The sequence below is a fragment of the Bacillus sp. RC51 genome (genome assembly GCF_044908115.1).
Lineage (GTDB): Bacteria > Bacillota > Bacilli > Bacillales > Bacillaceae_G > Bacillus_A > Bacillus_A mycoides.
Map to the genome: position 1 here is coordinate 512770 of NZ_JBIYCW010000002.1, position 57671 is coordinate 570440.

Here is a 57671-nt window from a genome sequence, read left to right on the forward strand (position 1 = left end):
TGATTAATACATTGCTTGGTATGCGTCTAGATTTAAAAACTGCAAAACCAATTTTAGCAAACCGTACGGGCGGACTATCAGGGCCTGCGATTAAGCCAGTAGCAATTCGCATGGTACATGAAGTAAGTCAAGCGGTTAACATTCCGATTATCGGAATGGGTGGTATTGAAACAGCGGAAGATGTAATTGAATTCTTCTATGCGGGCGCAAGCGCGGTTGCAGTAGGGACAGCGAACTTTATCGATCCGTTCGTATGTCCAACAATTATTGAAGAGTTACCTGCATTACTAGATGAATTAGGATTTGATCACATTTCGGAATGTCAAGGAAGGAGCTGGAAGCAAACATGTCACAGTCGCTAATCGTTGCACTGGATTTTCCAGGGAAACAAGATGTAGAACAATTCTTACACCACTTTGAAGGGGAAGAGTTATTTGTCAAAGTTGGTATGGAGTTATTTTACAAAGAAGGCCCTGCAATTATTACGTACTTAAAAGAAAAAGGGCATAAGATCTTCCTAGATTTAAAACTTCATGATATTCCGAATACAGTAAAAAGTGCTATGCGTAGCCTAGCTAGTCTAGATGTTGATATGGTAAATGTTCATGCTGCTGGGGGAAGCAGTATGATGAAAGCTGCGATTGAGGGATTAGAGGAAGGTAAGCAAGAAGGAAAAGAGAGACCGATTTGTATTGCAGTTACACAACTAACAAGCACTTCGGAAGCTATGATGAAAAAAGAGATCGGCATTGAGAAAACGTTAGAAGAAGCGGTTGCTCATTATGCAAAATTAACGAAAGAAAGTGGACTTGATGGAGTTGTTTGTTCAACACTTGAAGTTCCAAAATTACGTGAAGTATGCGGAAATGAATTTGTAACAGTAACACCGGGGATTCGTCTTGCAAGCGATGATGTAAATGACCAAGTGCGCGTAGCAACACCGAAACGTGCGAGGGAACTTGGTTCAAGCTACATCGTAGTTGGACGTAGTATTACAAAAGCAGAAAATCCGCTTGAAGCGTATAAAACAGTAAAACAACAGTGGGAAGGTGTAACAGTATGAAAAAAGAAATCGCATCGCATTTATTAGAAATTGGAGCAGTATTTTTACAGCCGAATGATCCATTTACTTGGTCTTCTGGTATGAAATCACCAATTTATTGTGATAATCGTTTAACTTTATCTTATCCAAAAGTACGCCAAGCGATTGCAGCTGGATTAGAAGAGTTAATTAAAGAGCACTTCCCAACTGTAGAAGTTATTGCAGGAACAGCAACTGCTGGTATTGCGCACGCTGCATGGGTAAGCGATCGTATGGATTTACCGATGTGCTACGTACGTAGTAAAGCAAAAGGTCACGGTAAAGGGAACCAAATCGAAGGAAAAGCTGAAAAAGGTCAAAAAGTAGTAGTAGTAGAAGACTTAATTTCAACTGGCGGTAGTGCAATTACATGTGTAGAAGCACTTCGCGAAGCTGGCTGTGAAGTATTAGGAATCGTATCAATCTTCACATACGAGCTTGAGTCAGGAAAAGAGAAACTAGAAGCAGCAAACGTAGCATCATATTCTTTAAGTGATTACAGTGCATTAACTGAAGTTGCAGCAGAAAAAGGTATGATCGGACAAGCTGAAACGAAAAAATTACAAGAGTGGCGTAAAAATCCAGCTGACGAGGCTTGGGTTACAGCGTAACACTCATATATAAAAAGACGACTGCGGGGGAACGCGGTCGTCTTTTTATATCATTGCTAAAATTTCATGTAAAGAACATATAGTAGGAACATCGTACTTGGGCTGCGAGTTATTCCGATTTAACCATATCCCTTGCATTCCGGCCGTTGTACTACTAATTGCATCTGTTTCTAATCGATCGCCAATATAATAGCAATCTTTCAGTTCAAGGTTCGATTGTAATCCAACCATTTTAAAAATTTCTGGATTTGGCTTTGATAAACCAATTTTACTAGAAGTAAAAATATACTTGAAATATTGTAGAATGTTTAAAGCTGTTAATTTTTCGATTTGTTGTTCATAATCGCCATTACTAATGATACCTAATGAGTATCCTCTTTGCTGCAAGGTTTGTAATGTATAGAGTACATCTTCAAACGCAATCCAGTTGTTCTTATATAGTTCTATATATTGATTGAATCTGTGCTGAGATTCCTCGAGGGGTAAGTTTACTCCATATGTTTTAAATAAATGATACATTCGCATCCCTTGTTGTTCTTGAAAGGATAATTCTTTGGATAAAAATTTGTTGAAATATTCTTCTGATAATGCATGCCATAGTTTCGTGGCCTCTAATTCGCTTCCAGAAAAAATATCATTGTACTTCTGGAAAAAATGTGAAATGCCATTTCTCTCAGCGGCGTCATAATCAAGTAAAGTTCCATCGATATCAAAGAAAATCATATTGCAATCTCCTTACTAATAACTACTTAGTATTTGCCGCAACTTCATATCCTCTCACAAATAATAGAGTCATATAAGAAATGATAAATGAGAAGATGCTATACATACCAACCCAAAAGAAAAACTTTGGAGTAAAGGCGAAAACACCTATTATTAAAAAACTAGCAAACGTTACAATTGGCATTACGTAATACGTTTTCGTTTTACGCGTTCCAATAACAGAAACGATAAAGATAAGTAATGGACAAATTAATAAGACGAAAATCAATTCATTCATAGTTATGTCCCCTTTTCTAATTGCAGTAATCTGTTCTTCGTAAACGTTTTGAAATAAATACTCTCCTAATATAATTTCGCTAACATATAAATAATCCCTTTTGAAAGTCAGCAATTAATGATGAATTTTACAATAAAAAACGTAAGCAAGAGAATACTTGCTTACGTTATAGGATAAACATCGCAACGATAGTGGTGACGATTAAGCCGATAATAACAGGTAAAAAGTTTCGGCGTGCGAGTTCAAATGGATCTACTTTACAAATGGCAGCGGCAGGAATAAGCGCCCAAGGAATTAAAGTCCCGCCCCCGGTCCATATGGCTGCAATTTGCCCGAGTGCTGTTAATGTAGCTGTTCCATGCCCAAGTGCTGTTCCGAAAAGGTTAGCAATTGAACCAGCAAGCGAAATACCAGAAAAGCCAGATCCGTCTAACCCGGTAATGACACCAACGATAGTTAATGTCCCAGCCGATACATATTGATTTAAAGGAACCGTTTGAGATAAGGCGATTCCTAAGTCATTAATAATTCCATGTGAACCTTTCGGTAAATAGTCTCCGATAATTTTTACAAAGCCGCTATCTCCTAAATAAAAAAGTGCAGCAATTGGAATAACTGGACCGAAAATTTTAAATCCAAATTGTAGTCCTGCTATAAAATAATCGGTCGTTTTATTCAGGCCATTTCCTTTGTAGGCGATGAGAGAAATGATGATAATCATAATAACAGTCGTCCCGCCGATAAGTGCGGTTGCGTCGCTTCCTTGTAGTTTAAACTGAATCATGCAAAGGATATCGATGGCATATACGATAGGGATACATATGGCAAGGCATCTCTTTGCCCGAGGAGATAATGAAGTGAGCGTTTTAGAAGGCTCGGTTGATGGGATAGATTCTTGTATATATAAGCCTGTATGAAATTCTTTTCGTAAGAAGAAAAATGCGACAGAAGTTGTCACAATACCCATAACGATAACGAGGGGAACACTGGCAGAAATAACGCTAGAAACAGGAAGTCCGGCGGCGTCTGCGGTTAATTTTGGTGCACCTTGAATAACGAAGTCACCTGATAAGGCAATGCCGTGTCCGAATAAGTTCATAGCAATTGCGACTCCAATTGGCGGAAGGCCGACGCGTACAGCGACGGGTAATAAAATAGCCCCCATTAAGGCGACAGCCGGAGAAGGCCAAAAGAAGAAAGAAATTGTCATCATCAAAAGGCCGATAATCCAGTAGGCGAGGGTAGGTGTACGAATCATTTTTGTAAATGGTGAAATCATCGTATCATTTATGCCGGTATGAACGAGTAAATTGCTCATTGATACGATAATGGAGATGATTAATATAGTTGGTAATAGCTCAGTAATGGCGTAAATGAAACTTTGAAAAATACCGCTAATGGCAAGAGGGATAGAGCTTGTAGCGGTTAATGCTAATAAAAAGATAAAAACGATACAAATAATCGTCGTATCTTTCCGGAGAATAAAGAAGGTAATAATGGTTAGTAAGCAAAGAACATAGAGAGCATGTAAAAGCGTTAATTCAACTCCCATAACATCCACATCCTTTAGGCGTTCGTGTAGTTTATTGTATGAAAGCAGAGAAAGTATGTGAGTATAGGAAAAAGAAAAAAGTGAAATTTCATGTACTGTAATGGTAAGGAATGAAAATGGATGTTAAAATACAATTAATCCTAAAAATGGAATTTAAGGAGGGCTTATGCGCAAAAAAATTGGATTTTGGGGATTCATCATATCTTGTAGTCTATTAATCATTTTAAATCTGTTTACAAACAATGAATGGATAAGTATCATACCTGTTTTCGGGTTTGTTTTTGTACTGTTATATAACTGGGATGATATGAAACAATATAGCAAGAAAAGTATTAGAATTATGATAGGTATCATTGTTGTTAGTTCGTTTGTCGTAGGTTTTATTTTAATAGAAGGTCAGAAGCAAATGGAGAAAATGTCTATTTTTCAACAGTGGTTGTCTTCTACGAAAGGTCTTTATATTGTAATTGTAGTAGTTATTTTTCTAAGAATTGTTATAAGCCTAGCAAGTTACATATTAAAGGAGAAATAGAATGGGGGAGTACGAATGAGAGAGAAAATAGGGTAACTAACTGTTACGATTTATTTAACCAATTATAACGAAAGTTAATTAAATATATCAGTAAGCCCTGCTAGTCAAGTGATTGGCTAGTAGTGAGGGTTAACTGCGGGTAATCCCTAAAGCTGATTGAACTACAGCGTGGCTAGAAATAGCGAGCGCGAATGTCGCGAAAGCAGAAAAAACCAATCAGATCGTGCAAGGTTAAATCCTAAACACTAGAACAATGGGTCTTCCGCCTCGAATCATCTAAGTCAAAATTGATAAGATGAACGTTCAACGACTATCTCGTATAACTGACGAGAGTACATCACAAGCCTATGGTGGTGGAAAAATCCTCTATCTCTAAGTAGATAAACATATAGTCTGCGCTCATGTGAAAACATGAGAAGTTCATAAGAGAACTGGCTAAGGAATTGCGCCCTTAGTTGAACAAGATAAATTTTATTGAATCTATCAAACTTTATTGAATTTACCGAACGTACGTGCTATGTTAGGTTCAATGAGGTGAGAATAATAATGAAATTTTCACGAGTTAGTCAAGTATCCGAATTAACAGGTTTGCATCCGAGTAGTCTCAGGAGAATGCTGGTGGAACACGCTACTATTCAGAAGAATAAATCTTTCATTATCTGAAAGGTGAGTGCCCGAATAATCGCACAGTAAAGGAGTTAAATTCTGATGATATTGGCGAAGAAAGTCAGACTGATTCCAACGCCTGAACAAGAAAAAGTACTTAGAAACCATGCTGGTGCTGCAAGATTCGCTTATAACTATTGTAAAAGAATGAGTGATAGGTACTATAAGCTATTTGGAAAATCTGTTTCACAGTTAGCTTTACAGAAACGATTTACAAAGATCAAGAAGCGAAAGAGATATAAGTGGTTAAAAGACATCAATGCACAAGTTCCCAAACAGGCTTCAAAAGATTTTGACAAGGCGAGGAAACATTCGTTCGAAAAGTACAAAAATGGTTATCACACTTCTTATAAATCCAAAAAAGATTTAATCCAAGGATTTTATGCCAATTATGAAAGACTGATTATAGGAAAGAAAGTAGTTGATATTCAGTCCATTGGAGAAGTGAAAACAAGCCAACAACTACCAAGAAACAAAAAACCATCAAATCCAAGAGTTACCTTTGAAGGTCGTCACTGGTGGATTAGTGTAGGGTTCGAAGAATCCTTTGAAGCACAAGAATTAACCGATGAGTCGATTGGTGTGGATGTTGGTTTAAAAGAGCTGTTTGTGGCTTCTAATGGTACGAAAGAACGAAATATAAACAAAGATGCCAAGGTTAAAAAACTTTTGAAAAGGAAAAAGTCAGCGCAAAGAGATATGTCTAGGAGATTTACAAAAGGTGTGAAAATTCAGTCTGCCGGATATGAAAAAGCTAAAACTGAGCACCTGCGGTTATCTAGGAAAATTATGAATATCCGAAATAACCATATCCATCAAGCAACAGCTAAATTGGTGAAAACCAAACCAATGAGGATTGTTGTGGAAGACTTATCTATCTCAAACCTGTTAAAAAACAAAAAACTATCGAAAGCATTTTCATTTCAAAAATTAAACTTCTTCTTTCAATGTTTATCATACAAGTGCGAGAAGTATGGCATTGAGTATGTAAAAGCTGATAAATGGTTCGCCTCAAGCAAGATTTGCTCATGTTGCGGGGTGAAATACGACCATTCAGTTCAACCAGAAGGACAGTGGAGTTTAAAAATACGTGAGTGGTGTTGTGTTGGGTGCAATAGCCATCACGATAGGGATGTAAATGCTTCGATAAATTTATCAAGATGGGTAAAATAAATGCTTGATAATAGGAGGTAACGATACTGCCTCGTGTGGAGTGTTATACCCCTCGTCCCTTCGGGGGTGCGAGAACACGATGAAGCACTAACTTGTGTAAATTTGATTGAATTGTATAGATTTAGTTAAGTTTATCGTATCGGTATTATGGTGTACTTGCTTGTTTAATATTATCTATCATTTCAGGACAATTTCTTAAAAGTGAATGGATAGGCGTTATATTATGTATAGGCGTACTGTTTTTTGCTCCTTTGTACCGCTGGAGTGAATGGAAAGCATATAGTCGAAAAAAGAAAATTGTTCTTAGTATCGAGTTTGTATTTGTAATTAGCACGATTCCGTTTTTGTTACTGAAAGGAAATGAGATAATAGATGGAATTGTAATTTTTCAAGGGTGGTTATTCATCGCGAAATTGCTATATTTAATATGTATTTTAATAGCGGTAGCGGTGGTCGCTAAAAAAGTAAACGAAAAGCTATTCGCTAATGAATAAAAGAAAATGCCACCTTATTCGGTGGCATTTTCTTACTTTACTGAATGAGCTTTTTGCATCTTTTTAATTAAACGAATTTGTCCGCGATGGTTGATCTCATCTTCAAATACGTGAAACCATTTAAAGTAGTTATTTGCTGGTTTGTCATGCCAAAAGTCGGTCGTTTTAAATAGCCATTCGTCAGGTAAAGACTGAAATGTTTCGATCGTTTTAGAGCGCACTTCTTGTAACGTATTTATGTAAAATTCTATTGAGTTGCCTTTTATTTTCTCACGTCCAAGATTTCCTAACTCAACAGCAGGTAACCAACGTTCTAATTCAGCATCTGTTGGTTCACGATCTTCAAAAGTATGAATTTGGTAGTAAAATTCAATAGCAGCCATATGGTACAAAAGCATACCAATTGAATTTGCTTCATCATCATATAAATAATCAAGTTCTTCAATTGTTAAGCCTTCGACAGCCTGCATTGTTGTATAGCGAGCGTAATTCATCATGGAAACAAGTTTTGAAAACTCAACTTGTAAACCATCTACCTTATCGATTACAAAGTTCAATTAAAATTCTCCCTCTTTAAACAATTACTCCAGAGAAGGAATTCTATGTGTAAAGAAAAAACTCCTGTTAAAAAGTTCATGATTTTTAACAGGGAATGACAATTAGTTCCCGATTTGCCTTTGTAATAACTTCATATCCGTCTTTTGTGATGACAATATCATCTTCAATTCTACACCCGCCCCAGTTTGGTATATAAATACCTGGTTCAACTGTAACAACCATACCTTCTTCTAAAGTAGCCTTACTTTCTTGGGATAGACGGAGAGGTTCATGAATTTCTAACCCAAGCCCATGACCAGTAGAGTGGCCGAAATATTGACCATATCCATGTTCTGTAATGTAATTTCTCGTTACATCATCGATACTTTTCGCAGTTTCTCCAGGTTTAATCGCTTCAGTTCCACGCTTTAATGCTTCTAACACAACATTATATATTTTTTTAAATTCTTCTGATGGCTCGCCGATTGCTACAGTACGTGTAATATCGGAACAATATCCATTATAAAGGGCACCGAAATCTAATGTAACGATATCGCCGCGTTCGATTATTTTATTCGATGCGACTCCATGAGGAAGGGAAGAACGAACACCAGAAGCTACAATGATTTGAAACGACGAAGATGCAGCTCCTTTTTTTCGCATGAAAAATTCTAATTCGTCTCGGACAGCAGTCTCACTTATTCCTGGCTTTAGAAACGTAAGGATGTGGTGAAATGATTCGTCAGCAATAGTAGCCGCAATTTTCATTGTTTCTATTTCAGGTGTGTCTTTAATAATGCGAATATCTTCGATGATTTCGCACACTTGCACCATTTCCGCATGTATGTATTTTTGTAAGTTTTTATATTGTTGTAATGTCATGTTATTTTCTTCAATTCCAAGTTTTTGAATGTTTAATTTCGATACTTGATTTGCGATTTCTTTTTCTAGATTTCCTTTATGCATAATAATTTCAGCTTCTTTTATTTGTGATTTCGCTTGATCTACATAGCGAAAATCAGTTATAAAAACCGCTTTATCCGCAGAGATTAAGACGACGCCAGCGCTACCTGTAAAGCCTGTTGCATATTGGCGATTTTCTTTTTTAGTAATAAGTAATCCGTCAATTTCATATTTTTGTAGTTGATTTTGGATTTTAGTAATTCTTAAATTCATGTTAATTTCCCCCTTTTCACAGTATTGAATAAAGCAAATAGCGTGCCAAAAGATAACTTTAGAGAAAGGATAGTGGGGAATATATATAAGGGAAGGTAAAGTAAAGTTCTGTCCGCTATTTGTGGGAAGGACTATTTGAAAACTACGGATTGCTTCAAAATATTAGTGAGCAAATGAAAAGAACATCGAATCGTTTTTTTTACACACTGTAAAATTTTTTATACAAATACGAGAAAATAATGTCAAATTTTTTGGAATATCGAAGTCAGGAAAGAAAAGGATAAGCGATGTTTAGAGTGTATATTTGAAAATAACATTAAATTTATTGTTTATTTTAATATGAAAATTAATATATAAATAAAAAATTATTGATACAATAGGTAATTGTTGGGTTTCTCTCGAAGATAGGGATACGTAACGAATAAATAGGATTAAGGAATGTGAGTATATGAAAAAATTAAGTAAAGTAATGTCATTTTGCTTGGTAGTTAGTATGTTTGTTCTAGCAGGTTGTGAAAAAAGTGAAAACAAAGTTCAAGTAAATGAAAAGATTGAACAGCTTGATGAAGCACCAGAAGTGACAGGAAAAGAAGCGAAAAAGATTGTACGAAAGAGCGTAGATAGGATAGCAAACGCTTTTAGTGAGATGGAAAAAGAAAATGGATGGAGCCGAAATAATCCTGGAGATATGGAGACAGCGAAAAAAGGAGTTAAGGGATTAGTTACAGATAAGTTTGTAGAAAATCAGCTTCCTAAGTCGCTTGACACATTTAATAGGTCTAGAGAGACGGATATGTTGCCATTCCCAATTCATATTGAGCCAGACGTGAGAATAACTTGTTCACAGAAAAATGATGTTTTAAAGATTGAGACGCTTATCCTTGCAAATGATATGGGGAATGAAGCGGAGACGTGGGAATTTGTTTTAGTTTATACTGATGGAAAATGGTTAATGGATAAATGGTCATCAAATACGCCAGTAGATTTAAAGTTAACTAAAGAAGAAGCTAACGAAATTCTTAGAGTTCAAGGTTTCAAGAATGTCTCTTTCGTTAGAGAAGAGAATAGTGGAAATAAGAAATATATTTTTAAAGAAAGTAACGGAGTAGTTGCTGTGGATGCCCAAACATCTGTTATTACTCACAATGTAGATGATGAAGAGCAAGAAAAGGTAACGAAACAAGATTTTATTCAAGAGCAAGAAACAGCTAAGGGAAATGATTCCAGTATGTATACTAGTTCAAAAGAAGAGAAGCAGCCAAAAAAAGAATCTTCTTCAGTATTAGGTAAAACTAAGGCTCTAAATGAGTTAGTTGCTCTAGAAAACGAAGAAAAACATACAAATGTTATGTCAACAAATGACATAGTAAATGAAATAGAAGGAAATTATCAACTATGGGATAATAAACTAAATGAAATTTACAGTACATTAAAAAATACGATGTCAGCGGATGCATTTCAATCATTAAAAACAAAACAGATTGCATGGGTTAAAGAAAAAGAAAGAAAAGTTACAGCGATTGGTACAGATCCAAATAAAGGAACGATGAGACGTATAGAGGCTTCGGAAGAGAAATATAAGATGACAAAAGAAAGATGTTACGAATTAGTTAATGGATATATGAACTAAATTAAAGAATGCGTTGCTAGCTAGCAACGCATTCTTTAAGTATTTACGCTTTTAATTTCATTACTGTATCAGCATCTGGTGTTACATATAATGTTTGCTGATTGTCATATGTAACAAATCCAAGTTTTGCACCGCTCGGTTTTTTGACATGGCGTACCTTTGTGAAATCTACAGGAACAGAACTAGAATCTTTTGCTTTACTGTAATAAGCAGCGATTTTAGCGGCCTCGTGTAAAGTCTCTTCCGTAGGTTCAAGAGAACGAATGACAACGTGGGACCCAGGTATGTCTTTCGTATGTAACCAAATTTCATCACGACGGGAGAATTTCGTTGTTAAATAATCATTTTGCTTATTGTTTTTACCGACGAAAATTTCTGTTCCATCACTAGCTAAATATTTGTCCAATACCGGTTTTGTCGGTTTTTTCTTTGTGTTGTTCTTCTTACGATTACGTACATAACCTTCTTCGGCCAGTTCTTCACGAATCTCTTCAATATCTTTTGAAGAAGCAACCTCCATTTGTTGAAGTAAGCTATCAAAATAAAGAATTTCTTCATTTGTTTTTTCGATTTGTTCTTCTACAACAACAACTGAATTTTTTGCTTTTTGATATTTTTGGAAATAGCGTTGTGCATTGTCGGATGGTGTTCTTAAAGGATCTAATGTGATTTTTACAGTCCCACCATTTTCGTCATAATAGTTAACGACTTCTATCTCTTTATCACCTTTTTTCAAAGCGTACATATTGGCTGTAAGTAGCTCTCCAAATAGTTGGTATTTATCTGCTTTTCCGGCATCTTGTAATGTTTTTTCTAGTTTAATTAGCTTCTTTTCGTTTTTTGTTTTTTCATTTTGCATAAAGCGTTCTAAATCGTGAGCTTGTTGTTTTACACGATCGCGCTCTGCTTTACCAAAGAAGAAACGATCTAATAATTCACTAACAGATGAAAATGTTTTTTCGTTTCCTTGTAAGTGAGAAAGAGGGAATAGGTAAAAGAACTCTTTTCCATTTGCTGTTATCATTGCTGGCACGTACTGATGTGTTAGCAAAGGTTTTTGCAAGCTGAAGAAAGCTTCAGATAATGCTTTTTCATTTGCCATACCTGCTTTTTTTACAACTTCTTTTGCAAATAATGGGGAAATTCCCATGAATGCTCCGACAAGTTGTTTGTCCATGTTGCCAGATAAAAAGTCTAGCGGTTTAATAAAATCATTTTCTGTTTCGATAAGAAGCGGATTAATTTTATGTTGTGCCGGTGGGGCAACATATTCAGCTCCAGCATATACAGTACGATGTCGGTTTACCGCTAAAGAAATGTGTTTTAAGCTATCTAAAATAACATTTGTTTTCGTATCTACTAAGATAATATTACTGTGTCGTCCCATTATTTCGATTACTAATGTTTTTACTGATTCGTCACCGATTTCATTACGACTGCGGACTGTAATTTGAATAATACGTTCTAAGTCAATTTGTTCAATTTTTTCAATAAATCCACCTTCTAAATGTTTGCGAAGAAGCATACAAAACATCGGCGGTAGCGCTGGTGAATTGTAGTTTTGATTTGTTAAGTGCATACGCGCATATGTAGGGTGAGATGAAAGAATTAGCTTTTGGTTTTTTCCGTTTGCTCGAATATGTAATAAAACTTCATATTTTGAGGGTTGATATATTTTTGAAATTCTTCCTGTTTGAAGAGAATTTGCAATTTCATGTGTAATTGCTCTTGTAAATAATCCATCGAATGCCATGAATGAACACTCCTTTCTAACTAAAAGTTAATTATAGCATTTTTTTGGACGAGGCTGAATAAGCTTTCATTAGAGTATGTCTGGAATCAGGAGGTCGATGGCAGGATGAACTGGTATGAAATGCGAGCACATGAAGTGGAGGAAAGAACGAATACGAATGTGGAGGTAGGTCTTACAGAGCAAGAAGCAGAGGGCCGATTAAAGAAATTTGGTACAAATGAATTGCAAGAAGCAAAGCGGCCTTCTGCGCTTATGGTGTTTTTAGCGCAATTTAAAGATTTTATGGTACTTGTTTTATTTGGTGCTACAATTATTTCAGCTTTTTTAGGAGAGTATATTGATTCGATTGCAATTGTTGCAATTGTTATTATTAATGGTGTCCTCGGTTTCTTTCAAGAGAGGAAAGCTGAAAAATCGTTGGAAGCTTTAAAAGAATTGGCAGCTCCTCAAGTTACTGTACTAAGAAATGGGAAGTGGATAAAAGCGCCGTCAAAGGCGCTTGTACTAGGTGATATTATTAAATTTTCTAGTGGTGACCGTATTGGCGCGGATGTTCGCCTTGTGGAATCTTCAAGTTTATATATTGAAGAATCGGCTCTTACAGGAGAGTCATTGCCTGTACAAAAGAAGGTAGAGGCGTTACAAGGCCAAGATGTTTCAATTGGTGATCAAAAAAACATGGCATTTATGGGGACGATGATAACGAGAGGTGCTGGAACAGGGGTAGTCGTAGCAACTGGAATGAATACAGCTATGGGGCAAATTGCAAATATGTTGCAAAATGCTGAGCAAATGGAAACGCCATTACAAAGAAGATTAGAACAGCTTGGGAAAATTTTAATTATTGTTGCTCTTATTTTGACGGCTCTTGTTGTACTAGCTGGTGTATATCAAGGAAATGAAGTGTATCACATGTTTTTGGCTGGGGTTTCGCTTGCTGTTGCAGCTATTCCAGAAGGATTGCCAGCTATCGTTACGGTTGCGCTATCACTTGGCGTACAGCGTATGATTAAAAAGAGGGCAATTGTGCGAAAGTTGCCAGCTGTAGAAACGTTAGGCTGTGCTTCTGTTATTTGCTCAGATAAAACAGGAACAATGACACAAAATAAAATGATGGTAACACATATGTGGTCAGGCGGAGAATTGTGGAAAGTAACAGGTCAAGGCTATGAGCCAACAGGTTCGTTTATGAAAGGTGAAGCAGTAATTGACCCTACTAAGACGAAATCACTGTATCAACTACTTACATTTGGCTGTTTATGTAATAATGCGAATGTTATTCAAAAGAAAAAGACGTATGTGTTAGATGGAGATCCAACAGAGGGAGCTCTCGTTGCTGCTGCAATGAAGGCGGGAATATCACGTGAAGCTCTTAAAGGAAAGTTTGAAGTCATTCGTGAATTTCCTTTTGATTCAACTAGAAAAATGATGAGCGTTATCGTTCGTGATCGTGAAGGCAAAAAATTTGTTATTACAAAAGGAGCACCAGATGTTCTTTTGCAAATGAGTCAAACAATTTTGTGGGGAAATAAGCAGCAGCCTTTAAGTGAAATGTATCGAAAAGAAGTGCAGGCAGCGATTCATAGTTTAGGAAGTCAAGCTTTACGAACGATTGCGGTGGCATTTAAACCGTTAAAAGCTACAGATTCAATTGAACATGAAAGAGAAGTCGAGCAGGATTTTATGCTTGTTGGAATACAAGGAATGATAGATCCACCAAGACTAGAAGTGGCGCAAGCGGTGAAAGAGTGTAAGGAAGCTGGTATTAGAACGGTAATGATTACGGGAGATCATAAAGTGACGGCAATGGCAATTGCGGAACAGTTAGGGGTTTTACCGGCGGGTGGACGCGTTGTTGAAGGTGTAGAACTTGCGAATATGGATGTAGAGGCATTAGAAGATATTGTAGAAGATACGTATGTATTCGCTCGTGTGTCTCCTGAGCATAAATTGAAAATCGTTAAGGCGCTGCAAAATAAGGGACATATAGTAGCTATGACAGGTGATGGAGTGAACGATGCTCCAGCTATTAAAACAGCTGATATAGGGATTGCGATGGGAATTACAGGGACAGATGTTGCAAAAGAAGCTTCGTCACTTGTGTTGTTAGATGATAACTTTGCTACGATTAAATCGGCGATTAAAGAAGGTAGAAACATATATGAAAATATTCGGAAGTTTATTCGGTATTTGTTAGCATCTAACGTTGGTGAAATTTTAGTTATGTTATTTGCGATGTTACTGGCACTGCCATTGCCGATGGTTCCAATTCAAATTTTATGGGTGAACTTAGTTACTGACGGTTTACCAGCGATGGCATTAGGTTTGGATAAGGCTGAAGGAGATGTGATGAAGAGAACACCACGCCATCCGAAAGAAGGGGTGTTCGCTAGAGGGCTTGCGTGGAAAATTATAAGTCGTGGTTTTCTAATCGGAGCAGTGACATTAGTAGCGTTTATCATTGCATTTAACCAGCATCCGAATGAATTGAAGTATGCACAAACAGTAGCCTTCGCAACATTAGTACTGGCTCAGCTTATTCATGTATTTGATTGTCGTAGTGAACATTCTATATTTCACCGCAACCCGTTTGGAAATATATATTTAGTAGGGGCGGTTATTATTTCTTTACTGTTAATGCTTGTAGTTATATATTATCCACCATTACAGCCGATTTTTAGCACAATGCCGATACAAGCACGAGATTGGTTGTTAATTGGAGGATTATCATCTATTCCGACCTTCTTATTAGTAGGGTCCTTATTAACAAGAAAAAAGGAGAAAAAGAAAAAGCCGCTGTTATATAAGAAGGGATTAAACTTGAAATAGTCAATGATATGAAAATATGATATAATTTACAGAAGGTAGTAGAGTCGCATCTCTATTACCTTTTTCATTGAGTTATTTCATGGCTTGGATGTGATAAAGATGATTTGTAGTATGACAGGATTTGGAAGATCGAAGGTAGAAAACGATACTTTTCAAATAACAGTAGAAATGAAGTCGGTGAACCATCGTTTTTTAGAAATGAGTATTCGGCTTCCGAAGCAAATGATGGCGTTTGAAGACAAGATTCGTAAAATAATTGCAAAGCAAGTTCGCCGTGGACGTATTGAAGTGTCTATTAGTATAACAGGCGAAGGGCTTGTTGAAAGAAAATTAACTGTGAATTGGGAACTTCTCAAGCAGTACCAATCCATTATGGAAGATATAAAAGGGAAATTTCAATTACAAGATTCTATTACACTCGGGCAACTAATGGGAATGCCAGAAGTAACGGCAGTTGAAGAAATAGAAAATGTAAATGAACAATTTGAAACCGGTTTATATGAAGCTGTTCGCCAAGCTGCTCATATGTTGAAAACGATGAGAGATGGCGAAGGAGAACGATTACATAAAGATATAGCATATCGTTTGCAAGAGATTCATAATTGTGTAAATGCAATTATTCCACATGCACCAATTGTTACACAAAAATATCGTGAACGATTAGAAAATCGCTTGAAAGAATTACATAACCAAGATTTAGATGAACAACGATTGTTGACAGAAGTAGCAATATTTGCAGAGCGTTCAGATATCCACGAAGAATTAGTTCGATTACAAAGTCATTTAGATCAATTTCGTGAAGCACTGCAAATTACAGAGCCTGTTGGAAGGAAAATGGACTTCATCGTGCAAGAGATGCATAGGGAAGTTAATACGATAGGTTCTAAGGCAAATGACTTAACAATTTCAAAATATGTCGTAGAAATGAAAAATAACCTTGAAAAAATTCGTGAACAAGTACAAAATATTGAGTAGCTTTCAAAAAATATATAAAGTTATACGTGGTGGAGAAATCGGATAGACTTACTAGGAGGCGCAAACTATGGCCATGCGGTTTTTAAATATTGGATACGGAAATATTGTATCTGCTCATCGAATTATTGCTATTGTAAGTCCGGAGTCAGCTCCTATTAAACGGACAGTACAGGAAGCGCGTGAACATAATGCTTTGCTTGATGCTACGTATGGGAGAAAAACAAGGGCGGTTATTGTTATGGATGATGGGCATGTAGTATTAAGTCCAATTCAGCCAGAGACGATTGCACATCGTTTGAATAATAAAGAAGATTTAAGTGAGGAAGGGTAGGTTTTACATATTTATGAGAAGTAGAAGAGGATTGCTCATCGTTCTTTCGGGACCTTCTGGTGTCGGGAAAGGAACGGTTCGAAAAGAGCTGTTTAGCCATGAAGACACACGTTTTCAGTACTCTATTTCAGTAACGACACGTAAACCGCGTGAAGGTGAAGTAGATGGTGTGGATTATTTCTTTAAAGAGAGAGAAGAATTTGAAGAAATGATTCGTAATGAAAAGTTACTTGAATGGGCTGAGTTCGTTGGTAATTATTACGGAACACCGATTGATTATGTTGAAAAAACGTTACAAGAAGGAAAAGATGTGTTCTTAGAAATTGAAGTGCAAGGAGCAATTCAAGTTAAGAAAGCCTTCCCAGCAGGTGTATTTATTTTCTTAGCACCTCCAAGTTTATCTGAACTAAAGAACCGAATTGTCGGCCGTGGTACAGAAACTGAAGATGTTATTGAAAATCGTTTAACTGTAGCGAAAGAAGAAATCGAAATGATGGACGCTTATGACTATGTTGTAGAAAACGATCAAGTTGAATTAGCTTGCGACCGAATTAAAGCAATTGTGGTTGGTGAACATTGCCGCCGCGAAAGAGTGGCAAAATACTATAAAGAAATGACGGAGGGTCTATAATTATGTTAAATCCATCAATTGACTCATTATTAACAAAAATCGATTCTAAATATACACTTGTAACAGTAGCTGCAAAGCGTGCACGTGAAATGCAAATTGCTGACAATTGTGTTATTGAAAAGCCTGTTTCTTATAAATGTGTAGGTAAAGCATTAGAAGAAATCGATTTAGAAGTATTAAAATATGTACCAAGCGATGACACAATAATTGATTAAGACATTCTTTTCGACAAATTAAAACATAGACTTTATAATTTTCTATGTAACGGTAACAACCTATTTACAAGTAGGTTGTTATTTTTTTATGATAGGGAAGAAATAATCGTAAAAAGGTGGAACAACATATTGGTACTGACGAGCTGAAAATTCTATTTCAGTAGAATAAGTTTGAAAAAGAAAGAGGACGAGTCATATGCTAAAAGGGAAAAAGATACTTCTATGTGTAACAGGAGGCATTGCAGTTTTTAAAGCAGCTGCGTTAACGAGTAAATTGACACAAGCGGGTGCTACTGTAAAAGTAATGATGAGTGAATCGGCAATGAAGTTTGTTACACCTCTTACATTTCAAGCGCTTTCTCGCCACGATGTATATACGGATACGTTTGATGAAAAAGACTCAGCAGTTATCGCTCACATTGATTTAGCGGATTGGGCAGATGTTGTACTTGTGGCACCTGCTACAGCGAATTGCATTGGAAAGTTAGCTGGCGGTATTGCTGATGATATGATTACAACTACTTTGTTAGCTACTACAGCTCCAGTTTGGATTGCACCTGCTATGAATGTGCATATGTATGAAAATAAAATTGTTCAAAAAAATATGATGACGTTAAAAGCGTTAGGATATACATTTATTGAGCCTGGCGAAGGCTTTTTAGCATGTGGTTATGTAGCTAAGGGAAGACTGGAAGAACCTGAAGTGATTATTAAAAGGTTAGAAGAGGTTTTCTCAGAACAAAAACCATTGCAAGGAAAGCGAATATTAATAACGGCTGGCCCGACACGTGAAAAGATTGACCCAGTCCGTTTTATGACGAATTTTTCTTCTGGAAAGATGGGGTATGCGATCGCAGAAGTTGCAGCAAGCTTAGGTGCTGATGTCATACTTGTTTCAGGACCGACAGCATTAGAGTCACCATTACATGTCACAACAATACAAGTAGAATCTGCACAAGATATGTTAGAGGCAGTCCTTCAGCATTATCAGAGTGTGGATGTTGTTATCAAAACAGCGGCAGTTGCAGATTATCGCCCAAAATATGTTCACGATAATAAAATGAAAAAGCAAAATGGCGATGCTGTAATTGAATTAGAAAGAACAGTGGATATTTTAAAAACGTTAGGTGAGAAGAAGGACCGACAGTTACTTATCGGTTTTGCAGCTGAAACGACAAACATAGAGGAATACGCAACGAGAAAATTACGTGAGAAAAATGCAAATATGATTGTTGCGAATGACGTGAAAGCGCAAGGAGCTGGGTTTGGTACGGATACAAATATTGTGACAATGTATAGAAAAGATGGAGAAATCATTGAGCTGCCACTTTTAACGAAAAAAGAAGTGGCTCGTGAAATATTAAAGCAAATAGAAATGATGTTAGAAGATGATTATGTATGAAGTTTGCAAGTGTAATTGTTGATGTACCTGCACGTCAAACAGATCGACCGTTTGATTATATTATCCCTAAAAAATGGGAAGATATCGTGCAAACAGGAATGCGTGTAGTAGTCCCATTCGGTCCGAGGAAATTGCAAGGTTTTATTATTGGCATAAAGGATTCGGTTGAACTAGAAAGTAAAAAGTTAAAAGCGTTGTATGAAATATTAGATGTCACTCCTGTTTTAAATGATGAATTATTAAAACTTGGGTATTGGCTTACAAGTGAAACGTTATGTTATATGATTTCAGCTTTTCAGGTGATGCTTCCGACGGCGATCAAAGCAACATATAAAAAGCGTCTGCAACTTCGTAACCGAGAAGAAGTAGCACCAGAAATTCTTTCTTTATTTCAAGGGAAGGAAACGATAGATTGGGAAGCTATCGAAGCACAGCCGCACCTATATCGCACTATTCAACAAGAAATTAAAAATGGTACGACTGAAGTGGTTTATCAAGTAAAGGATAAAGTGCAGAAGAAGAAACAAAGAGTAGTTCAACCGGAGTTGCCGGCAGATAAATTGGAATTAGCAGCATTTGAACTGAAAAGTAAAAAACAACAAGATGTACTCTATTATTTTGTAGAAAACTACAAAAGTGTACCGTTAAAAAATTTAACAGAAGAATTACAAATAACAGATGCTCCAATAAAAGCACTTGTTAAAAAGGGTCTAATCTCAGAAAAGTATGTAGAGGTATACCGGAGTCCGTATGACGATGATGATTTTGAACAAACGAAACCATTTCCGCTTACTGAGGAACAAAAACAAGTAATTACACCGATTTTGTCATCAATTACAAATGAAACTTACAATCCATTTTTACTATATGGTGTTACAGGAAGTGGTAAGACTGAAGTGTATTTACAATCTATAGCAGCGGTGCTCGAGAAAGGAAAAGAAGCAATTGTGCTTGTTCCTGAAATTGCGCTAACGCCCCAGATGGTAGATCGCTTTAAAGGTAGGTTCGGTTCGCAAGTTGCAGTTCTTCACAGTGCGCTTTCTGTTGGCGAGAAATATGATGAATGGCGAAAGATATTAAGAAAAGAAGTGAAAGTTGTAGTTGGTGCGCGTTCAGCTATTTTTGCTCCATTCGAAAATTTAGGAATCATTATTATTGATGAAGAGCATGAATCAAGTTATAAGCAAGAGGATAACCCAAAGTATCATGCAAGAGATGTAGCAGTGTGGAGAGGACAATACCATAAGTGTCCAATCGTTCTCGGAAGTGCAACGCCGACACTTGAATCGTTTGCTAGAGCGAAAAAAGGTGTCTATGGGTTGCTTACAATGGAAAAACGTATGAACAAACAAGCTTTGCCGACTGTAGAAATTGTTGATATGCGTGAAGAGCTTCGTGATGGAAATCGTTCAATGTTTTCAAAGGCACTGCATGAAAAAATAGCAGATCGATTAGAAAAGAAAGAACAAATGGTTCTCTTTTTAAATAGAAGGGGTCATTCTACGTTTGTGATGTGTCGTGATTGTGGGTATGTCGTACAATGTCCGCATTGTGATATTTCGTTGACATATCACAAAATGAACCATCGTTTAAAATGTCATTATTGTAGTCATGAGGAAAATATGCCAACGGAGTGTCCTGCTTGTAATAGTACGTATATTCGTTTCTTTGGTACAGGGACGCAAAAGGTTGAAGAAGAAATCACAAAACTATTCCCTGAGGCGCGGGTCATTCGAATGGATGTGGATACAACAAGCCGTAAAGGAATGCATGAAAAATTATTAAAGGCGTTTGGTGAAGAGAAAGCAGATATATTACTTGGAACACAAATGATTGCAAAAGGGCTTGATTTTCCGAAGGTGACGCTTGTTGGCGTTTTAACGGCGGATACGATGCTTCATCTACCTGATTTTCGGGCGAGTGAAAAGACGTATCAGCTATTGACACAAGTGAGTGGACGTGCAGGAAGACATGAATTGCCAGGGGAAGTTGTAATTCAAACGTATACGCCTGAACATTACAGTGTAGAATTAGCAAAGAATCAACAATATGATGTATTTTATGAGCACGAAATGCAAATGAGGCAAATGAGACAATATCCGCCATATTACTACGTTGTACTTGTAACTGTATCTCATCCGGAATTATTAAAGGCAGTCCAAGTGACGGAAAAAATTGTCGGTCATTTACGAACGCATTGTTCAAGGCAAACAATGGTGTTAGGGCCGGTTGCTTCAGCAATTCCAAGGATAAAAGATAGATATCGTTACCAATGCATGATAAAATACAAACGGGAACCAAACTTAAAGAACGTGCTCAAAATGGTAAATGAACATTATCAAGCAGAAATGCAAAAAGAGCTACAAATCTCAATTGATTTTAATCCAACAATGTTAATGTAGCGGAGGGAAATATGGCAGTTTTAGAAATTGTAAAGCATCCAAATGAAGTGTTAGAAACACCATGCGAAAGAGTAATTAACTTTGATAAAAAGTTAGTGAAATTGTTAAAAGATATGCATGAAACAATGTTAATTGCAGACGGAGTTGGTCTAGCTGCGCCACAAGTGGGGGTAAGCTTACAAGTTGCTGTTGTTGATATAGGTGATGATACGGGTAAAATTGAATTAATTAATCCTGTTATTTTAGAAAAACGTGGTGAACAAGTAGGTCCCGAAGGCTGCTTAAGCTTTCCGGGACTTTATGGTGAAGTGGAGCGTGCAGATTACATTAAAGTACGTGCACAAAATCGTCGCGGTAAAATATTTTTATTAGAAGCGGATGACTTCTTAGCGCGTGCAATTCAGCATGAAATCGATCATTTACACGGTGTTTTATTTACATCTAAAGTGAAAAGGTATTATGAAGCAGGCGAATTAGAATAGGTTTAAAAGGAGCGGTTTTTGAATGATGAAAGTAGTATTTATGGGGACACCGGACTTTTCTGTGCCGGTGCTTCGTCGTCTTATCGAGGACGGATATGACGTAGTTGGTGTTGTAACGCAACCTGATCGTCCAGTTGGTAGAAAAAAGGTTTTAACACCTACTCCTGTTAAAGTAGAAGCGGAGAAACATGGTATTCCAGTAGTACAGCCGTTAAAAATTCGTGAAAAAGACGAATATGAAAAAGTATTAGCACTAGAGCCAGACTTAATTGTAACAGCAGCATTTGGACAAATCGTACCGAATGAAATTTTAGAAGCGCCAAAGTATGGATGTATTAATGTCCACGCATCATTACTTCCAGAACTTCGCGGTGGTGCACCAATTCATTATGCGATTATGGAAGGTAAAGAGAAAACAGGTATTACAATTATGTATATGGTAGAAAAATTAGATGCGGGCGATATATTAACGCAAGTAGAAGTAGAAATTGAAGAGCGTGAAACAACAGGTTCATTATTTGATAAGTTAAGCGAAGCAGGAGCACACCTTTTATCTAAAACGGTTCCTTTACTAATTCAGGGTAAACTAGAACCAATTAAACAAAGTGAAGCTGAAGTGACGTTTGCATATAATATAAAACGTGAGCAAGAGATAATTGATTGGACAAAAACAGGTGAAGAAGTATACAATCACATTCGCGGATTGAATCCATGGCCAGTTGCTTATACGACTTTGGCAGGACAAGTTATTAAAGTATGGTGGGGAGAGAAGGTCTCTATTACAGAGAAAGCTGAACCAGGTACAATAGTAGCTCTTGAAGAAGATGGATTTGTTGTTGCAACAGGGAACGAGACAGGCGTTAAAATCACTGAATTGCAACCATCTGGTAAAAAGCGTATGAGTTGTTCACAATTTTTACGTGGGACAAAACCTGAAATTGGTACGAAGTTAGGAGAAAATGCATGAGACAAAATGTTCGTGAGTTAGCTCTGGATGGCTTAATTCAAGTAGAAAAAAGTGGTGCGTATAGCAACTTACTTTTAAATAATTTGATTGAAAAAAATACAATTGACAGAAAAGATATTGGTTTATTAACTGAAATGGTATATGGAACAATTCAACGTCGTGACACACTAGATTATTATTTACAACCATTTTTAAGAAAAAAGGTTGAAGCGTGGGTAAGAGTGTTGCTTCGCCTATCTCTATATCAAATGCTATATTTAGACCGAGTTCCAGAAAGAGCGGCTATTCATGAAGCGGTTGAGATTGCAAAGCGTCGTGGGCATAAAGGGATTTCAGGCATGGTGAACGGAGTATTGCGTTCAATTCAGCGAGAAGGTGTACCTTCGTTAGAAGAAATCGAAAATCCAGTAGAACGACTTGCGATTGCAACGAGTCATCCAATGTGGCTTGTACAAGAATGGGCATCCGAATATGGTTTAGAGACAGCAGAGAAAATGTGTGAAGTAAATATGTTGCCACCTGTACCAACAGCACGTGTAAATGTTGATAAAGTAACGGTAGAAGAAGCGGTTGCGTTATTAGCTGATGAGGGTATAGAAGCAAAACGTGGCGAATTGTCAGAGGATGCAATTCAAATTGAAAGAGGAAATGTCGCACATACAGAAGCGTTCAAAAAAGGTTTCCTTTCTATTCAAGATGAAAGCTCAATGCTTGTAGCACGTGCTTTAGAACCGAATAAAGGAGATACAGTTCTAGATAGTTGTGCTGCTCCTGGCGGAAAAACAACTCATATTGCAGAGCGTTTGGACGGAACTGGTAAGGTAATGTCGCTTGATTTACACGCACATAAAGTACGTTTAATTGAACAACAGGCGAAGAGACTTGGTTTAGAAAATGTAGAAACGATGGCTTTAGATGCTAGAAAAGTTCAAGAGCATTTTGCAAATGAATCTTTTGACAAAATATTAGTAGATGCACCATGTTCTGGATTTGGTGTTATTAGACGTAAACCTGATATTAAGTTAGGTAAAGATAAGGGCGATAGTGAAAGGTTATCAACGATTCAACTTGCGATACTAGAAAAAATAGCACCATTGTTAAAACAAGGTGGTCGCCTTGTTTATAGTACGTGCACAATTGAAAAAATAGAAAATGAACAAGTAATAAAGCAATTTTTACAAGAGCATCCTGAATTTGAATGGGATACTACGATAAAAGATCGCATGCCAGAAAAGTTAAATCCGTATATTGATGAAGGTCAAGTACGAATTTTACCGCATTATTTTGCAACAGATGGCTTTTATATTGCTTGTTTAAGAAAGAAGGTGTAGCATCATGGAAACGACTGTAAAAAAACAAAAGAAAAATCTAGAAACAAAGAAACCATCAATTTATTCTTTACAACTTCATGAAATGCAAGATTGGTTAAAGGAACAAGGAGAACCTAAGTTCCGTGCAGGACAAATTTTTGATTGGCTATATAAAAAACGTGTAAAAAATTATGAGGATATGTCAAACCTTGCTAAAGGATTGCGCGATAAATTGTCGAATTCCTTTGATATTACTACTTTAAACACTTTAGTAAAACAAACGTCTTCGGATGGAACGATTAAATTCCTATTCCAGTTATACGATGGATACTCTATTGAAACTGTACTAATGCGACATGAATATGGAAATTCCATTTGTGTAACAACACAGGTGGGTTGCCGCATTGGCTGTACGTTCTGTGCTTCTACACTTGGTGGGTTAAAACGAAACTTAGAGGCTGGAGAAATTGTAGCGCAAGTAGTAGAAGTTCAGCGTGCGCTTGATGAAACAGAAGAACGTGTAAGTTCTCTTGTTGTTATGGGAATTGGAGAACCATTTGATAATTATGATAACTTAATGTCATTCTTACGCATTGTAAATCATGAAAAAGGAATTCATATTGGTGCAAGACATATGACAGTTTCAACAAGTGGAATTGTTCCGAAAATTTATAAGTTCGCTGAAGAAGATATGCAAATTAATTTTGCGATTTCATTGCATGCTGCAAATACAGAGATACGTTCAAAATTAATGCCGATCAACCGTGCTTATAAGCTACCTGATTTAATGGAAGCTGTTAAATACTATGTAAATAGAACAGGGCGTCGTATTACATTTGAATATGGCTTATTTGGAGGAGAAAATGACCAAGTTGAGCACGCTGAAGAACTTGCTGCGCTCTTAAAAGGTGTAAAATGTCATGTAAACTTAATTCCGGTAAACTACGTGCCAGAACGTGATTATGTACGTACGCCACGAGAGCAAATTTTCTTGTTTGAAAAGACGCTAAAAGATCGTGGAGTGAATGTAACCATTCGCCGTGAACAAGGTCATGATATTGATGCAGCCTGCGGTCAGTTGCGTGCAAAGGAGCGCAAAGAAGAGACGAGGTGACTAGATGAAAGCCGTGTTTCTATCGGATAAAGGAAAAGTTCGTCAACATAATGAAGATAGTGCAGGAGTTTTTCGCAATTTAGATGGAAATATTTTAGCGGTAGTAGCAGATGGAATGGGAGGTCATCGAGCTGGCGATGTAGCTAGCTCGATGGCTATTCAATTATTCCATGATTATTGGAAGCAAACGCATAATATGAATGAGCCTAAAAAGGTAGAAAAGTGGTTACATACTAACGTTGGAATTATTAATGAGCGCATATATGCTTACTCTCAGCAGCATGTAGAATGTAATGGCATGGGAACAACGGTTATCGTGGCGATTTGTACACCTAGTTTTGTAACAATAGGTCATATAGGAGATAGTCGTTGTTATATGGTATCAGAGGGAGAAATATCGCTTGTAACGGAAGACCACTCACTTGTAAATGAACTTGTTAGGCACGGTGAAATTTCAAAAGAAGATGCAGAATATCACCCGAAAAAGAATGTTCTGTTAAGAGCGTTAGGAACAGAAGAAAAAGTCGGACTAGATGTTAAAACATTGGTGCTCGAAGAAGACGATCAATTGCTTCTTTGCTCTGATGGATTGTCTAACAAAGTCCCTATGGCTGATATGCAACAAATTTTACAATTGAATGAACAGCTCGAGGCGAAGGGAGAGCATCTCATTCAATTAGCAAATGATCGTGGTGGAGAAGATAATATTACCCTCGTTATTATTGATTATACGGATTCGACAAACGAAAGTAGGTGAAGTGCAACGTGCTGATTGGAAAACGCTTAAATGACCGTTATAAGCTGCTGAAAATGATTGGCGGTGGAGGAATGGCCAATGTATATTTAGCTCATGATGATATACTTGGTCGAGATGTAGCGGTAAAAATATTAAGACTCGACTATTCAAATAATGAAGAGTTTATTAAACGTTTCCATCGAGAAGCGCAATCTGTTACAACGTTGTCGCATCCAAATATTGTGAATATGTATGATGTTGGGGAAGAGGATGATATATATTATCTTGTAATGGAATATGTACCTGGACGAACATTGAAGCAATACATAATTGATCGGGGGATGTTACCGATAGGAGAGGCTCTTGATATAATGGAGCAGTTAACGTCCGCTATGGCACACGCCCATCATTTTGAGATTGTACATCGTGATATTAAACCGCACAATATTTTGATTCGAGATGACGGAGTGGTCAAAGTAACAGACTTTGGAATTGCGACAGCTACAAGTGCAGCAACGATTACACATACAAATTCGGTGCTCGGTTCGGTGCATTATTTATCACCAGAACAAGCGCGCGGTGGTATAGCGAATAAACAATCAGATATTTATTCACTTGGGATTGTTATGTTTGAATTGTTAACAGGAAGACAACCGTTTTCTGGTGAATCTGCTGTTGCAATTGCGTTAAAACATTTACAAAATGAAATGCCATCTCCAAAAAGATGGAATGAAAATATTCCACAAAGTGTTGAAAATATTATATTAAAGGCAACTGCGAAAGATCCGTTCCATCGATATCAATCTGCTAACGCGATGAAACGAGATATTGAAACAGCACTATACCCAGAACGAATAAATGAACAACCATTTTACATACCAGAAGATATGGAAGCAACGAAAGCGATTCCAATTATTCAACAAGAACAACTATTTCAAAATGTAAGTGATGAAACGATTGTATTAAAAGGAAGTAAAGTGGATGAACAAGTAAGAAAAGAAGAGACCAAATCAGGTAAGAAGAAAAAGCGAAATAATAAATGGCTGAAAGTTTTAATTACAACATTTTTACTTTTAGCGATAGGGATAACCTTAGCACTTACTGTTATTCCAGGCTTCTTTATTCCGAAAGATGTGAAGGTTCCTGATGTGGCTGGTATGAAATATACGACAGCTGTAAATACATTAGTTGAAAAAGGTTTTGAAGTTACTGAACCTAATCTTGTATATACAGATGATGTTGAAGCCGGAAAAGTGATAAAAACAGATCCTATAGCAGGAAGAGTAGTGAAAGAAAACTCTAAAATTACTATCTATCAATCAGGTGGGAAAAAGAAAAGTAAGATGCGTGATTTGACAGGAAAAGATTTCGAGAGTATAAGAGCTGAGTTAGAAGAAAAATATAAACAAGTTACAATAAATTATATTGAAAATGATAAGCCGAAAGGTGAAATTGTAGAGCAAATACCAACGCCTGATCAAATGGTTATAGAGGCAGAACAAGAACTGAAAATTTGGGTAAGTAAAGGACCTTATCAAATAAGACCAGGTGATTTTTCAGGATGGACTGAAAATAGTGTAAAAGGTTATTTAAATGAAAGAAAGCTTGTTTCTGATATAAAAAGAGAGTATTCAGATACGATTGATAAAGGTCTTGTTATTTCACAGTTACCAAAGCCTGGGACACCTTTAAAAGAAGGAGATAAAGTATCGATTGTTATCTCCGATGGTCCGAAGCCTAAAGTGACGAAAACGGTAAAAGTGGATAACATTTCTATCCCATATGAAGCTTCTGCAACAGGTGAGAAAAAGCCGCAAACAATAGAAATTTATAAAGAAGATATGCAGCAAAAAATGGATAAACCAGTTGAAACGAGAACAATTACTGAGTCAGCGATTATTTCTTTAGAGTTTGTAATTCAAGAAGGTGCAAAGGGACACTATAAAATTGTCCGAGATGGAGTAACGATTATGGACAAGGAAGTACCATATCCAGCTCAATAATAGTGAATTCCATCGTCCTTATATAGAAGATGGAATTTATTACTCTTGCCTGTTATGCTGTCTACATCGTGGACTGTATAACAGGCAAAAATATATGATTCAAAAAGCTGTAAAAGTGATACTGTTATAAATAATATTTCAAATTTGATGGTAGATTAAATATATGAACCTGGATATATATTTGGTGGGCTTTGAAATAATTGTTTAAAGAACGCTAGTCTATTCATATTTAATTGCAGTTTCATTTTATACAAAATAAAGGAGAATTATATGCCAGAAGGAAAAATTGTAAAAGCTCTAAGTGGGTTTTATTATGTGCAGAATGAGGAAGGGATTACACAATGTCGTGGGCGTGGTGTATTTAGAAAGAATAAAATTACGCCACTTGTAGGAGACCAAGTTGTTTTTCAAGCGGATAATCCGAGTGAGGGTTATGTGTTAGAAGTATTTGATCGGAAAAATGAACTTGTTAGACCTCCTATTGCTAATGTTGATCAAGCTATTCTTGTTTTCTCAGCGGTAGAACCAGATTTTAATCCAGGACTGTTAGATCGATTTTTAGTATTAATTGAATATCATAACATCAAACCAATTATTTGTATTAGTAAGATGGATTTAGTAGATGAAAAAATGAGAGAAACTGTTGAATCTTATGCAAATGATTATCGTGAAATGGGTTATGATGTGTTGTTTACTTCTATAAATACATCGGAAAGTATTGATATTCTGAAACCATTCTTAGAAGGTTGTATTTCCGTCGTTGCAGGTCAATCTGGTGTTGGGAAATCTTCAATGCTAAATGTATTACGTCCAGATTTAGAATTGAAAACTAATGATATTTCTTCACATTTAGGACGTGGAAAGCATACGACAAGACACGTAGAATTAATTACAGTTGGAAGCGGACTTGTTGCGGATACACCTGGTTTTAGTTCGCTTGATTTCATAGATATAGAGGTAGAAGATCTTACATATTGTTTTCCAGAGTTGAAAGAAGCGAGCCAATACTGTAAATTTAGAGGGTGTACACACCTTGCTGAACCGAAATGTGCGGTGAAAGCTGCGGTTGAAGAAGGAAAGATTACCGAATATCGTTATAAGAATTACAAACAATTCGTAGAAGAAATTAGAGAGAGAAAGCCGAGGTATTAGTCATGATTAAAATTGCACCATCGATTTTATCAGCAGATTTTTCAAGATTAGGGGAAGAGATTAAAGATGTAGAAAAAGGCGGAGCTGACTACATTCACGTCGATGTAATGGATGGGCATTTCGTACCAAATATTACGATTGGACCATTAATTGTAGAAGCAATCCGTCCGATTACATCATTACCGTTAGATGTACATTTAATGATTGAAAATCCTGATAACTATATCCCAACTTTCGCAAAAGCGGGAGCGGATATTATTACTGTTCACGTAGAAGCGTGTCCTCATTTACATCGTACAATTCAGTTAATTAAATCTCATGACATTAAAGCAGGGGTTGTATTAAATCCGCATACTCCAGTTTCAACGATTGAGCATGTATTAGAAGATATAGACATGGTATTACTTATGACAGTAAACCCTGGATTTGGCGGACAGAAGTTTATTCATTCTGTATTACCGAAAATCAAACAAGTTGCAGAAATGGTTAAAGAGCGAAATCTAGAAGTGGAAATTGAGGTTGATGGTGGTGTCAACGCTGAAACGGCAAGACTTTGTATTGAAGCAGGAGCGAATGTTCTTGTAGCGGGATCAGCAGTATACAATCAAAAAGACCGCGGTGAAGCAATTCGTGTAATTCGCGGATAAAGAACGAACCTTTATCCTAGTGAAGCTTCTAGTTCATTAAGACTTCACTATTTATACATGTTAGAGTGACAAATAAGGAGAAAGGCAATCTACCGAATGGCAGATTGCCTTTTTACAATAGAAGGGGAAGGAAAAATGATTATTCATATTTTAGCGGGAGGACCTGCAGAATACTGCGCAGATTTTTCTCGGTATGAAAATGAAGAAGTAGTTTGGGCGGCCGTTGATAGAGGAGTGTACCGTTTGTTGAAAAGAGGAATCACTCCGTCTGTTGCGTTTGGGGATTATGATTCAGTTACTGATGAGGAATTAGCATGGATGAGGCAGCAAACAAATGAATTACATATTGTCCCGCGAGAAAAAGATCAAACAGATTTAGAAATTGCAATTAGCTGGGCTTTAGAACAGAAACCAAAGTTAATTCGTATTTTTGGTGCTACTGGTGGAAGACTTGATCATGGTTTAGCAAATATTCAGATGCTTTTAAAGGGATTAGAAGTAAACATAGAAATGTGTATTGTGGACAATAAAAATGAAATAATGGTGAAAAAGTTTGGTATGTATATAATTGAAGGAAACGAACATTTTCCATACGTATCATTTGTACCAGTTACTGAAAGGGTAGAAGGTATTACACTTCACGGTTTTAAGTACCCTCTTACTAATAAAACAATAGAGTGGGGATCGACACTTTGTATTAGTAATGAACTCATTGAGGAAAAAGGTAATTTTTCATTTACTTCTGGCATATTAATGATGATAAGAAGCACTGATTGAAGAAACAATTTTGCTCCTTGCATCATATAGTGAACAAGTGGAGTAATGGGGATTAGGAGGGAAACCATGAGATTTTATACAATTAAGTTACCTAAATTTCTTGGTGGAATTGTTCGTGCGATGTTAAATACCTTCAAAAAAGACTAAAAAAAGCACCTATTACCGGTGCTTTTTCCAATGGTATAATAAAAAAAGAGCCTAGCGGCTCTTTTTTTTATTATTAAACACGTTCGATTTTGCCAGATTTTAATGCTCTAGCAGAAACGTAAACACGTTGAACTTTTCCGTCGATGCGTACGCGAACTTTTTGAAGGTTAGCGCCCCATTTACGTTTTGTAGCGTTCATTGCGTGAGAACGAGAGTTACCAGAACGAGCTTTTCTTCCAGTGATAGCACAAACACGAGCCATTTATATTTCCCTCCCTTAACTACCGTAACATACGTAATTTTTCAATGTTAGCCTTTTATGCGATGCTAAAAACACTACTATAATTTAACACAACTAAAAAGAGAATGCAACACCGTAGGAAAAAGAAATCAAGAAAAAATACTTGACACTATATGTCAATGAAGAAAAGGTGAAATCAAGAAAAATTGCTTGACATATTATAGTGGTACATGTTGTATAATAACAATGGACTATTTTGCTCATCATAAAAAAATGTAATTTAAAACATAAAATATGAGAGTGAAAAAGAAAGAACGATGGAATTTTCTTTAAAAAGATTATATGATAGTAACTAAAGTAGTCTAGCTCACTTTCACCATTTATGAAGGGGGAAACGAGATGTCAATTGAAATTAAAACGAAGTACGGTCAAATTGATATTAGTACAGATGTAATTGCAACAATTGCTGGAGGTGCCGCAGTAGATTGCTACGGTATCGTAGGTATGGCATCAAAAAATCAGTTAAAAGATGGATTAACAGAAATTTTACGAAAAGAAAACTTCACTAGAGGCGTTATTGTTCGTAAAAATGAAGATGAAGTACATATTGATATGTATATTATTGTGAGCTATGGTACGAAAATTTCAGAAGTAGCACATAACGTGCAGACTAAAGTGAAATATACATTAGATCAAACTGTAGGACTAGCAGTAGATTCTGTAAACATCTACGTACAAGGAGTTAAAGTAATAAACTTGTAATGTGCATTAAGGAGGAAAATCTGTGTCAATTCAAAAAATTGATGGAAAACGTTTATCACAAATGATCATTCAAGGAGCCAATAATTTAACAAATAATGTTCAGCTTGTTGATGCATTAAACGTATTCCCAGTTCCAGATGGCGATACCGGTACAAACATGAACTTATCAATGACTTCAGGCGCGCGTGAAGTGAAAGCAAATCCTTCACAGCATGCTGGTAAAGTTGGTGTAAGTTTAGCCAAAGGATTATTAATGGGAGCTCGTGGTAACTCTGGGGTTATTTTATCTCAGTTATTCCGTGGTTTCTCTAAATCCATTGAACAAAAAGAAGAATTAACGACAGTTGATTTTGCTGCAGCTTTAGAAGCTGGAGTAGAGGCAGCTTACAAAGCGGTTATGAAACCAATTGAAGGAACGATTTTAACGGTTGCAAGAGAAACGGGTAAATATGCAGTGACAGTTGCGAAAAAACAGCGCGACTTTGTTTTGTTTATGGAAAACGTTGTAAAAGAAGCGAACGCATCGTTAAATCGTACGCCAGATTTATTACCTGTATTAAAACAAGTTGGCGTTGTAGATAGCGGTGGTAAAGGTCTTGTTGTTGTATATGAAGGGTTTTTAGCTGACTTAAAAGGAGAAACGATTTCTTCTAATATGCCTGCCCAATCATCTATGAATGACATGGTACGTGCAGAACATCACCGTAGTGTACAAAGCCAATTGAGTACAGAAGATATTAAGTATGGATATTGTACGGAATTCATGGTGAAATTAGAGCCTGAAAAAATGAAGGAACATAATTTCTCTGAACAAAAATTCCGTGAAGATATTAGTGTGTACGGAGATTCACTACTTGTTGTATCGGATGATGAGGTTGTAAAGGTTCATATTCATGCGGAACATCCTGGAGATCCTATGAACTATGGACAACGTTACGGTAGTCTAATTAAGATCAAAGTAGAAAATATGCGTGAACAGCATACTGCTTTATTAGATGAACCTACCATGGTACCTGAACAAACGAATCAGCCAATAGAGAAACAACCGTATGGTATTGTAACTGTAGCTATGGGATCGGGTATTAAAACTCTATTTGAGAGCATTGGTGCAACGAAAGTTATCGAAGGTGGCCAAACGATGAATCCGAGTACGGAGGATATTGTGAAGGCGATTGAAGAGGCGAATGCTGAAAAAATCATCATCTTACCAAATAACGGGAATATCGTGATGGCAGCAGAACAAGCAGCGTCAGTTGTAGAACAAGAAGTTATTGTTATTCGTTCAAAAACAGTTCCTCAAGGTATGGCTGCAATGTTAGCATTTAATCCAGTTGGAACGCTAGAAGAGAATGAAGAAAACATGAAAGAAGCTTTAGCTCATGTGAAAACAGGTCAGATTACGTATGCTGTTCGTGATACGGAAATTGACGGTGTAGCGATTCAAAAAGATGATTTCATGTGTATTGCAGATGGAAAAATTGTATCTACAAATGCTGAGAAAGTAGGAGCTGCAAAGCAATTACTAGAAGCGCTAATTGATGAGGATTCTGAAATCGTAACGATTCTACAAGGTGAAGATGCAACAGATGAAGAAGTGGCTAAATTAGTTGCGTTTGTAGAAGAGAACTTTGAAGATGCAGAAGTAGAAGTACATGCAGGGAACCAACCGGTGTATTCTTTCATCTTCTCTGTAGAATAAGAAAAGATTCGATTTGAAAATAAATGGGTTACTTACTTGCTAATGGATAAGAAATAGTGATATGAAGTTTATTACTAGTTTTTATTCAAAAGGCTAGCATATTGATGATAGAAAAGAGCCTTGCTGCTAATAGTGAGGCTCTTTTCTTACGTATTGTACAACTTTGTTTTATCCCGCTATTTGTGGGCGGTAAAACTTCCACCCCCTATATTCGGCTGTAGCAAAGAAGTTAAGTGGGAGAATAACTGCCCGTAACCCCCCAATGATTATAGTTTCACTTTATATAGAGGGATTAGAGTAGTTTCTCTTAGAATGCCTATGATAGAATATATAAGGTGAAAGAGAGCGATTACAGATGTCAATGATATTAATGGATAATCAATAGAATGAATCAAAGAAAATAATGTGACGGAGCGTGAGAATCTTGAATGAAGTTGTACAAGTTCCTGTTACGGATGTAAAGGGAATCGGAGGAGAAACATCTGAGTTGTTACACGAGATGGGAATTTATACAGTTTCTCATCTATTAGAACATTTTCCGTACCGCTATGAAGACTATGCGATGAAAGATCTTGCTGAAGTAAAGCATGACGAGCGTGTAACGGTTGAGGGGAAAGTTCATAGTGCTCCTTTACTGCAATATTATGGGAAGAAGAAGTCACGTCTTACAGTTCGTGTTCTCGTCGGTCGTTATTTAATTACAGCTGTATGTTTTAATAGACCATACTATAAACAAAAGTTAAATTTAGATGAAACGGTAACGATTACTGGTAAATGGGATCAGCATCGTCAAACAATTGCTGTATCAGAACTGAATTTCGGACCGGTTGTACGACAACAAGAAGTAGAACCTGTATATTCAGTGAAAGGAAAACTGACAGTAAAACAGATGCGCCGGTTTGTTGCACAAGCATTTAAGGAGTATGGAGATTCTATAGTCGAAGTGTTACCAGATGGTTTGTTAAGTCGATATAAATTATTATCACGCTATGAAGCGCTCAGAGGGTTACATTTTCCAGTGGGACAGGAAGACTTAAAGCAAGCGCGTCGCCGTTTTGTATATGAGGAGTTTTTCTTGTTTCAGTTGAAAATGCAAACATTACGGAAAATGGAAAGGGAAAACTCGAAAGGGACGAAAAAGGAAATTTCATTAGTAGAATTGCAAGAGTTTACTGATGCGCTTCCGTTTCCATTAACTGGCGCACAACGCCGGGTTGTAGATGAAATAATGAAAGATATGATATCTCCGTACCGAATGAATCGATTATTGCAAGGGGATGTAGGTTCTGGGAAAACAGTTGTGGCTGCGATTGCTCTTTATGCGGCGAAATTGGCTCATTATCAAGGTGCTTTGATGGTTCCTACAGAAATTTTAGCCGAGCAACATTATCAGTCGCTCGCGGAGACGTTTTCACATTTCGGTATGAAGGTTGAATTGCTAACAAGTTCTGTTAAAGGTGCGAGACGTCGAGAAATTTTGTCGAGATTAGAACAGGGAGAAGTAGACATCCTTGTTGGAACGCACGCTTTAATTCAAGACGAAGTTATATTTCATAGGTTAGGTCTCGTTATTACCGATGAACAGCATCGATTTGGTGTGGGGCAGCGCCGGGTTTTACGTGAGAAAGGTGAAAGTCCAGATGTATTGTTTATGACGGCGACCCCAATCCCGCGTACGTTAGCTATCACTGCATTTGGAGAGATGGACGTTTCTATTATTGACGAAATGCCAGCTGGTAGAAAGGTAATCGAAACGTACTGGGCAAAACATGATATGTTAGATCGTGTCCTCGGCTTTGTGGAGAAAGAGATAAAAAAAGGAAGACAGGCATATGTTATTTGCCCTCTTATTGAAGAGTCTGAGAAGCTTGATGTACAAAATGCTATCGACTTACATAGTATGCTGACTCATCATTATCAAGGGAAATGCCAAGTTGGATTAATGCATGGGAGACTATCATCTCAAGAAAAAGAAGAGATAATGGGACAGTTTAGTGAAAATAAAGTGCAAATTCTTGTGTCGACAACAGTTGTTGAAGTAGGCGTGAATGTACCAAATGCGACTGTTATGGTTATTTATGACGCGGAACGTTTCGGTTTATCGCAGCTCCATCAGCTGAGGGGGCGTGTTGGGCGTGGTAGTGAACAATCATATTGTTTATTAATTGCGGACCCGAAATCAGAAACGGGAAAAGAAAGAATGCGCATTATGACTGAAACAAATGATGGATTTGTATTGTCAGAAAAAGATTTAGAGTTACGAGGTCCTGGGGATTTCTTTGGAAGTAAGCAAAGTGGTCTACCAGAATTTAAGGTTGCTGATATGGTACATGATTATCGGGCGTTAGAAACAGCAAGACAAGATGCAGCGATACTAGTTGATTCAGAAGCGTTTTGGCATAATGATCAGTATGCTTCGCTGCGTACTTATCTTGATGGGACAGGTGTGTTCCAGGGAGAGAAGCTCGATTAAAAGGAGTCTGCAAAAGTTTTTGTTGCATTCTACTTTTAATGATTATATACTACTTTTAGTACCTAGTCATAAAAATGGATGGTGCGGTATGAAAAAAAGAAGAAGTAAAAAAGAAAGACAAGAATTATTACAACAAACAATAGAAACGAATCCTTTTATAACGGATGAAGATTTAGCGGAAAAATTTCAAGTGAGCATACAAACTGTTCGTCTTGATCGTATGGAATTATCTATTCCTGAATTAAGAGAACGAATTAAGCATGTGGCTACAAAACAACATGAAGAAGATGTGAAATCTTTACCGTTAGAAGAGGTTGTCGGAGAAATTATTGATATAGAATTAGATAGACATGCGATTTCTATCTTTGAAGTAAAGGTGGAACATGTATTTAAAAGAAATCAAATTGCTCGTGGGCATCATTTGTTTGCACAAGCAAACTCACTAGCTGTTGCGGTTATTGATGAAGAATTAGCTTTAACTGCAAAGTCCACCATTCGATATATTCGTCCTGTAAAATTAGGAGAGCGTGTTGTTGCAAAAGTACGTGTTGAAGATGTAGAGAATGATAAAGGACGGACGGTTGTCAAAGTGCGTAGCTTTGTTGGAGAAGAACTTGTCTTTACAGGCACTTTTGAAATGTATCGATCTAGTAATTATAGTGAGGAAGGTAACAACTTATGAAAATCGCAATAGATGCAATGGGCGGCGATCATGCACCAAAGGCTGTAGTATTAGGAGCAATGAAAGCTATTAAGGAATACTCAGATTTACATATTACGTTAGTAGGGAAAGAAGAGGGGATTCGTCAATATTTAACGAGTGAAGAGCGAATTACTATACTTCATACGGACGAAAAAATCGAATCGACAGACGAACCAGTAAGAGCGGTTCGTCGAAAAAAACAAGCTTCAATGGTACTAGCGGCGCAGCAAGTAAAAGACGGCGTAGCGGATGCTTGTATATCAGCAGGTAGTACAGGAGCTTTGATGGCAGCTGGATTGTTTGTTGTTGGTCGTATGGAAGGAATTGAACGACCAGCTTTATCGCCTACAATGCCAACTGTTGATGGAGAAGGTTTTGTTATGTTAGATGTTGGAGCCAACGTTGATGCAAAACCAATTCATTTATATCAATATGCAGTAATGGGCTCTGTTTACGCAGAGAAGGTAAGAGGAATTAAAAATCCACGCGTTGGACTTTTAAACGTTGGAACAGAGGATGGTAAAGGAAACGAGCTTTCAAAACAAGTCTTTGCTATGCTCAAGGATGCACCAATTAATTTCGTTGGAAACGTTGAATCAAGAGATTTATTGCAAGGTGTAGCAGACGTTGTTGTATGTGATGGTTTTACGGGTAATGTAGCGCTAAAATCATTAGAAGGAACAGCACTTGCGTTATTTTCTATGTTAAAAGAACAATTAATGAGTTCGTTTACGAGCAAATTAGCAGCAGCGGTATTAAAACCAAAACTTATGGTATTGAAAGATAAAATGGATTATTCGGAGTATGGAGGAGCGGCGTTGTTTGGATTGAAAGCTCCTGTCATTAAGGCTCACGGTTCTTCTAATGACCAATCGATATTTAGTGCGATCCGTCAAACGAGAGAAATGGTAGCGAAAGAAGTAATTCCTACAATTTCAAGTGTAATGGAGAAGGAGCCGCTTCAATAAGAGGAGGATTTGAAATGGGAAAAATAGCATTTCTTTTTCCGGGCCAAGGTTCACAGGCAGTTGGAATGGGTAGACAGTTAGCGGAGAATAATAAAGAGGTTGCGAAAGTGTTTGCAAAAGCGGATGAGGTTTTGCATGATTCTCTTTCAGAAGTGATTTTTGAAGGACCGCAAGAAAATTTAACATTAACGACAAATGCGCAGCCGGCACTATTAACAACGAGCTTTGCAATTTTAACAGCTTTGAAGGAGTATGATATTACACCTGATTTTGTCGCAGGACATAGTTTAGGTGAATATAGCGCTCTTGTAGCTGCTGGTGCATTAACATTCGAAGACGCTGTATATGCTGTAAGGAAACGCGGGGAATATATGGAAGAAGCTGTTCCAGGCGGGGAAGGTGCAATGGCAGCTATTTTAGGTGCGGATCCGGATATGCTGAAACGAGTTACAGAAGAAGTAACAAGTGAAGGATATGCAGTGCAAATTGCTAATATGAATAGTACGAAGCAAATTGTTATTTCTGGAACAAAGCAAGGAGTAGAACTTGCTTCTCAAAGAGCGAAAGAAAATGGTGCTAAAAGAGCAATTCCGCTCAAAGTAAGTGGACCGTTTCATTCCTCGCTTATGAAACCAGCTGCTGAGAAATTCCAAAGTGTTTTAAATGAAATTACAATTCAAGACACGAATATTCCTGTTATTGCAAATGTTACGGCAGATGTTATTACGAGTGGTACAGATATTCAAGCAAAGCTAATTGAACAGCTCTATTCGCCTGTATTATGGTACCCATCTATTGAGTATATGGTGAATCAAGGGGTAGATACATTTATTGAAATCGGACCTGGAAAAGTACTTGCTGGTCTTATGAAGTCGATTGATTCTTCAGTGAAAGCATATGCGGTATATGATGAAGAGACATTAAAAGATACCATTTCAAATTTGAGAGGAGAAAGCTGATGTTAAAAGGGAAAGTAGCATTAGTAACTGGTGCTTCACGTGGGATTGGTCGTGCGATTGCTATTGATTTAGCGAAACAAGGGGCAAATGTTGTAGTAAATTATGCTGGTAATGAGCAAAAGGCGAATGAAGTAGTTGATGAAATAAAGAAATTGGGTTCAGATGCCATTGCAGTAAGAGCAGATGTTGCAAATGCTGATGATGTTACTGCAATGGTGAAACAAACTGTAGATACGTTTGGACAAGTTGATATTCTTGTAAATAACGCTGGTGTAACAAAAGATAATTTATTAATGCGTATGAAAGAAGAAGAATGGGATACAGTTATTAATACAAACTTAAAAGGTGTTTTCTTATGTACGAAAGCAGTATCGCGCTATATGATGCGTCAACGTCATGGACGTATTATTAATATCGCTTCTGTTGTTGGTGTAACAGGAAACCCAGGACAAGCAAATTATGTTGCTGCTAAAGCTGGTGTAATTGGATTAACAAAAACATCAGCAAAAGAATTAGCGAGCCGAAATATTACTGTAAATGCAATTGCTCCAGGGTTTATTGCGACTGATATGACGGATGTATTAGATGAAAATATAAAAGCCGAAATGTTAAAATTAATTCCTGCAGCTCAGTTTGGAGAAGCACAAGATATCGCAAATACTGTAACGTTTTTTGCTTCTGATCAAAGTAAATATGTTACAGGTCAAACGTTAAATGTTGATGGCGGTATGGTAATGTAATAAAAGAATCGATTTCACCTAGTTTTTTTGGACAATATTTTATATAATATTTGAGGGGAGGTGAATAGAATGGCAGATGTTTTAGAGCGTGTAACCAAAATTGTCGTTGATCGTTTAGGAGTAGAAGAAACTGAAGTAGTACCAGCTGCAAGCTTCAAAGAAGATTTAGGCGCAGACTCCCTAGATGTAGTAGAACTTGTAATGCAATTAGAAGATGAATTTGAAATGGAAATTTCTGATGAAGATGCTGAAAAGATTGCTACTGTTGGCGATGCTGTGACTTACATAGAGAGTCATCTATAATGCTTAAGTGAAGTCCCGTTTTTTAACGGGGCTTCTCGGCTTATATCTGGAGGGACCTATGCCGTACCGAAAACATAAAGAAAAAAAATACGAAGCAAAATATCGTGAAGCTTTTAAAGTATTTCAAGAAAAGATAGGTATTACGTTTACAGATGAAAAATTATTGATTCAAGCATTTACGCATTCATCGTATGTGAATGAGCATCGAAAAAAACCGCATGAGGACAATGAGCGTCTTGAGTTTCTTGGCGATGCTGTATTGGAACTCACTGTATCACAGTATCTGTTTCAAAAATATCCGACAATGAGCGAAGGAGAGTTAACAAAACTACGTGCAGCTATTGTATGTGAGCCATCTCTTGTTCGTTTTGCAAACGAAATGTCATTTGGTAGCCTTGTTTTATTAGGGAAAGGTGAGGAAATGACGGGTGGACGTGAACGACCAGCTTTATTAGCGGATGTCTTTGAAGCGTTTATTGGTGCCCTTTATCTTGATCAAGGGCTAGAAACAGTTTGGGGATACTTAAAAGAAGTTGTATATCCAAAAATTAATGAAGGTGCTTTTTCTCATGTGATGGATTATAAGAGTCAATTGCAAGAATTGATTCAGCGTGATGGTAGTGGCAATATTGAGTATCAAATTTTGCAAGAAAAAGGACCGGCCCACAACCGAGAATTTGTGTCCCGTGTAACTTTAAATAATGAGGCATTAGGTCTTGGAAGTGGTAAGTCAAAAAAAGAGGCAGAGCAACAAGCTGCTGCAGAAGCATTGAAAAAATTAAAAGAACAATCATGAGGAATCCCCCTTTGAATGAGGGGGATTCCTTATGCATAGAATGAAACTTTCCTTTTATTTATAAATAAAAGGAGTGGGAAATCCGTATAGTAGTTTGTTTTCGTACAGACAACGTTTACAACAACGGAGAATAGGAGGAAGGCCTTTCGTGTTTTTAAAAAGATTAGAAATAGCAGGATTTAAGTCTTTTGCTGAACGTGTATCTGTCGATTTTGTTCCAGGTGTAACTTCTGTAGTAGGACCTAACGGGAGCGGGAAAAGTAATATTACTGATGCAATTCGCTGGGTACTTGGTGAACAATCTGCAAAGTCATTACGCGGTGCAAAGATGGAGGATATTATTTTTGCCGGCAGTGATACGAGAAGAGCGGTTAATGTTGCTGAAGTTACATTAACTTTAAATAATGAAGACCAACGCTTACCGATTGAGTATAACGAGGTGTGTGTAACGCGTCGTGTATCTCGTTCGGGTGATAGTGATTTTTATATTAATAAACAATCTTGTAGATTAAAAGATATTATTGATTTATTTATGGACTCTGGTATGGGAAGGGAAGCTTTTTCGATTATTAGCCAGGGGAAAGTCGAAGAGATTTTGAGTAGTAAATCAGAAGAACGTCGTGGTGTATTTGAAGAAGCTGCGGGTGTGCTGAAATACAAACTTCGTAAAAAGAAAGCTGAAGGGAAATTGGCGGAAACACAAGAAAACTTAAATCGTGTACAAGATATTATTCACGAATTAAGTAGTCAAGTAGAACCACTAGAAAGACAAGCTTCTATTGCGAAAGATTATCTTGAGAAAAAAGAAGAATTAGAGAAAGTAGAAGCTGCGCTTATTGTACATGAAATTGAAGAATTACATGAAAAGTGGGAAGCGCTTCGAAATCAATTTGGGCATAATAAAGATGAAGAAGCTAAAATGTCGGCGAACTTACAAAAAAGTGAAGAAGAGCTTGAGGAATTACGCGGGCAATTACAAGCCGTTGATGAATCTGTAAATTCCTTACAAGAAGTTCTACTTCTGTCTAGTAAAGAACTAGAAAAACTAGAAGGGCAACGCGAGCTGTTAAAGGAAAGAAAGCAAAATGCAACGACACATTGTGCGCAGCTTGAAAAGCTAATTGTTGAGTTAACAGAGAAAACTACAAGTTATGATGGCGAAATTGAAACAAGTACAGAAGCTTTAATGCAATTTGTGAATCAAGTAAAAGAGTTGGAGAAGAAATTGCATGATAACGAGCAATTACTTGCGACTTTTGCTGAGAATTTAGAGGAACAAATTGAGAATTTAAAAGGTGACTATATTGAACTTTTAAATCAACAAGCAAGTCTTCGTAATGAATTATCTATGATTGAAGAACAATCAAAACAGCAAAACTCTAAAAACGAACGACTTGATGAAGAAAATGAAAAGTATGTACAGATGCGTGTGGAAATTACAGCAAAAAAGGCGAAACTTGTAGACAGTTATGAGCAAGCGAGAGAGAAAATAGCTGGCATTATTTCTAACATACAGAAGACAGAAATGGCACTTGGGAAATGTAAGTCACAGTATAGTGAAAATGAAACGAAACTGTATCAAGCGTATCAATTTGTGCAACAGGCGCGCTCTCGGAAAGAAATGTTAGAAGAGATGCAAGAGGACTACTCTGGCTTCTATCAAGGGGTACGTGAAGTATTAAAGGCTAGAGAAAATAGACTACAAGGTATTGAGGGAGCTGTTGCAGAACTTCTGACTGTGCCGAAAGAATATGAAATCGCAATGGAAATCGCCCTTGGGGCAGCGATGCAACATATCGTAGTACAAACAGAAGAGCATGCTCGTAATGCAATTGCATTTTTAAAGCAAAATAAACATGGCCGTGCAACGTTTTTACCTCAAGCTGTTATTAAAAGCCGATCGCTATCATTTGATCAATTACGCATTGTGAATCAGCATCCATCGTTTGTCGGTGTAGCGGCAGAACTTGTGCAGTACAATAATAAATATGAGAATGTAGTTTCAAGTTTATTAGGTACAGTTGTTGTTGCGAAAGATTTACGCGGAGCAAATGAGTTAGCGAAACAACTGCAATACCGCTATCGTATTGTAACACTCGAAGGTGACGTAGTGAACCCGGGTGGTTCTATGACGGGTGGAGCTGTAAAACAGGCGAAATCCTCTTTATTGGGACGTCAACGTGAACTTGAAGAGTGGACTAAGAAGCTAACTGACATGGAAGAAAAAACAACGAAGCTAGAAAACTTTGTTAAAGCAGTAAAGCAAGAGATTCAAGAAAAAGAAGTACAAATACGAGAGCTACGCCAAGGTGTAGAGACCGAACGTGTAGATGAACAGAAGCTAAGAGAAGAAATTAATCGTTTAGAATTAGATGAACATCGTATTAATGATCGTTTATCGATTTACGATTTAGAGATTGAAGGATTTTTACAAGATCAAGTAAAAATGCAAGGGCGCAAAGAAGAGTTAGAAAAGATTTTAGCGACTCTTCAAGCTGAGATTGGGGAATTAGATAGTAAAATCGTCGTTTTAACGAAACAAAAAAGTGAACAATATTCTTCAAAAGAAAAAGTTCAGAAGGAAATGACGGAGCTAAAAGTACAAGCTGCTGAACAACAACAACGTTTGTCTAATCAAAAAGAAAAAGTCGAACGATTGACGAAGGAAAAAGAAGAGACTGATGCGACGCTTGTAAAAACGAAAGAAGATTTAGCGTTCTTAAAGCAAGAGATGACATCTAATTCAAGTGGCGAAGAACAAATTACGAATATGATTGAGAAGAAAGCGTATGATCGTAATCAAACTTCGGAGTTAATTCGTTCTCGTCGTGAACAACGCGTATCATTGCAAGAAAGAGTCGAGCATTTAGAGCGCGGTGTGAAAGAAACAATAGGTAAACATAAATATATTCTTGAGATGCTGAAAGATCAAGAAGTGAAAATTAACCGACTTGATGTAGAGCTGGAAAATAGATTGCAACATTTACGTGAAACATATACTATTTCATTTGAAGCAGCAAAACTTAAGTATACAATGATGATGCCTGCAGAAGATGCACGTAAAAAGGTGAAACTAATTAAACTATCCATTGAAGAGTTAGGCGCAGTAAATTTAGGGGCAATTGATGAGTATGAACGTGTAGCAGAGCGCCATACATTCTTATTAGAGCAAAGAGATGACCTAGAAGAAGCGAAATCGACATTGCATCAACTTATTACGGAAATGGATGAAGAGATGAAAAAACGCTTTTCTACTACGTTCGAAGGGATTCGAACAGAGTTTCAATCTGTATTCTCTGAATTATTCGGGGGCGGTAGAGCGGATTTAGTAATGACAAACCCAGAAGATTTACTAAATACGGGTATTGATATTGTAGCGCAACCACCAGGGAAGAAACTACAAAATTTAGGTTTACTTTCAGGGGGAGAGCGTGCTTTAACGGCAATTGCGCTCTTATTTGGTATTTTAAAAGTACGCCCAGTTCCATTCTGTGTTCTAGATGAAGTGGAAGCAGCTCTTGATGAGGCAAACGTTGCTCGTTTTGCGCAGTATTTAAAGAAATTTAGTGATGAAACGCAGTTTATTGTAATTACACACCGAAAAGGTACAATGGAAGAGTCTGATGTATTGTACGGTGTAACAATGCAAGAATCAGGGGTGTCGAAGCTTGTTTCTGTTCGTTTAGATGATGGCGAAGAACTTGTTGCAAGTAGATAGGAAGGATGGGAAGTATGAGCTTTTTAAAAAAATTAAAAGAAAAAATTTCAAAACAAACGGATACGGTAACAGAGAAGTTTAAACAAGGATTAGAAAAAACGAGAAATTCATTTGCTGATAAAGTAAATGACTTAGTGTACCGTTACCGCAAAATAGACGAAGATTTCTTTGAAGAATTAGAAGAAATTTTAATTAGTGCGGATGTCGGAGTTTCGACAGTGATGGAATTAATTGATCAGTTGAAAGAAGAAGTGCAACGTCGTAACATTCAAGATCCGAAAGAAGTACAGGCTGTTATTTCTGAAAAGCTAGTGGGCATTTACAAAGGTGACAGCGATTTTAGTAATGAAGTTAATATACAAGAGGATCAATTAACAGTAGTTTTATTTGTTGGTGTGAATGGTGTGGGGAAAACGACGACGATTGGTAAGCTTGCACATAAATTTAAATCAGAAGGTAAGTCTGTCCTATTGGCGGCAGGAGATACATTCCGTGCTGGGGCGATTGAGCAATTAGAAGTATGGGGCGATCGTGTTGGTGTAGAAGTAATTAAGCAAGGATCAGGATCTGATCCAGCGGCTGTTATGTATGATGCTGTACAAGCGGCAAAGGCCCGTAAAGTGGATGTATTGCTATGTGATACAGCGGGACGCTTACAAAATAAAGTAAACTTAATGAATGAGTTAGAGAAAGTGAAGCGTGTAATTGAGCGTGAAGTACCAGGGGCTCCTCATGAAGTATTACTTGTTATTGATGCAACAACAGGGCAAAATGGTTTAAGCCAAGCGAAAACATTCCGTGAAGCAACGAATGTTACTGGTATTGTTTTAACGAAGTTAGATGGAACTGCTAAAGGTGGTATCGTCTTAGCGATTCGTAACGAAATGGATGTTCCGGTGAAATTTGTTGGGCTAGGAGAGCAAATGGATGATCTGCAACAGTTTGATCCAGAACAATATGTTTATGGTTTGTTTGCGAACGTAGTAGAAACAGAAGAAGTGTAAGTGAAAGAAGTGGTATTTCCGCTTCTTTTTTTATAAAAATATGTGATGTTAAGAAAAAAACTTGACACTCTTTTATACTCCATGTAAACTAAGTCATGTAAAGGGAAATCACTTAACAAAGGATGATCCAACATGCTCGAGAAAACAACGAGAATGAACTATTTATTTGATTTTTATCAATCGTTGTTAACGCAAAAACAAAGAAGTTATATGTCGCTTTATTATCTAGATGATTTATCTCTTGGTGAAATTGCGGAAGAATTTGATGTAAGTCGCCAAGCCGTGTATGATAACATTAAACGGACTGAAGCGATGCTTGAAGAATATGAAGATAAATTAGTATTACTTCAAAAGTTTCAAGAGCGACAGCGACTTGTTGCAAAGCTAAAACAGCTACTCAGCGAAGAAGAGCATGTGAATGAAGAAATGAAACAAGTTGTTGAAGCTATCGAAAAATTAGATTAGGAGGGCGGCAATATGGCATTTGAAGGATTAGCCGACCGACTTCAACAGACAATGCAAAAAATCCGCGGCAAAGGAAAAGTTTCTGAAGCCGATGTAAAAGAAATGATGAGAGAAGTTCGTCTAGCTCTTTTAGAAGCGGATGTTAACTTTAAAGTAGTAAAAGATTTTATAAAGCGTGTGTCTGAGCGTGCTGTCGGACAAGATGTAATGAAAAGTTTGACACCTGGACAACAAGTAATTAAAATCGTACAGGAAGAACTTACAGAACTTATGGGCGGAGAGCAAAGCAAAATTGCTGTTGCTAATAAGCCACCTACTGTTATAATGATGGTTGGTCTGCAAGGTGCGGGTAAAACAACGACGACAGGTAAGCTTGCAAATTTGCTTCGTAAAAAGCATAATCGTAAACCGATGCTTGTTGCAGCGGATATTTACCGTCCAGCAGCGATTAAACAGCTTGAAACATTAGGGAAGCAATTGGACATGCCTGTTTTCTCTTTAGGAGATCAAGTAAGTCCGGTTGAAATTGCGAAACAAGCGATTGCGAAAGCAAAAGAAGATCATCACGATTACGTTTTAATCGATACAGCGGGTCGCCTGCATATTGATGAAGAACTAATGGGTGAATTAGCGAAAGTCAAAGAAGTTGCGAAGCCGGATGAAATTTTCCTTGTTGTCGATGCGATGACAGGACAAGACGCGGTAAATGTAGCACAAAGTTTCCATGAACAGTTAGGATTAACAGGTGTTGTACTAACGAAATTAGATGGTGATACGCGCGGTGGTGCGGCATTATCTATTAAGGCTGTAACAAATACACCAATTAAATTTGCTGGTATGGGTGAAAAACTAGATGCAATTGAAGCGTTCCATCCAGAACGTATGGCATCCCGTATTTTAGGGATGGGCGACGTCTTAACATTAATTGAAAAAGCGCAAGCTACAGTTGATGAAGAGAAAGCAAAAGAACTTGAGCAAAAAATGCGTACGCTTTCGTTTACGCTTGACGATTTCCTAGAACAACTTGGACAAGTGCGTCAACTTGGACCACTTGACGAATTGTTAGGAATGCTTCCTGGTGCAAATAAAATTAAAGGGCTGAAAAATGCACAAGTTGATGAAAAACAAATTGGGCATATTGAGGCAATTATTCGTTCTATGACTAAAGTAGAACGAGAACAACCGGAAATAATCAATGCTAGTCGTAAAAAGCGCATTGCCAAAGGTAGCGGTACAACGGTACAAGAAATCAATCGTCTAATCAAGCAATTTGATGATATGAAAAAAATGATGAAGACGATGACGGGAATGCAAAAAGGTAAGAAAAAAGGACTAGGTGGATTGAAGTTTCCATTCATGTAAGGAAAAAAGATGGCTCTGTTAAGAAAAAATACTTTACAAAGCAATAGTCTTTTTGCTAATATAATTATCTGTGTGAAATAAATTCGGAGGTGCTTTATAAATGGCAGTTAAAATTCGTTTAAAACGTATGGGAGCTAAAAAAACTCCTTTCTATCGTGTAGTTGTTGCAGATTCTCGTTCTCCTCGTGACGGACGTTTCATTGAGGAAATCGGTACTTACAATCCGGTTGCTCAACCAGCGGAAATTAAGATCAACGAAGAAGCAGCATTAAAATGGTTAGGAAATGGTGCTAAACCATCTGATACAGTTCGTAACCTTTTCTCTAACCAAGGTATCATGGAGAAATTCCACTTATCTAAACAAGGTAAGTAATTGAGGCAATGACAATGAAAATGTTAGTCGAGACAATTGTTAAACCTCTTGTGGATCATCCTGGAGATGTAAAAGTTACACAGGAACTTTGCAACGGAGAAATAAAGTATCGATTAACTGTACATCCTGAGGATGTTGGAAAAGTCATTGGAAAGCAAGGGAAAGTTGCGAAAGCGATTAGAATGCTCTTGTATTCAGTGGGACATCATAATGATGAGAACGTCACGCTGGAAATTCAATAAACGTAAAAAGGGCGAGGAGTTATTTCCTCTCCCTTTTTTAACATTTAAAGAGAAATTGCATGTTCCATATATAAAATGGAAATGCTTAATTTATATAGAAACCAGGGGTGACATACTATTTATGACAAAGTGGTTTAATGTAGGGAAAATTGTAAATACTCATGGCGTAAAAGGAGAAATTCGTGTTATTTCTCGTACTGATTTTCCAGAAGAGCGATATAAAGTAGGGAACACGTTATACATATGGGATGAGAAAGGTACAGACTATCTTACAGTGAAGGTAACTTCTCATCGTCAACATAAGACATTTGATTTATTAACACTTGAAGGATACAACAATGTAGATGAAGTAGAGAAGTTAAAAGGTTCTTTAATAAAAGTACCAGAAGAGCAGTTAGGCGAACTAGCTGAAGGCGAATACTACTACCATGAAATTATTGGTTGCAACGTTGTAACGGAAGAAGGAGAAGCGTTAGGGACAATCAAAGAGATTCTATCTCCTGGTGCGAATGACGTTTGGGTGATTAAACGTCCAAAGGGTCAAGATTTGTTAATTCCTTATATTGATGACGTTGTACTTCAAGTTAACATTGAAAATAAATTAGTAACCATTCATGTAATGGAAGGGCTACTATAATGAAAATTGACATTTTAACATTGTTTCCAGATATGTTTACGGGTGTATTTGGGTCTTCAATTTTAAAGAAAGCACAAGAAAAAGAAGCGGTAGAGCTTCGTGTTGTCAATTTTCGTGAGTATACAACTAGTAAGCATAATAGTGTAGATGATTATCCGTATGGTGGGGGCGCTGGTATGGTATTAACCCCACAGCCTATCTTTGACGCAGTAGAAGAGTTAACGAAGGAAACAGACCGTAAGCCGAGAATCGTCTTAATGTGTCCACAAGGAGAGCGTTTCACGCAGAAGAAGGCAGAAGAGCTTGCTGGAGAAGAGCATGTTATTTTTGTATGTGGCCATTATGAAGGATACGATGAACGAATTCGTGAGCATCTTGTAACAGATGAGATTTCTATTGGGGATTACGTATTAACGGGTGGAGAATTGGCTTCTATGGTAGTCACTGACAGTGTTGTACGTCTTTTGCCAGGAGTACTTGGGAATCAAACGTCACAAGTGGAAGACTCTTTTAGCACAGGTTTGTTAGAGCACCCACATTATACACGTCCTGCTGATTTTCGTGGTATGAAGGTACCGGATGTACTAATGTCAGGAAATCATAAAAACATTGATGAATGGCGCCATAAAGAGTCACTACGTCGTACGTACACACGTAGACCGGATTTACTGGAAGAACGAGAATTATCTAAGCAAGAAGAGAAATGGCTGGAACAGATTAAAGAAGACCGATAAGGGCTTGATATATTTTCTATTGCAACAGTCCTAGCAATATGCTATTATAACATTTGTGCTACTGAAATCAGTAGCCGTATTAACGATGTTCCGCTGTAATTTAATAAGACTTTATAAGAGCATCTGTTTAAAGGAGAGAATTTAATATGCAACAATTAATCACAGAAATCACAAAAGGCCAATTGAAAACTGACCTTCCTTCATTCCGTCCTGGAGACACTTTACGTGTACACGTAAAAGTAGTTGAGGGAACTCGTGAAAGAATTCAGCTTTTCGAAGGTGTTGTAATTAAACGTCGTGGTGGCGGAATCAGTGAAACATTCACAGTTCGTAAGATTTCTTACGGTGTAGGTGTTGAGCGTACATTCCCAGTTCACACGCCAAGAATCGCGAACATCGAAGTACTTCGCCGTGGTAAAGTACGTCGTGCTAAGTTATACTACTTACGTAACCTTCGCGGTAAAAAAGCACGTATTAAAGAAATTCGATAAGACATGTATGGGAGCTTGTAAATACACAAGCTCCCTTTTTCCAATCTATATGAAATTTTGGTATAATACGAGCAGCTTACATAACAGTGGAGGGGAAAGCATGAAGAAAGAGAAGAGCTCACTTTGGGAATGGATCAAAGCAATTTTGATTGCTGTTGTATTAGCGGGCGTAATTAGACAGTTTTTCTTTGCCCCAATTCTCGTAGACGGTGTATCGATGTCGCCGACTTTACATGACCGTGATCGAATGATTGTTAATAAAATTGGCTATCACATAGGTGATCCGAAACGCTTTGATATTATTGTATTCCGAGCGACGGAAGAAAAAGATTATATTAAGCGTATTATTGGCCTGCCAGGCGACGAAATCGAATACCGTAATGATAAACTATATGTTAACGGGAAACCTTATGAGGAGCCGTATTTAGATAAGCAGAAAAAACAACTTGCTGACGGACCGCTTACATATGATTTTACTCTTGAAGAAATGACAGGAAAGAAAACTGTTCCAGAAGGTCAATTATTTGTTTTAGGCGATAATCGTCGTTTTAGTAAAGATAGCCGTTCGATTGGTACAATTTCAATGGACCAAATGATAGGTAAAGCAAATATGCTATATTGGCCGTTAAAAGATGCACGTATTGTGAAATAAAAGAAAAAGAAGGTGGCAACATGGTAATTCAATGGTTCCCAGGACATATGGCAAAGGCTAGACGCCAAGTAACAGAAAAATTAAAGTTAATTGATGTTGTAATTGAGCTTGTAGATGCTCGATTACCTTTATCTTCTCGTAATCCAATGATTGATGAAATTATTACACATAAACCAAGGCTTGTTGTTTTAAATAAAGCGGATATGGCGGATGATCGTCTTACAAAGCAGTGGATTGCATATTTTGATGAAAGAGGTCAAAAGGCAATTTCAATTAATGCGCAAGCTGGACAAGGTATGAAGGAAATTGCAGCAGCTTGTAAAGTTCTTGTCAAAGAAAAATTCGATAAAATGGTTGCTAAAGGTATTAGACCAAGAGCAATTCGTGCTTTAATTGTAGGTATTCCAAACGTTGGTAAATCTACACTGATTAATAAATTAGCGAAGAAAAATATAGCAAAAACAGGAGATCGTCCTGGTGTGACAACGGCCCAGCAGTGGATTAAAGTTGGGAAAGAAATGGAATTATTAGATACACCAGGTATTTTGTGGCCTAAATTTGAAGATGAATTAGTTGGTCTTCGTTTAGCGACGACTGGTGCAATTAAAGATTCTATATTAAATCTACAGGATGTAGCTATTTATGCGTTACGTTTTATGGAAAAACATTATCCAGAACGTTTAAAAGAGCGATATAATTTAAATGACATTCCAGAAGAAATTGTGGAGTTATTTGATGCAATTGGAAAAAATAGAGGTTGCTTAATGGGCGGCGGAATGATTGATTATGATAAAACATCTGAGCTTATACTTCGTGAGCTTCGTGGTGGAAGATTTGGAAAAATGACGTTTGAAACACCAGAAGAGTTTGCAGAGCAGGTAGAAGATGCAGAAAAAGTAGAAGAAGTATAAGACGTGCGTTTGTACGTCTTTTCTTTTTGGTTACGTTTAAAAGGAGTGTAAATAGATGCAAAAAATGACTATTCATGAAGCGGAATGTTTGCTGCAAGAAATTATGAATGAAGAAGACGAGCGTTTTCAAATGTTAGTGAAAGATGAGCGAAAAGGTGTTCAAAAACTAATTTTGAAGTGGTATAAACAAAAAGAGTTAGCGCAAAAAGAAAGAGAAAAATTTCTAGAAATGTCAAAGTACGAAAATGAGTTACGTGAAAAAGGGCTCACATACATTGCTGGTATTGATGAAGTGGGTCGTGGGCCGTTAGCAGGACCGGTTGTGACGGCGGCTGTCGTCCTTCCGGAAGATTTTTATATTCCAGGATTAAATGACTCGAAAAAATTAAGTGAAGCGAAACGTGAGCGTTTTTATGATGAAATTAAAGAGCATGCAATTGCGATTGGAGTTGGAATTATATCACCACAAGTTATTGATGAAATAAATATTTATCAAGCGACGAAGCAAGCGATGTTAGATGCCGTTGCTAATTTATCATGTACACCAGAATATTTATTAATCGATGCGATGAAGCTTCCTACATCAATTCCGCAAACATCAATCATTAAAGGTGATGCGAAAAGTGTCTCTATTTCAGCTGCATCTATTATTGCGAAAGTGACGAGAGATCGCATGATGAAAGAGTTAGGAGGAAAGTATCCTGCATATGGATTTGAACAACATATGGGATATGGGACGAAACAACATTTAGAAGCGATTGAAGCGCATGGAGTATTAGAGGAACATCGAAAATCATTCGCGCCAATTAAAGATATGATTCAAAAATAAGCTGTATATTCACAGCTTATTTTTTATTTTGGTATATAAACATTATTATTTCCGAAAAAGAATAAAGCGATTTCAGTTTTCTGACACTTTATTGTAGACAGCGTGCCAATCATCTTATACAATGGCAATGTAATGTTTTTTAAACATTAAAAAACTTTTCGAGTAAAACAGGAAAACAGGGGAGGATGGGACCATGAATATCCATGAGTACCAAGGTAAGGCAGTCCTTAGAAGCTATGGGGTTAGCGTTCCGAACGGGAAGGTTGCATTTACAGTAGAAGAAGCTGTAGAAGCAGCGAAAGAATTAGGAACGGAAGTATGTGTAGTTAAAGCGCAAATTCACGCTGGTGGACGCGGCAAAGCTGGCGGTGTAAAAGTTGCGGAAAATTTAGAAGAAGTTCGTACATATGCAGAAAGCATTTTAGGAACTACACTTGTGACGCATCAAACAGGTCCTGAAGGTAAGGAAGTAAAACGCTTACTTATCGAAGAAGGTTGCGATATTAAAAAAGAATATTATGTAGGTCTTGTATTAGATCGTGCAACTTCTCAAGTTGTTTTAATGGCATCTGAAGAAGGTGGAACAGAAATTGAAGAAGTAGCAGAAAAAACGCCTGAAAAAATCTTTAAAGAATATATTGATCCAGCAGTAGGTTTACAAGGTTTCCAAGCGCGTAGAATCGCGTTTAACATCAATATTCCAAAAGAACTTGTAGGACAAGCTGTGAAGTTTATGATGGGCTTATACAGTGCGTTTATCGAAAAAGATTGCTCTATCGCTGAGATTAATCCACTTGTTACAACAGGTGACGGTAAAGTTATGGCGTTAGATGCAAAATTAAACTTTGATTCTAATGCGTTATATCGCAATAAAGATATTTTAGAACTTCGTGATCTTGAAGAAGAAGATTCAAAAGAAATTGAAGCTTCTAAATATGACTTAAACTACATTCCTTTAGATGGAAATATCGGTTGTATGGTTAATGGTGCAGGTTTAGCAATGGCTACAATGGATATCATTAAACATTACCATGGTGACCCGGCTAACTTCTTAGATGTTGGTGGCGGTGCAACAGCTGAAAAAGTTACAGAAGCATTCAAAATTATCCTTTCTGACAAAAATGTAAAAGGTATCTTCGTTAACATTTTTGGTGGCATTATGAAGTGTGATGTTATCGCAGAAGGTGTTATTGAAGCGACGAAGCAGGTAGGTCTTGAGTTGCCTTTAGTTGTACGTCTTGAAGGTACAAACGTAGAGCTAGGAAAGAAAATTTTAAATGAGTCTGGTTTAAATATTGTTGCAGCAGAATCTATGGCAGACGGTGCACAAAAAATTGTTTCACTAGTGGGCTAATAGAAAGCGGGGGAGAAAAATGAGCGTATTAGTTAATAAAGATACAAAAGTTATTGTTCAAGGTATTACAGGTTCTCAAGGATTATTCCATACAAAGCAAATGATTGAATACGGTACGAAAATTGTAGGTGGTGTAACACCAGGTAAAGGTGGCACTGATATTGAAGGCGTACCAGTATTTGATACAGTAGAAGATGCTGTGAAAGCAACAGGCGCAAACGCTTCAGTTGTATACGTTCCACCCGCTTTTGCGGCTGATGCAATTATGGAAGCAGTTGATGCAAAGGTTGATTTAGTAGTATGTATTACTGAAGGAATCCCTGTATTAGATATGGTAAACGTAAAGAGATATATGGCGGGTAAACATACACGTTTACTTGGACCAAACTGCCCTGGTGTCATTACACCTGACGAATGTAAAATTGGTATTATGCCAGGATATATTCACAAAAAAGGTCATGTTGGTATCGTATCTCGCTCTGGTACATTAACGTATGAAGCTGTACATCAGTTAACGCAAGAAGGTATTGGCCAATCTACTGCTGTAGGTATCGGGGGAGACCCTGTTAACGGTACGGACTTTATTGATGCGTTAAAAGCATTTAATGAAGATGAAGAAACGCATGCTGTAATTATGATTGGTGAAATCGGCGGTACGGCAGAAGAAGAAGCAGCAGAATGGGTACAAGCTAATATGACAAAACCAGTTGTAGGCTTCATTGGTGGTCAAACAGCGCCTGAAGGCAAACGTATGGGTCATGCTGGGGCGATCATTTCTGGCGGCAAAGGAACTGCTGCTGAAAAGATTAAAACAATGGAAGCTTGTGGTATTAAAGTAGCGGAAACACCAGCTGTTATGGGTGAAACATTAATCTCTGTTTTAAAAGAAAAGGGATTATTTGAGACTTGTAAAAACTACTAATCTTTTTGAAAGGCACCTTCTTATTAGAGGGTGTCTTTTTACACATTTTTTGTTTACATAATAAAAATTATGGGTAAGGAGAATTTGGATGAAAAGAGAACGTTTATTGCACCTTCATTACATGTTGGCGGATCATTGGAAGGCGATGGAGAGACTACTATATGTTGATCCAGAACTGAAGGGAATATACAATTTTAGTCCGAAACAATTTGAATATCACGCTGGAATATCCTCGGAAAAATCTTTAGAACTAGTAAATTTTCTTCAAATTTCAAATCTCCAACAATATGTATCCCAGTTAGAAAAAAAGAGAATATTTTATATAACAATATGGGATAAGGACTATCCACAATTACTGCGAGAAATACAAGATCCCCCTTTTGTTTTATACGGAAAAGGAGAAAGAGATTTTCTAAATAAAGTAAATAAATTAGCGATTGTTGGAACGAGAGAACCGTCTTTATATGGGAAGGAGAGTATGAGGTTTATCTTACACCCTTTGCTTGAAAAAGAATGGCTTATTGTTAGTGGGTTTGCAAGAGGGATAGATACAATTGCTCATGAAGTTACAGTAAGGCAGTATTGCCCGACCATTGCAATATTAGGACACGGATTATCTTATATGTATCCAAAGGAGAATAGAGGTTTGTATGACATGTGGAAAGATTATATATTGTTATTGACAGAGTATCCGCCTCATTATGTGCCGAAAAAATGGTATTTCCCAAAAAGAAATCGAATTATTAGCGGTATAAGTAAAGGTGTTTTAGTTGTAGAAGCAAAAACGAGAAGTGGATCCCTTATTACTGCAGACCTTGCGCTAGAACAAAATAGAGAGGTGTTTGCGCTTCCTGGACCTATATTTATAGAGAGTGCAGCGGGAACGAATCATCTAATTCAACAAGGCGCAAAGCTAGTAAGAAATGCGGAGGATATCCTTGAAGAAATTTTAAATTAACCATATATTTTTATGTTTTTATTAAACAATTATTGACAAATGGTAGATTGTCGCTGTATGGTATATTCATTCTTGATTGACAAAAACAAGAGAAATCAATAAGATTGATGAAGACTTGAATCCACCTCTTAAGGAGGCACTAGCATGTCAGATTACCTCGTAATCGTGGAGTCGCCTTCTAAGGCGAAGACCATTGAAAAATATTTAGGGAAAAAATACAAAGTCGTCGCGTCCATGGGACATGTCCGCGATTTACCTAAAAGCCAAATGGGGATAGAAGTAAAGAATAACTTCACCCCGAAGTATATTACCATTCGTGGTAAGGGTCCCGTTTTAAAAGATTTAAAATCAGCGGCAAAAAAAGCAAAGAAAGTCTATCTCGCGGCCGATCCGGATCGTGAGGGAGAAGCAATTGCTTGGCATTTAGCAAATACGTTAAATGTGGACGTTGAATCAGATTGCCGAGTTGTATTTAATGAGATTACAAAAGATGCAATAAAAGAATCATTTAAATATCCTCGTGCAATTAATATGGATTTAGTAGATGCACAACAGGCAAGGCGTATACTCGATCGTCTTGTTGGTTACAATATTAGTCCTTTATTATGGAAGAAAGTAAAAAAAGGATTAAGTGCAGGACGCGTACAATCTGTAGCAGTTCGTTTAATCATCGAACGTGAAAAAGAAATTCAAAGTTTTGAACCTGAAGAATTCTGGACAATTAAAACAGAATTTGTGAAAGGGAAAGACATATTTGAAGCAAGCTTTTACGGTGTAGATGGTGAAAAAGTTCAATTAACGAACGAAGCACAAGTGAACGAAATAATCGAAAAGATGAAAGACAATGCGTTTTCGGTTGAAAATGTAACGCGAAAAGAGCGAAAGCGTAACCCTGCATTACCGTTTACAACATCTTCCTTGCAACAAGAGGCAGCGCGTAAGTTAAATATGCGAGCAAAGAAAACAATGATGCTTGCACAGCAGCTGTATGAAGGGATAGATCTTGGAAAACAAGGGACTGTAGGTCTTATTACGTATATGAGAACTGATTCAACACGTATCTCAGAAACAGCTCAAACAGAGGCTCGTGATTACATTACTGAGGCGTTTGGTGCGGAATACATAGGAACAGAGAAGAGGAAAGAAACGAAAAAGTCGAAAGCACAAGATGCGCATGAGGCGATTCGTCCTACTTCGGTAATGAGAAAGCCAGAGGAACTAAAAAGTTTCTTAAGTCGTGATCAACTCCGTTTGTATAAACTGATTTGGGAGCGATTTGTTGCAAGTCAAATGGCATCTGCTATAATGGATACTGTTACAGCGAAACTCATTAATAACAATGTTCAGTTCCGTGCAAGTGGATCAGTTGTAAAGTTCCCAGGATTTATGAAAGTGTACGTAGAGTCGAAAGATGATGGTGCGGAAGAAAAGGATAAGATGTTGCCACCGTTAGAAGTAGGTGAAACTGTATTTTCAAAAGATATAGAACCAAAGCAACATTACACACAGCCTCCGCCGCGTTATACAGAGGCTCGTCTAGTAAGAACACTTGAAGAGCTTGGAATTGGGAGACCGTCTACTTATGTACCGACACTTGAAACAATCCAAAAACGAGGATACGTTGCTTTAGATAATAAACGCTTCGTTCCGACTGAGCTTGGTGGAATAGTAATCGAACTTATTTTAGAGTTTTTCCCAGAAATTATTAACATTGAATTTACTGCCAATATGGAGCAAAGCCTTGATGAAGTAGAAGAAGGAAATGCAAATTGGGTGAAAATTGTTGATGATTTCTACGTAGGATTTGAACCGCGTTTAGAAAAAGCGGAAAAAGAAATGCGTGAAGTGGAAATTAAAGATGAACCAGCTGGGGAAGACTGTGAATTATGTAGTCACCCGATGGTTTTTAAAATGGGTAAATATGGGAAGTTTATGGCTTGTTCAAATTTCCCGGAATGTCGTAATACAAAACCGATTGTAAAAGAAATCGGTGTTACTTGTCCGAAGTGTGATAAAGGGCAAATTATTGAACGCCGTAGTAATAAAAAGAAACGCCTTTTCTACGGATGCGGTACGTATCCAGAATGTGACTTTGTATCTTGGGATAAGCCGATTGGTCGTAAATGTCCGAAGTGTGAAGGTATGCTCGTAGAGAAAAAGTTAAAAAAAGGCGTGCAAGTACAATGTATTTCGTGTGATTATGAAGAAGAACAACAAATGTGAGCGTAACTGCTCACATTTTTTTCGGGAAGAAAAGGAAAGGTGATATATATGACAACACAAGTAGTAAACGTCATTGGCGCAGGTCTTGCAGGAAGCGAAGCAGCTTACCAAATTGCAAAGCGTGGTGTCCAAGTAAAATTATATGAAATGAGACCAGTAAGGCAAACACCAGCTCATCATACAGATAAATTTGCTGAATTAGTATGTAGTAACTCACTTCGTGCAAACACATTAACAAATGCTGTTGGTGTTATTAAAGAAGAAATGCGTCTAATGGATTCTGTCATTATTCGTGCAGCTGATGAGTGCTCTGTACCAGCAGGAGGTGCTTTAGCTGTAGACCGTCATGAATTCGCGGCGAAAGTGACTGAATATGTGAAAAATCATCCGAACGTAACTGTAATGAATGAGGAAATCACTGAAATTCCAGAGGGACCAACTGTTATTGCGACAGGTCCACTTACGTCTCCGGATCTTTCTGCACAATTAAAAAAATTAACAGGTGAAGATTATTTTTATTTCTATGATGCTGCAGCGCCGATCGTTGAGAAAGACAGCATTGACATGAATAAAGTATATTTAAAATCCCGTTATGATAAAGGTGAAGCGGCATATTTAAACTGTCCAATGACAGAAGAAGAGTTTGATCGTTTTTATGAGGCTTTAATTGCTGCTGAGACAGTGCCTTTAAAAGAATTTGAAAAAGAAATTTTCTTTGAAGGTTGTATGCCAGTAGAAGTTATGGCAAGTAGAGGGAGACAGACGTTAGTATTTGGACCGATGAAGCCTGTTGGGTTAGAAGATCCGAAAACAGGGAAAACACCGTA

The 57671-nt window shown here is 37.2% G+C and carries 57 protein-coding genes (2 of these 57 only partly in view); 50 read left to right on the top strand and 7 right to left on the bottom strand.

Going from position 1 to position 57671, the window contains the following annotated elements; translation table 11 throughout:
• The 3 genes in view from pyrD to pyrE are tightly spaced (each overlapping or abutting the next) and all read left to right on the top strand, a layout consistent with a single transcriptional unit that may run on beyond the window.
• On the top strand, positions 1-362 hold the end of the coding sequence (pyrD, locus tag ABH959_RS07480; RefSeq protein WP_002088238.1) for a dihydroorotate oxidase B catalytic subunit. The gene continues 568 nt to the left of window position 1, outside the view; the window shows 362 of its 930 coding nt (coding positions 569-930); the start codon falls outside the window, past its left edge; it ends in the stop codon at positions 360-362.
• Positions 347-1063 carry an orotidine-5'-phosphate decarboxylase gene (pyrF, locus tag ABH959_RS07485; protein WP_000083488.1) on the top strand — a complete coding sequence of 239 codons (717 nt, stop codon included), beginning with the start codon at positions 347-349 and terminating at the stop codon, positions 1061-1063. The genes pyrD and pyrF overlap by 16 nt, the downstream gene beginning before the upstream one ends.
• On the top strand, positions 1060-1692 hold the full coding sequence (gene pyrE / locus ABH959_RS07490) for an orotate phosphoribosyltransferase (RefSeq protein ID WP_000711455.1): 633 nt from the start codon (positions 1060-1062) through the stop codon (positions 1690-1692). Before pyrF ends, pyrE begins: the two co-directional genes overlap by 4 nt.
• A 45-nt stretch (positions 1693-1737) precedes the next feature.
• Here pyrE and ABH959_RS07495 read toward each other — a convergent pair whose 3' ends face one another.
• From ABH959_RS07495 to ABH959_RS07505, 3 genes are all read right to left on the bottom strand, one after another.
• On the bottom strand, positions 1738-2415 hold the full coding sequence (locus tag ABH959_RS07495) for an HAD family hydrolase (RefSeq protein WP_002066886.1): 678 nt from the start codon (positions 2413-2415) through the stop codon (positions 1738-1740).
• Between the two features lie 22 nt (positions 2416-2437).
• A complete protein-coding gene (locus ABH959_RS07500) occupies positions 2438-2692 on the bottom strand; it encodes a YbeF family protein (RefSeq protein ID WP_002066887.1) in 255 nt (84 codons plus the stop codon).
• 166 nt (positions 2693-2858) lie between these two features.
• A complete protein-coding gene (locus tag ABH959_RS07505) occupies positions 2859-4244 on the bottom strand; it encodes a membrane protein (RefSeq protein WP_033707139.1) in 1386 nt (461 codons plus the stop codon).
• Between the two features lie 166 nt (positions 4245-4410).
• Here ABH959_RS07505 and ABH959_RS07510 point away from each other — a divergent pair, with 166 nt between their 5' ends.
• From ABH959_RS07510 to ABH959_RS07520, 3 genes are all read left to right on the top strand, one after another.
• Positions 4411-4776 carry a YoqO family protein gene (locus tag ABH959_RS07510; RefSeq protein WP_002066889.1) on the top strand — a complete coding sequence of 122 codons (366 nt, stop codon included), beginning with the start codon at positions 4411-4413 and terminating at the stop codon, positions 4774-4776.
• A 708-nt stretch (positions 4777-5484) separates the two neighbouring features.
• Positions 5485-6615 (top strand): RNA-guided endonuclease InsQ/TnpB family protein, encoded by a 1131-nt coding sequence (locus tag ABH959_RS07515; RefSeq protein WP_404492413.1) that lies wholly within the window; start codon positions 5485-5487, stop codon positions 6613-6615.
• Positions 6616-6782: 167 nt separating this feature from the next.
• Positions 6783-7109 (top strand): YoqO family protein, encoded by a 327-nt coding sequence (locus ABH959_RS07520; RefSeq protein WP_404492444.1) that lies wholly within the window; start codon positions 6783-6785, stop codon positions 7107-7109.
• Between the two features lie 32 nt (positions 7110-7141).
• Here the strand turns inward: ABH959_RS07520 and ABH959_RS07525 are convergent, their stop codons facing one another.
• Both ABH959_RS07525 and ABH959_RS07530 read right to left on the bottom strand, forming a co-directional pair.
• The gene (locus ABH959_RS07525; protein WP_002066772.1) at positions 7142-7666 is read right to left on the bottom strand and encodes a DinB family protein; all 525 of its coding nucleotides are present in this window, start codon (positions 7664-7666) and stop codon (positions 7142-7144) included.
• A gap of 85 nt (positions 7667-7751) precedes the next feature.
• Positions 7752-8822, bottom strand: a complete 1071-nt coding sequence (locus ABH959_RS07530) for a M24 family metallopeptidase (protein WP_404492414.1) — start codon at positions 8820-8822, stop codon at positions 7752-7754.
• 448 nt (positions 8823-9270) lie between these two features.
• On the opposite strand from ABH959_RS07530, the gene ABH959_RS07535 reads away from it, so the two are divergent.
• The gene (locus ABH959_RS07535) at positions 9271-10452 is read left to right on the top strand and encodes a lysozyme inhibitor LprI family protein (RefSeq protein WP_002066774.1); all 1182 of its coding nucleotides are present in this window, start codon (positions 9271-9273) and stop codon (positions 10450-10452) included.
• A gap of 43 nt (positions 10453-10495) precedes the next feature.
• Here ABH959_RS07535 and ABH959_RS07540 read toward each other — a convergent pair whose 3' ends face one another.
• Positions 10496-12205 carry an Rqc2 family fibronectin-binding protein gene (locus ABH959_RS07540; protein ID WP_002066775.1) on the bottom strand — a complete coding sequence of 570 codons (1710 nt, stop codon included), beginning with the start codon at positions 12203-12205 and terminating at the stop codon, positions 10496-10498.
• Between the two features lie 105 nt (positions 12206-12310).
• Between ABH959_RS07540 and ABH959_RS07545 the strand changes: the two genes are divergently transcribed.
• From ABH959_RS07545 to spoVM, 17 genes are all read left to right on the top strand, one after another.
• On the top strand, positions 12311-15034 hold the full coding sequence (locus ABH959_RS07545; protein ID WP_002066776.1) for a calcium-translocating P-type ATPase, SERCA-type: 2724 nt from the start codon (positions 12311-12313) through the stop codon (positions 15032-15034).
• Positions 15035-15133: 99 nt separating this feature from the next.
• Positions 15134-16009: a YicC/YloC family endoribonuclease gene (locus ABH959_RS07550; RefSeq protein ID WP_002088227.1), complete on the top strand. Its 876-nt coding sequence runs from the start codon at positions 15134-15136 to the stop codon at positions 16007-16009.
• 67 nt (positions 16010-16076) lie between these two features.
• A complete protein-coding gene (gene remA, locus ABH959_RS07555) occupies positions 16077-16340 on the top strand; it encodes an extracellular matrix/biofilm regulator RemA (RefSeq protein ID WP_001251456.1) in 264 nt (87 codons plus the stop codon).
• A gap of 13 nt (positions 16341-16353) precedes the next feature.
• Positions 16354-16971 (top strand): guanylate kinase, encoded by a 618-nt coding sequence (gmk, locus tag ABH959_RS07560; protein ID WP_002014492.1) that lies wholly within the window; start codon positions 16354-16356, stop codon positions 16969-16971.
• Between the two features lie 2 nt (positions 16972-16973).
• Entirely contained in the window at positions 16974-17186 is a 213-nt protein-coding gene (rpoZ, locus tag ABH959_RS07565; protein WP_002014493.1) for a DNA-directed RNA polymerase subunit omega, read from the top strand.
• Positions 17187-17382: 196 nt separating this feature from the next.
• A complete protein-coding gene (coaBC, locus tag ABH959_RS07570; RefSeq protein ID WP_113936786.1) occupies positions 17383-18588 on the top strand; it encodes a bifunctional phosphopantothenoylcysteine decarboxylase/phosphopantothenate--cysteine ligase CoaBC in 1206 nt (401 codons plus the stop codon).
• Positions 18585-20990 (top strand): primosomal protein N', encoded by a 2406-nt coding sequence (gene priA, locus ABH959_RS07575; RefSeq protein WP_002137952.1) that lies wholly within the window; start codon positions 18585-18587, stop codon positions 20988-20990. Before coaBC ends, priA begins: the two co-directional genes overlap by 4 nt.
• Positions 20991-21001: 11 nt before the next feature.
• Positions 21002-21472: a peptide deformylase gene (gene def, locus ABH959_RS07580; RefSeq protein WP_002014496.1), complete on the top strand. Its 471-nt coding sequence runs from the start codon at positions 21002-21004 to the stop codon at positions 21470-21472.
• A 22-nt stretch (positions 21473-21494) separates the two neighbouring features.
• Complete coding sequence (gene fmt, locus ABH959_RS07585; RefSeq protein WP_002014498.1) at positions 21495-22439, top strand: methionyl-tRNA formyltransferase; 945 nt, start codon at positions 21495-21497, stop codon at positions 22437-22439.
• The gene (rsmB, locus tag ABH959_RS07590; protein WP_002128834.1) at positions 22436-23770 is read left to right on the top strand and encodes a 16S rRNA (cytosine(967)-C(5))-methyltransferase RsmB; all 1335 of its coding nucleotides are present in this window, start codon (positions 22436-22438) and stop codon (positions 23768-23770) included. The genes fmt and rsmB overlap by 4 nt, the downstream gene beginning before the upstream one ends.
• A gap of 4 nt (positions 23771-23774) precedes the next feature.
• On the top strand, positions 23775-24863 hold the full coding sequence (rlmN, locus tag ABH959_RS07595; RefSeq protein ID WP_002014500.1) for a dual-specificity RNA methyltransferase RlmN: 1089 nt from the start codon (positions 23775-23777) through the stop codon (positions 24861-24863).
• 4 nt (positions 24864-24867) lie between these two features.
• Complete coding sequence (locus tag ABH959_RS07600; protein ID WP_002137950.1) at positions 24868-25620, top strand: Stp1/IreP family PP2C-type Ser/Thr phosphatase; 753 nt, start codon at positions 24868-24870, stop codon at positions 25618-25620.
• An 8-nt stretch (positions 25621-25628) separates the two neighbouring features.
• Positions 25629-27602: a Stk1 family PASTA domain-containing Ser/Thr kinase gene (pknB, locus tag ABH959_RS07605; protein ID WP_113936788.1), complete on the top strand. Its 1974-nt coding sequence runs from the start codon at positions 25629-25631 to the stop codon at positions 27600-27602.
• A gap of 270 nt (positions 27603-27872) precedes the next feature.
• On the top strand, positions 27873-28754 hold the full coding sequence (gene rsgA, locus ABH959_RS07610) for a ribosome small subunit-dependent GTPase A (protein WP_002088214.1): 882 nt from the start codon (positions 27873-27875) through the stop codon (positions 28752-28754).
• A 2-nt stretch (positions 28755-28756) separates the two neighbouring features.
• Positions 28757-29401 carry a ribulose-phosphate 3-epimerase gene (gene rpe / locus ABH959_RS07615; protein ID WP_002014505.1) on the top strand — a complete coding sequence of 215 codons (645 nt, stop codon included), beginning with the start codon at positions 28757-28759 and terminating at the stop codon, positions 29399-29401.
• A gap of 96 nt (positions 29402-29497) precedes the next feature.
• Positions 29498-30178 (top strand): thiamine diphosphokinase, encoded by a 681-nt coding sequence (locus tag ABH959_RS07620; protein ID WP_404492415.1) that lies wholly within the window; start codon positions 29498-29500, stop codon positions 30176-30178.
• A 66-nt stretch (positions 30179-30244) separates the two neighbouring features.
• A complete protein-coding gene (gene spoVM / locus ABH959_RS07625; protein WP_001213599.1) occupies positions 30245-30325 on the top strand; it encodes a stage V sporulation protein SpoVM in 81 nt (26 codons plus the stop codon).
• Positions 30326-30398: 73 nt separating this feature from the next.
• Here spoVM and rpmB read toward each other — a convergent pair whose 3' ends face one another.
• The gene (rpmB, locus tag ABH959_RS07630; RefSeq protein ID WP_000124776.1) at positions 30399-30587 is read right to left on the bottom strand and encodes a 50S ribosomal protein L28; all 189 of its coding nucleotides are present in this window, start codon (positions 30585-30587) and stop codon (positions 30399-30401) included.
• A 378-nt stretch (positions 30588-30965) separates the two neighbouring features.
• Between rpmB and ABH959_RS07635 the strand changes: the two genes are divergently transcribed.
• From ABH959_RS07635 to trmFO, 26 genes are all read left to right on the top strand, one after another.
• The gene (locus ABH959_RS07635) at positions 30966-31328 is read left to right on the top strand and encodes an Asp23/Gls24 family envelope stress response protein (RefSeq protein ID WP_002014507.1); all 363 of its coding nucleotides are present in this window, start codon (positions 30966-30968) and stop codon (positions 31326-31328) included.
• A 22-nt stretch (positions 31329-31350) separates the two neighbouring features.
• Positions 31351-33027, top strand: a complete 1677-nt coding sequence (locus tag ABH959_RS07640) for a DAK2 domain-containing protein (protein ID WP_404492416.1) — start codon at positions 31351-31353, stop codon at positions 33025-33027.
• Between the two features lie 424 nt (positions 33028-33451).
• Complete coding sequence (gene recG / locus ABH959_RS07645; protein WP_002088208.1) at positions 33452-35500, top strand: ATP-dependent DNA helicase RecG; 2049 nt, start codon at positions 33452-33454, stop codon at positions 35498-35500.
• 88 nt (positions 35501-35588) lie between these two features.
• Entirely contained in the window at positions 35589-36182 is a 594-nt protein-coding gene (gene fapR / locus ABH959_RS07650) for a transcription factor FapR (protein WP_000747354.1), read from the top strand.
• On the top strand, positions 36179-37171 hold the full coding sequence (plsX, locus tag ABH959_RS07655) for a phosphate acyltransferase PlsX (protein ID WP_002128828.1): 993 nt from the start codon (positions 36179-36181) through the stop codon (positions 37169-37171). The genes fapR and plsX overlap by 4 nt, the downstream gene beginning before the upstream one ends.
• A gap of 14 nt (positions 37172-37185) precedes the next feature.
• Positions 37186-38130: an ACP S-malonyltransferase gene (gene fabD / locus ABH959_RS07660; RefSeq protein ID WP_113936792.1), complete on the top strand. Its 945-nt coding sequence runs from the start codon at positions 37186-37188 to the stop codon at positions 38128-38130.
• Positions 38130-38870: a 3-oxoacyl-[acyl-carrier-protein] reductase gene (fabG, locus tag ABH959_RS07665; protein WP_002014514.1), complete on the top strand. Its 741-nt coding sequence runs from the start codon at positions 38130-38132 to the stop codon at positions 38868-38870. Before fabD ends, fabG begins: the two co-directional genes overlap by 1 nt.
• Before the next feature lie 69 nt (positions 38871-38939).
• Entirely contained in the window at positions 38940-39173 is a 234-nt protein-coding gene (acpP, locus tag ABH959_RS07670) for an acyl carrier protein (RefSeq protein ID WP_002014515.1), read from the top strand.
• Positions 39174-39231: 58 nt separating this feature from the next.
• Entirely contained in the window at positions 39232-39969 is a 738-nt protein-coding gene (gene rncS / locus ABH959_RS07675) for a ribonuclease III (RefSeq protein ID WP_113936793.1), read from the top strand.
• Between the two features lie 148 nt (positions 39970-40117).
• On the top strand, positions 40118-43687 hold the full coding sequence (smc, locus tag ABH959_RS07680) for a chromosome segregation protein SMC (protein WP_113936794.1): 3570 nt from the start codon (positions 40118-40120) through the stop codon (positions 43685-43687).
• Between the two features lie 14 nt (positions 43688-43701).
• Positions 43702-44691, top strand: coding sequence for a signal recognition particle-docking protein FtsY (gene ftsY, locus ABH959_RS07685; RefSeq protein ID WP_002088200.1), 990 nt, complete (start codon positions 43702-43704; stop codon positions 44689-44691).
• Between the two features lie 132 nt (positions 44692-44823).
• Positions 44824-45156: a putative DNA-binding protein gene (locus ABH959_RS07690; protein WP_002033794.1), complete on the top strand. Its 333-nt coding sequence runs from the start codon at positions 44824-44826 to the stop codon at positions 45154-45156.
• Between the two features lie 12 nt (positions 45157-45168).
• A complete protein-coding gene (gene ffh, locus ABH959_RS07695) occupies positions 45169-46518 on the top strand; it encodes a signal recognition particle protein (protein WP_002014519.1) in 1350 nt (449 codons plus the stop codon).
• 100 nt (positions 46519-46618) lie between these two features.
• The gene (gene rpsP / locus ABH959_RS07700; protein ID WP_113936795.1) at positions 46619-46891 is read left to right on the top strand and encodes a 30S ribosomal protein S16; all 273 of its coding nucleotides are present in this window, start codon (positions 46619-46621) and stop codon (positions 46889-46891) included.
• Positions 46892-46905: 14 nt separating this feature from the next.
• On the top strand, positions 46906-47133 hold the full coding sequence (locus ABH959_RS07705) for a KH domain-containing protein (RefSeq protein ID WP_002088196.1): 228 nt from the start codon (positions 46906-46908) through the stop codon (positions 47131-47133).
• 121 nt (positions 47134-47254) lie between these two features.
• Positions 47255-47770 (top strand): ribosome maturation factor RimM, encoded by a 516-nt coding sequence (gene rimM / locus ABH959_RS07710; protein WP_002014521.1) that lies wholly within the window; start codon positions 47255-47257, stop codon positions 47768-47770.
• Entirely contained in the window at positions 47770-48504 is a 735-nt protein-coding gene (gene trmD, locus ABH959_RS07715) for a tRNA (guanosine(37)-N1)-methyltransferase TrmD (RefSeq protein ID WP_002014522.1), read from the top strand. Before rimM ends, trmD begins: the two co-directional genes overlap by 1 nt.
• 146 nt (positions 48505-48650) lie before the next feature.
• Positions 48651-48995, top strand: a complete 345-nt coding sequence (gene rplS / locus ABH959_RS07720) for a 50S ribosomal protein L19 (RefSeq protein WP_002014524.1) — start codon at positions 48651-48653, stop codon at positions 48993-48995.
• Positions 48996-49095: 100 nt separating this feature from the next.
• On the top strand, positions 49096-49647 hold the full coding sequence (gene lepB, locus ABH959_RS07725) for a signal peptidase I (RefSeq protein WP_002088189.1): 552 nt from the start codon (positions 49096-49098) through the stop codon (positions 49645-49647).
• A gap of 20 nt (positions 49648-49667) precedes the next feature.
• On the top strand, positions 49668-50558 hold the full coding sequence (gene ylqF, locus ABH959_RS07730; protein WP_002128821.1) for a ribosome biogenesis GTPase YlqF: 891 nt from the start codon (positions 49668-49670) through the stop codon (positions 50556-50558).
• 55 nt (positions 50559-50613) lie between these two features.
• Complete coding sequence (locus ABH959_RS07735) at positions 50614-51387, top strand: ribonuclease HII (protein WP_113936796.1); 774 nt, start codon at positions 50614-50616, stop codon at positions 51385-51387.
• 193 nt (positions 51388-51580) lie between these two features.
• On the top strand, positions 51581-52741 hold the full coding sequence (gene sucC / locus ABH959_RS07740; RefSeq protein WP_404492417.1) for an ADP-forming succinate--CoA ligase subunit beta: 1161 nt from the start codon (positions 51581-51583) through the stop codon (positions 52739-52741).
• A 19-nt stretch (positions 52742-52760) separates the two neighbouring features.
• A complete protein-coding gene (gene sucD, locus ABH959_RS07745) occupies positions 52761-53663 on the top strand; it encodes a succinate--CoA ligase subunit alpha (protein WP_002033796.1) in 903 nt (300 codons plus the stop codon).
• Positions 53664-53751: 88 nt separating this feature from the next.
• A complete protein-coding gene (dprA, locus tag ABH959_RS07750) occupies positions 53752-54621 on the top strand; it encodes a DNA-processing protein DprA (RefSeq protein ID WP_113936797.1) in 870 nt (289 codons plus the stop codon).
• Positions 54622-54765: 144 nt separating this feature from the next.
• Positions 54766-56844, top strand: a complete 2079-nt coding sequence (gene topA, locus ABH959_RS07755; RefSeq protein ID WP_404492418.1) for a type I DNA topoisomerase — start codon at positions 54766-54768, stop codon at positions 56842-56844.
• A gap of 48 nt (positions 56845-56892) precedes the next feature.
• On the top strand, positions 56893-57671 hold the 5' portion of the coding sequence (gene trmFO / locus ABH959_RS07760; protein WP_002066796.1) for an FADH(2)-oxidizing methylenetetrahydrofolate--tRNA-(uracil(54)-C(5))-methyltransferase TrmFO. Its footprint extends 526 nt past the window's final position; 779 of the gene's 1305 nt are visible here — the first part of the coding sequence; the start codon lies at positions 56893-56895; its stop codon lies off the right edge, out of view.

Bases quoted from the DNA above. Each gene is read 5' to 3' on its own strand.
- priA (WP_002137952.1), top strand. From the start codon at position 18,585: ATGAAGTTTGCAAGTGTAATTGTTGATGTACCTGCACGTCAAACAGAT.
- ABH959_RS07500 (WP_002066887.1), bottom strand. From the start codon at position 2,692: ATGAATGAATTGATTTTCGTCTTATTAATTTGTCCATTACTTATCTTT.
- ABH959_RS07535 (WP_002066774.1), top strand. From the start codon at position 9,271: ATGAAAAAATTAAGTAAAGTAATGTCATTTTGCTTGGTAGTTAGTATG.
- fapR (WP_000747354.1), top strand. From the start codon at position 35,589: ATGAAAAAAAGAAGAAGTAAAAAAGAAAGACAAGAATTATTACAACAA.
- ABH959_RS07510 (WP_002066889.1), top strand. From the start codon at position 4,411: ATGCGCAAAAAAATTGGATTTTGGGGATTCATCATATCTTGTAGTCTA.
- ffh (WP_002014519.1), top strand. From the start codon at position 45,169: ATGGCATTTGAAGGATTAGCCGACCGACTTCAACAGACAATGCAAAAA.
- rsmB (WP_002128834.1), top strand. From the start codon at position 22,436: ATGAGACAAAATGTTCGTGAGTTAGCTCTGGATGGCTTAATTCAAGTA.
- ABH959_RS07540 (WP_002066775.1), bottom strand. From the start codon at position 12,205: ATGGCATTCGATGGATTATTTACAAGAGCAATTACACATGAAATTGCA.
- acpP (WP_002014515.1), top strand. From the start codon at position 38,940: ATGGCAGATGTTTTAGAGCGTGTAACCAAAATTGTCGTTGATCGTTTA.
- plsX (WP_002128828.1), top strand. From the start codon at position 36,179: ATGAAAATCGCAATAGATGCAATGGGCGGCGATCATGCACCAAAGGCT.
- pyrE (WP_000711455.1), top strand. From the start codon at position 1,060: ATGAAAAAAGAAATCGCATCGCATTTATTAGAAATTGGAGCAGTATTT.
- sucD (WP_002033796.1), top strand. From the start codon at position 52,761: ATGAGCGTATTAGTTAATAAAGATACAAAAGTTATTGTTCAAGGTATT.
- ABH959_RS07600 (WP_002137950.1), top strand. From the start codon at position 24,868: ATGAAAGCCGTGTTTCTATCGGATAAAGGAAAAGTTCGTCAACATAAT.
- coaBC (WP_113936786.1), top strand. From the start codon at position 17,383: ATGCTAAAAGGGAAAAAGATACTTCTATGTGTAACAGGAGGCATTGCA.
- ABH959_RS07530 (WP_404492414.1), bottom strand. From the start codon at position 8,822: ATGAATTTAAGAATTACTAAAATCCAAAATCAACTACAAAAATATGAA.
- fabG (WP_002014514.1), top strand. From the start codon at position 38,130: ATGTTAAAAGGGAAAGTAGCATTAGTAACTGGTGCTTCACGTGGGATT.
- rpmB (WP_000124776.1), bottom strand. From the start codon at position 30,587: ATGGCTCGTGTTTGTGCTATCACTGGAAGAAAAGCTCGTTCTGGTAAC.
- topA (WP_404492418.1), top strand. From the start codon at position 54,766: ATGTCAGATTACCTCGTAATCGTGGAGTCGCCTTCTAAGGCGAAGACC.
- lepB (WP_002088189.1), top strand. From the start codon at position 49,096: ATGAAGAAAGAGAAGAGCTCACTTTGGGAATGGATCAAAGCAATTTTG.
- ABH959_RS07515 (WP_404492413.1), top strand. From the start codon at position 5,485: ATGATATTGGCGAAGAAAGTCAGACTGATTCCAACGCCTGAACAAGAA.
- rpoZ (WP_002014493.1), top strand. From the start codon at position 16,974: ATGTTAAATCCATCAATTGACTCATTATTAACAAAAATCGATTCTAAA.
- spoVM (WP_001213599.1), top strand. From the start codon at position 30,245: ATGAGATTTTATACAATTAAGTTACCTAAATTTCTTGGTGGAATTGTT.
- ABH959_RS07735 (WP_113936796.1), top strand. From the start codon at position 50,614: ATGCAAAAAATGACTATTCATGAAGCGGAATGTTTGCTGCAAGAAATT.
- rlmN (WP_002014500.1), top strand. From the start codon at position 23,775: ATGGAAACGACTGTAAAAAAACAAAAGAAAAATCTAGAAACAAAGAAA.
- ABH959_RS07495 (WP_002066886.1), bottom strand. From the start codon at position 2,415: ATGATTTTCTTTGATATCGATGGAACTTTACTTGATTATGACGCCGCT.
- sucC (WP_404492417.1), top strand. From the start codon at position 51,581: ATGAATATCCATGAGTACCAAGGTAAGGCAGTCCTTAGAAGCTATGGG.
- ftsY (WP_002088200.1), top strand. From the start codon at position 43,702: ATGAGCTTTTTAAAAAAATTAAAAGAAAAAATTTCAAAACAAACGGAT.
- ABH959_RS07545 (WP_002066776.1), top strand. From the start codon at position 12,311: ATGAACTGGTATGAAATGCGAGCACATGAAGTGGAGGAAAGAACGAAT.
- remA (WP_001251456.1), top strand. From the start codon at position 16,077: ATGGCCATGCGGTTTTTAAATATTGGATACGGAAATATTGTATCTGCT.
- rimM (WP_002014521.1), top strand. From the start codon at position 47,255: ATGACAAAGTGGTTTAATGTAGGGAAAATTGTAAATACTCATGGCGTA.
- ABH959_RS07635 (WP_002014507.1), top strand. From the start codon at position 30,966: ATGTCAATTGAAATTAAAACGAAGTACGGTCAAATTGATATTAGTACA.
- trmD (WP_002014522.1), top strand. From the start codon at position 47,770: ATGAAAATTGACATTTTAACATTGTTTCCAGATATGTTTACGGGTGTA.
- rpe (WP_002014505.1), top strand. From the start codon at position 28,757: ATGATTAAAATTGCACCATCGATTTTATCAGCAGATTTTTCAAGATTA.
- gmk (WP_002014492.1), top strand. From the start codon at position 16,354: ATGAGAAGTAGAAGAGGATTGCTCATCGTTCTTTCGGGACCTTCTGGT.
- def (WP_002014496.1), top strand. From the start codon at position 21,002: ATGGCAGTTTTAGAAATTGTAAAGCATCCAAATGAAGTGTTAGAAACA.
- ABH959_RS07690 (WP_002033794.1), top strand. From the start codon at position 44,824: ATGCTCGAGAAAACAACGAGAATGAACTATTTATTTGATTTTTATCAA.
- rpsP (WP_113936795.1), top strand. From the start codon at position 46,619: ATGGCAGTTAAAATTCGTTTAAAACGTATGGGAGCTAAAAAAACTCCT.
- fabD (WP_113936792.1), top strand. From the start codon at position 37,186: ATGGGAAAAATAGCATTTCTTTTTCCGGGCCAAGGTTCACAGGCAGTT.
- ylqF (WP_002128821.1), top strand. From the start codon at position 49,668: ATGGTAATTCAATGGTTCCCAGGACATATGGCAAAGGCTAGACGCCAA.
- fmt (WP_002014498.1), top strand. From the start codon at position 21,495: ATGATGAAAGTAGTATTTATGGGGACACCGGACTTTTCTGTGCCGGTG.
- rncS (WP_113936793.1), top strand. From the start codon at position 39,232: ATGCCGTACCGAAAACATAAAGAAAAAAAATACGAAGCAAAATATCGT.
- dprA (WP_113936797.1), top strand. From the start codon at position 53,752: ATGAAAAGAGAACGTTTATTGCACCTTCATTACATGTTGGCGGATCAT.
- ABH959_RS07550 (WP_002088227.1), top strand. From the start codon at position 15,134: ATGATTTGTAGTATGACAGGATTTGGAAGATCGAAGGTAGAAAACGAT.
- pyrF (WP_000083488.1), top strand. From the start codon at position 347: ATGTCACAGTCGCTAATCGTTGCACTGGATTTTCCAGGGAAACAAGAT.
- ABH959_RS07705 (WP_002088196.1), top strand. From the start codon at position 46,906: ATGAAAATGTTAGTCGAGACAATTGTTAAACCTCTTGTGGATCATCCT.
- rsgA (WP_002088214.1), top strand. From the start codon at position 27,873: ATGCCAGAAGGAAAAATTGTAAAAGCTCTAAGTGGGTTTTATTATGTG.
- ABH959_RS07620 (WP_404492415.1), top strand. From the start codon at position 29,498: ATGGCAGATTGCCTTTTTACAATAGAAGGGGAAGGAAAAATGATTATT.
- ABH959_RS07505 (WP_033707139.1), bottom strand. From the start codon at position 4,244: ATGGGAGTTGAATTAACGCTTTTACATGCTCTCTATGTTCTTTGCTTA.
- rplS (WP_002014524.1), top strand. From the start codon at position 48,651: ATGCAACAATTAATCACAGAAATCACAAAAGGCCAATTGAAAACTGAC.